The sequence below is a fragment of the Flavobacterium sp. genome, assembly GCF_965657075.1.
Taxonomy (GTDB): Bacteria; Bacteroidota; Bacteroidia; order Flavobacteriales; family Flavobacteriaceae; genus Flavobacterium.
This window is the reverse complement of record NZ_CBFHMV010000002.1, coordinates 115,344-173,014: the sequence shown is the minus strand read 5'-3', so window position 1 is coordinate 173,014 and position 57,671 is coordinate 115,344. Positions and strand designations below refer to the sequence as shown.

At 30.0% G+C, this 57,671-nt stretch carries 47 protein-coding genes and 1 other RNA gene (2 of these 48 cut by a window edge); 25 read left to right on the top strand and 23 right to left on the bottom strand.

Annotation, left to right across the window (positions count from 1 at the left end):
* Positions 1–48, bottom strand: partial view of a phosphoglucosamine mutase gene (gene glmM / locus ACTF56_RS02280; RefSeq protein ID WP_438965288.1) — the beginning only. Its footprint begins 1,335 nt before the window's first position; 48 of the gene's 1,383 nt are visible here — the first part of the coding sequence; its start codon is at positions 46–48; its stop codon lies beyond the left edge, outside the window.
* Between the two features lie 133 nt (positions 49–181).
* Here glmM and ACTF56_RS02275 point away from each other — a divergent pair, with 133 nt between their 5' ends.
* Genes ACTF56_RS02275 through ACTF56_RS02260 form a run of 4 tightly spaced genes read left to right on the top strand, consistent with a single transcriptional unit; the run spans position 182 to position 4,326 of the window.
* On the top strand, positions 182–775 hold the full coding sequence (locus tag ACTF56_RS02275; protein ID WP_438965287.1) for an ACP phosphodiesterase: 594 nt from the start codon (positions 182–184) through the stop codon (positions 773–775).
* Positions 765–1,430 carry a DNA alkylation repair protein gene (locus tag ACTF56_RS02270; protein ID WP_438965286.1) on the top strand — a complete coding sequence of 222 codons (666 nt, stop codon included), beginning with the start codon at positions 765–767 and terminating at the stop codon, positions 1,428–1,430. Before ACTF56_RS02275 ends, ACTF56_RS02270 begins: the two co-directional genes overlap by 11 nt.
* A gap of 58 nt (positions 1,431–1,488) precedes the next feature.
* The gene (locus ACTF56_RS02265; RefSeq protein WP_438965285.1) at positions 1,489–3,306 is read left to right on the top strand and encodes a chloride channel protein; all 1,818 of its coding nucleotides are present in this window, start codon (positions 1,489–1,491) and stop codon (positions 3,304–3,306) included.
* A 45-nt stretch (positions 3,307–3,351) separates the two neighbouring features.
* Positions 3,352–4,326 carry a tetratricopeptide repeat protein gene (locus tag ACTF56_RS02260; RefSeq protein WP_438965284.1) on the top strand — a complete coding sequence of 325 codons (975 nt, stop codon included), beginning with the start codon at positions 3,352–3,354 and terminating at the stop codon, positions 4,324–4,326.
* Positions 4,327–4,384: 58 nt separating this feature from the next.
* On the opposite strand, the gene ACTF56_RS02255 is transcribed toward ACTF56_RS02260, so the two are convergent.
* On the bottom strand, positions 4,385–4,906 hold the full coding sequence (locus tag ACTF56_RS02255; protein WP_438965283.1) for a hypothetical protein: 522 nt from the start codon (positions 4,904–4,906) through the stop codon (positions 4,385–4,387).
* A 110-nt stretch (positions 4,907–5,016) separates the two neighbouring features.
* On the opposite strand from ACTF56_RS02255, the gene uvrA reads away from it, so the two are divergent.
* Together uvrA and ACTF56_RS02245 are read left to right on the top strand one after the other, a co-directional pair.
* Entirely contained in the window at positions 5,017–7,848 is a 2,832-nt protein-coding gene (gene uvrA / locus ACTF56_RS02250; RefSeq protein ID WP_438965282.1) for an excinuclease ABC subunit UvrA, read from the top strand.
* Between the two features lie 30 nt (positions 7,849–7,878).
* The gene (locus tag ACTF56_RS02245) at positions 7,879–8,604 is read left to right on the top strand and encodes a TIGR00730 family Rossman fold protein (protein WP_438965281.1); all 726 of its coding nucleotides are present in this window, start codon (positions 7,879–7,881) and stop codon (positions 8,602–8,604) included.
* 57 nt (positions 8,605–8,661) lie between these two features.
* Here ACTF56_RS02245 and ACTF56_RS02240 read toward each other — a convergent pair whose 3' ends face one another.
* Complete coding sequence (locus tag ACTF56_RS02240) at positions 8,662–10,626, bottom strand: endonuclease (protein ID WP_438965280.1); 1,965 nt, start codon at positions 10,624–10,626, stop codon at positions 8,662–8,664.
* A 149-nt stretch (positions 10,627–10,775) separates the two neighbouring features.
* Here ACTF56_RS02240 and ACTF56_RS02235 point away from each other — a divergent pair, with 149 nt between their 5' ends.
* Both ACTF56_RS02235 and ACTF56_RS02230 read left to right on the top strand, forming a co-directional pair.
* Positions 10,776–13,589 (top strand): aminopeptidase, encoded by a 2,814-nt coding sequence (locus tag ACTF56_RS02235; protein ID WP_438965279.1) that lies wholly within the window; start codon positions 10,776–10,778, stop codon positions 13,587–13,589.
* A 170-nt stretch (positions 13,590–13,759) separates the two neighbouring features.
* Positions 13,760–16,162, top strand: a complete 2,403-nt coding sequence (locus ACTF56_RS02230; protein ID WP_438965278.1) for an alpha-ketoacid dehydrogenase subunit alpha/beta — start codon at positions 13,760–13,762, stop codon at positions 16,160–16,162.
* 18 nt (positions 16,163–16,180) lie between these two features.
* On the opposite strand, the gene ACTF56_RS02225 is transcribed toward ACTF56_RS02230, so the two are convergent.
* Together ACTF56_RS02225 and ACTF56_RS02220 are read right to left on the bottom strand one after the other, a co-directional pair.
* Positions 16,181–17,020 (bottom strand): hypothetical protein, encoded by an 840-nt coding sequence (locus ACTF56_RS02225; RefSeq protein ID WP_438965277.1) that lies wholly within the window; start codon positions 17,018–17,020, stop codon positions 16,181–16,183.
* Positions 17,021–17,051: 31 nt separating this feature from the next.
* On the bottom strand, positions 17,052–18,218 hold the full coding sequence (locus ACTF56_RS02220) for a proline dehydrogenase family protein (protein ID WP_438965276.1): 1,167 nt from the start codon (positions 18,216–18,218) through the stop codon (positions 17,052–17,054).
* Between the two features lie 152 nt (positions 18,219–18,370).
* Here ACTF56_RS02220 and ACTF56_RS02215 point away from each other — a divergent pair, with 152 nt between their 5' ends.
* From ACTF56_RS02215 to ACTF56_RS02195, 5 genes are all read left to right on the top strand, one after another.
* The gene (locus ACTF56_RS02215; protein WP_438965275.1) at positions 18,371–20,680 is read left to right on the top strand and encodes an O-antigen ligase family protein; all 2,310 of its coding nucleotides are present in this window, start codon (positions 18,371–18,373) and stop codon (positions 20,678–20,680) included.
* 7 nt (positions 20,681–20,687) lie between these two features.
* On the top strand, positions 20,688–21,758 hold the full coding sequence (aroB, locus tag ACTF56_RS02210) for a 3-dehydroquinate synthase (RefSeq protein ID WP_438965274.1): 1,071 nt from the start codon (positions 20,688–20,690) through the stop codon (positions 21,756–21,758).
* Positions 21,759–22,039: 281 nt separating this feature from the next.
* Positions 22,040–23,437: an arginine decarboxylase gene (locus tag ACTF56_RS02205; RefSeq protein WP_438965273.1), complete on the top strand. Its 1,398-nt coding sequence runs from the start codon at positions 22,040–22,042 to the stop codon at positions 23,435–23,437.
* A 54-nt stretch (positions 23,438–23,491) separates the two neighbouring features.
* A complete protein-coding gene (locus ACTF56_RS02200) occupies positions 23,492–24,463 on the top strand; it encodes a deoxyhypusine synthase family protein (protein ID WP_438965272.1) in 972 nt (323 codons plus the stop codon).
* A 76-nt stretch (positions 24,464–24,539) separates the two neighbouring features.
* Complete coding sequence (locus ACTF56_RS02195; RefSeq protein WP_438965271.1) at positions 24,540–24,905, top strand: DNA primase; 366 nt, start codon at positions 24,540–24,542, stop codon at positions 24,903–24,905.
* A gap of 52 nt (positions 24,906–24,957) precedes the next feature.
* Here ACTF56_RS02195 and ACTF56_RS02190 read toward each other — a convergent pair whose 3' ends face one another.
* Genes ACTF56_RS02190 through ACTF56_RS02180 form a run of 3 tightly spaced genes read right to left on the bottom strand, consistent with a single transcriptional unit; the run spans position 24,958 to position 27,193 of the window.
* Entirely contained in the window at positions 24,958–25,464 is a 507-nt protein-coding gene (locus ACTF56_RS02190) for a DinB family protein (protein ID WP_438965270.1), read from the bottom strand.
* A 38-nt stretch (positions 25,465–25,502) separates the two neighbouring features.
* Positions 25,503–25,982 (bottom strand): Lrp/AsnC family transcriptional regulator, encoded by a 480-nt coding sequence (locus ACTF56_RS02185; protein WP_438965269.1) that lies wholly within the window; start codon positions 25,980–25,982, stop codon positions 25,503–25,505.
* 53 nt (positions 25,983–26,035) lie between these two features.
* Positions 26,036–27,193: a M14 family zinc carboxypeptidase gene (locus ACTF56_RS02180; protein ID WP_438965268.1), complete on the bottom strand. Its 1,158-nt coding sequence runs from the start codon at positions 27,191–27,193 to the stop codon at positions 26,036–26,038.
* A gap of 293 nt (positions 27,194–27,486) precedes the next feature.
* On the opposite strand from ACTF56_RS02180, the gene ACTF56_RS02175 reads away from it, so the two are divergent.
* Positions 27,487–27,960: a helix-turn-helix domain-containing protein gene (locus ACTF56_RS02175; RefSeq protein WP_438965267.1), complete on the top strand. Its 474-nt coding sequence runs from the start codon at positions 27,487–27,489 to the stop codon at positions 27,958–27,960.
* 57 nt (positions 27,961–28,017) lie between these two features.
* On the opposite strand, the gene ACTF56_RS02170 is transcribed toward ACTF56_RS02175, so the two are convergent.
* Positions 28,018–29,028, bottom strand: a complete 1,011-nt coding sequence (locus tag ACTF56_RS02170; RefSeq protein ID WP_438965266.1) for a hypothetical protein — start codon at positions 29,026–29,028, stop codon at positions 28,018–28,020.
* A gap of 66 nt (positions 29,029–29,094) precedes the next feature.
* Positions 29,095–29,643 (bottom strand): 1-acyl-sn-glycerol-3-phosphate acyltransferase, encoded by a 549-nt coding sequence (locus ACTF56_RS02165; RefSeq protein WP_438965265.1) that lies wholly within the window; start codon positions 29,641–29,643, stop codon positions 29,095–29,097.
* Between the two features lie 143 nt (positions 29,644–29,786).
* On the opposite strand from ACTF56_RS02165, the gene ACTF56_RS02160 reads away from it, so the two are divergent.
* Positions 29,787–30,452, top strand: a complete 666-nt coding sequence (locus tag ACTF56_RS02160; RefSeq protein WP_438965264.1) for a spermidine synthase — start codon at positions 29,787–29,789, stop codon at positions 30,450–30,452.
* A gap of 17 nt (positions 30,453–30,469) precedes the next feature.
* On the opposite strand, the gene kdsB is transcribed toward ACTF56_RS02160, so the two are convergent.
* Both kdsB and ACTF56_RS02150 read right to left on the bottom strand, forming a co-directional pair.
* Positions 30,470–31,195: a 3-deoxy-manno-octulosonate cytidylyltransferase gene (gene kdsB, locus ACTF56_RS02155; protein WP_438965263.1), complete on the bottom strand. Its 726-nt coding sequence runs from the start codon at positions 31,193–31,195 to the stop codon at positions 30,470–30,472.
* A gap of 83 nt (positions 31,196–31,278) precedes the next feature.
* Positions 31,279–32,703 (bottom strand): ATP-dependent DNA helicase, encoded by a 1,425-nt coding sequence (locus ACTF56_RS02150; RefSeq protein WP_438965262.1) that lies wholly within the window; start codon positions 32,701–32,703, stop codon positions 31,279–31,281.
* A gap of 121 nt (positions 32,704–32,824) precedes the next feature.
* Between ACTF56_RS02150 and ACTF56_RS02145 the strand changes: the two genes are divergently transcribed.
* The 3 genes from ACTF56_RS02145 to ACTF56_RS02135 are packed head-to-tail and all read left to right on the top strand — an operon-like array spanning position 32,825 to position 34,960.
* Positions 32,825–33,577, top strand: a complete 753-nt coding sequence (locus ACTF56_RS02145; protein WP_438965261.1) for a hypothetical protein — start codon at positions 32,825–32,827, stop codon at positions 33,575–33,577.
* Entirely contained in the window at positions 33,561–34,373 is an 813-nt protein-coding gene (locus ACTF56_RS02140; protein WP_438965260.1) for a DUF3822 family protein, read from the top strand. The genes ACTF56_RS02145 and ACTF56_RS02140 overlap by 17 nt, the downstream gene beginning before the upstream one ends.
* Positions 34,370–34,960 (top strand): RsmD family RNA methyltransferase, encoded by a 591-nt coding sequence (locus ACTF56_RS02135; RefSeq protein WP_438965259.1) that lies wholly within the window; start codon positions 34,370–34,372, stop codon positions 34,958–34,960. The genes ACTF56_RS02140 and ACTF56_RS02135 overlap by 4 nt, the downstream gene beginning before the upstream one ends.
* Positions 34,961–35,132: 172 nt before the next feature.
* Here ACTF56_RS02135 and rnpB read toward each other — a convergent pair.
* An RNA gene (gene rnpB, locus ACTF56_RS02130) (RNase P RNA component class A) lies at positions 35,133–35,462 on the bottom strand.
* A gap of 144 nt (positions 35,463–35,606) precedes the next feature.
* Between rnpB and ACTF56_RS02125 the strand changes: the two genes are divergently transcribed.
* Positions 35,607–37,415 (top strand): DNA polymerase III subunit gamma/tau, encoded by a 1,809-nt coding sequence (locus tag ACTF56_RS02125; protein ID WP_438965258.1) that lies wholly within the window; start codon positions 35,607–35,609, stop codon positions 37,413–37,415.
* On the opposite strand, the gene ACTF56_RS02120 is transcribed toward ACTF56_RS02125, so the two are convergent.
* The 4 genes from ACTF56_RS02120 to ACTF56_RS02105 are packed head-to-tail and all read right to left on the bottom strand — an operon-like array spanning position 37,412 to position 41,914.
* Positions 37,412–38,422: a hypothetical protein gene (locus ACTF56_RS02120; protein WP_438965257.1), complete on the bottom strand. Its 1,011-nt coding sequence runs from the start codon at positions 38,420–38,422 to the stop codon at positions 37,412–37,414. The two genes, ACTF56_RS02125 and ACTF56_RS02120, sit on opposite strands and share 4 nt — an antisense overlap.
* 2 nt (positions 38,423–38,424) lie before the next feature.
* Positions 38,425–39,315: a Ppx/GppA phosphatase family protein gene (locus ACTF56_RS02115; protein WP_438965256.1), complete on the bottom strand. Its 891-nt coding sequence runs from the start codon at positions 39,313–39,315 to the stop codon at positions 38,425–38,427.
* A gap of 11 nt (positions 39,316–39,326) precedes the next feature.
* Positions 39,327–41,441, bottom strand: a complete 2,115-nt coding sequence (gene ppk1 / locus ACTF56_RS02110; RefSeq protein ID WP_438965255.1) for a polyphosphate kinase 1 — start codon at positions 41,439–41,441, stop codon at positions 39,327–39,329.
* Positions 41,438–41,914 (bottom strand): SixA phosphatase family protein, encoded by a 477-nt coding sequence (locus ACTF56_RS02105; RefSeq protein WP_438965254.1) that lies wholly within the window; start codon positions 41,912–41,914, stop codon positions 41,438–41,440. Before ACTF56_RS02105 ends, ppk1 begins: the two co-directional genes overlap by 4 nt.
* A 104-nt stretch (positions 41,915–42,018) precedes the next feature.
* On the opposite strand from ACTF56_RS02105, the gene ACTF56_RS02100 reads away from it, so the two are divergent.
* Entirely contained in the window at positions 42,019–42,948 is a 930-nt protein-coding gene (locus tag ACTF56_RS02100; RefSeq protein WP_438965253.1) for a PorP/SprF family type IX secretion system membrane protein, read from the top strand.
* 13 nt (positions 42,949–42,961) lie between these two features.
* The gene (locus tag ACTF56_RS02095; protein WP_438965252.1) at positions 42,962–44,920 is read left to right on the top strand and encodes an OmpA family protein; all 1,959 of its coding nucleotides are present in this window, start codon (positions 42,962–42,964) and stop codon (positions 44,918–44,920) included.
* A gap of 395 nt (positions 44,921–45,315) precedes the next feature.
* Here ACTF56_RS02095 and ACTF56_RS02090 read toward each other — a convergent pair whose 3' ends face one another.
* From ACTF56_RS02090 to ACTF56_RS02080, 3 genes are all read right to left on the bottom strand, one after another.
* A complete protein-coding gene (locus ACTF56_RS02090) occupies positions 45,316–45,807 on the bottom strand; it encodes a CAP domain-containing protein (RefSeq protein WP_438965251.1) in 492 nt (163 codons plus the stop codon).
* Positions 45,808–45,974: 167 nt separating this feature from the next.
* Positions 45,975–46,619, bottom strand: a complete 645-nt coding sequence (gene pdxH, locus ACTF56_RS02085) for a pyridoxamine 5'-phosphate oxidase (protein WP_438965250.1) — start codon at positions 46,617–46,619, stop codon at positions 45,975–45,977.
* A gap of 165 nt (positions 46,620–46,784) precedes the next feature.
* Positions 46,785–47,690 (bottom strand): ribonuclease Z, encoded by a 906-nt coding sequence (locus tag ACTF56_RS02080; protein WP_438965249.1) that lies wholly within the window; start codon positions 47,688–47,690, stop codon positions 46,785–46,787.
* 257 nt (positions 47,691–47,947) lie between these two features.
* Here ACTF56_RS02080 and ACTF56_RS02075 point away from each other — a divergent pair, with 257 nt between their 5' ends.
* Positions 47,948–53,200 (top strand): choice-of-anchor J domain-containing protein, encoded by a 5,253-nt coding sequence (locus ACTF56_RS02075; protein ID WP_438965248.1) that lies wholly within the window; start codon positions 47,948–47,950, stop codon positions 53,198–53,200.
* A gap of 77 nt (positions 53,201–53,277) precedes the next feature.
* On the opposite strand, the gene ACTF56_RS02070 is transcribed toward ACTF56_RS02075, so the two are convergent.
* The 3 genes from ACTF56_RS02070 to pyrR form a co-directional block, all read right to left on the bottom strand.
* Positions 53,278–53,610 (bottom strand): ribonuclease Z, encoded by a 333-nt coding sequence (locus ACTF56_RS02070; RefSeq protein ID WP_438965247.1) that lies wholly within the window; start codon positions 53,608–53,610, stop codon positions 53,278–53,280.
* Positions 53,611–53,663: 53 nt separating this feature from the next.
* A complete protein-coding gene (locus ACTF56_RS02065) occupies positions 53,664–54,593 on the bottom strand; it encodes an aspartate carbamoyltransferase catalytic subunit (protein WP_438965246.1) in 930 nt (309 codons plus the stop codon).
* Positions 54,594–54,665: 72 nt separating this feature from the next.
* Positions 54,666–55,208 (bottom strand): bifunctional pyr operon transcriptional regulator/uracil phosphoribosyltransferase PyrR, encoded by a 543-nt coding sequence (pyrR, locus tag ACTF56_RS02060; protein WP_438965245.1) that lies wholly within the window; start codon positions 55,206–55,208, stop codon positions 54,666–54,668.
* 148 nt (positions 55,209–55,356) lie between these two features.
* On the opposite strand from pyrR, the gene rlmD reads away from it, so the two are divergent.
* The 3 genes in view from rlmD to ACTF56_RS02045 are tightly spaced (at most 40 nt apart) and all read left to right on the top strand, a layout consistent with a single transcriptional unit that may run on beyond the window.
* On the top strand, positions 55,357–56,769 hold the full coding sequence (gene rlmD / locus ACTF56_RS02055) for a 23S rRNA (uracil(1939)-C(5))-methyltransferase RlmD (protein ID WP_438965244.1): 1,413 nt from the start codon (positions 55,357–55,359) through the stop codon (positions 56,767–56,769).
* Between the two features lie 40 nt (positions 56,770–56,809).
* Positions 56,810–57,307, top strand: coding sequence for a DUF6452 family protein (locus tag ACTF56_RS02050; protein ID WP_438965243.1), 498 nt, complete (start codon positions 56,810–56,812; stop codon positions 57,305–57,307).
* Positions 57,288–57,671, top strand: the 5' portion of a protein-coding gene (locus ACTF56_RS02045; RefSeq protein ID WP_438965242.1) for a DUF6048 family protein. It continues 303 nt past the right edge of the window; only the first 384 of its 687 coding nucleotides appear in the window; the start codon lies at positions 57,288–57,290; its stop codon lies off the right edge, out of view. The genes ACTF56_RS02050 and ACTF56_RS02045 overlap by 20 nt, the downstream gene beginning before the upstream one ends.

Below are 57,671 nucleotides of genomic sequence, written 5' to 3'. Positions count from 1 at the left end.
TCCTCCGATGGTTCCACGAATTCCTGATATTGATTTTATTAAAGTCATATGATTTTAGATTTTTGAATAACAATTTTAGATTTTAGAAATACAAATATAATATATCAAATTGTCAATGTATCAAAGACGGAAAGTTTTTTTCTATATTTACATTTTACAATATACATTATACAAAAACTAAATGAACTTCCTAGCCCACATATGCCTTTCAGACAACAACGATTTCATAAAAATCGGTAATTTTATGGCTGATGGCATTCGTGGAAACGATTATTTGAATTATCCTGATGAAATCAAAAAAGGAATTATTTTGCATAGATATATTGATACTTTTACTGATGCCAATGATATATTTCGAATAAGCAAACATAGACTTCATGAACGTTATGGACATTATTCTGGTGTGATTGTTGATATTTTGTATGATCATTTTTTAGCTAAAAATTGGACCAAATATTCAAATGAATCTTTAACTAGTTTTGTCTATAGTTTTTATAAATCTCTTGAAGATAATTTTGAGGTTTTAAGTCCAAAAACGCGAAGAATTCTTCCAATAATGATAGAACAAAATTGGTTAGAAAGTTATGCAACTATTGAAGGAATTTCGAGAATTTTATTCCAAATGGATAGTCGAACAAAATTCAAATCTAAAATGCAATTTGCAATTGAAGAATTAGAAGCTTTTTACAGTGATTTCGAAAAAGAATTCACCTTATTTTTTGAGGAATTGCGAAATCATGTAAAAGATAAATTAGTTGAATTAAATGAAATTTAAAGACGAACTCATCAAGGAATTAAAAGCAAATTCCAATCGTGAAACGGCTATTCCAATGGAAAATTACATGAAAAATAATTTCCCGTTTTTAGGAATCAAAACCGAAAATCGAAGAGCTATTTTTAAAGCTGTTTATGAAAAACATAAACCAGAAATCAAACTAAATTACAGAGAAATCTCTTGGCAACTGTATCAAGAAAAAGAGCGAGAAATACATCAATGTGCTATTGATTTGATTCAGAAAGAAATTAAAAAAAAGTTTGTCATCGAAGATATTCAATTCATTGAAAAATTGATTATAAAAAATTCTTGGTGGGATTCCGTTGACACAATTGCTAAATATTTGGTTGGCGGTTATTTAGAACAATTTACAGCAGAAACTTTAAAAGTTATTGAACGCTTTTCTGATGCAGAAAATATGTGGTTAAATCGAACTGCAATTATATTTCAATTGGGTTATAAAGAAAAAACCAATTTTGATTTGCTAAAAGCTGAATGTGAAAAACACAAACATTCTAAAGAATTTTTCATTCAAAAAGCAATTGGTTGGGCTTTGCGTGATTATAGTCGATTCAATCCAAATGGTGTTAAATTATATGTAGAATCAACTAACCTAAAACCTTTAAGTCTAAAAGAAGCATTACGATTACTATAAAAATGTTTCAGATTTCAATCAAAAATGGTACTTTCGCAAGAACTAAAAAACAATCAGAATGATCCCGAAAAAAGTCAATCCTTTTTTTCGATTTTTAAGTAAAAACTTTAAGCGATTAGAGCGATTTATTTTTCTTTTAAAAACATTCTTAACACCAAGACAATTTATATATTTCTCCTGTGTTTTGGTTGGGATTTCCTCTGCTTTAGCCGTAATTATTCTTAAAGCATTTGCACATAGTGTCTATCAATTTTCGCAATATTTAGATGGTTTTCTTCACTTACCATACAGTAACAGTATTTTACCAATAATTGGAATTGTATTAACCGTTTTTGTAGTTCATAAATTTTTAGATGGAAGCATTCAAAAAGGAACTTCTCACATCATGTATGCTGTGGCTAAAAATGGCGGAGTTCTTCCCAAAAAGCAATTGTATTCACAAATCATAACGAGTTCCTTAACTGTTGGTTTAGGAGGAAGTGCTGGTTTAGAATCACCCATTACGGTCACTGGAGCAGCTTTTGGTAGTAATTATGCTCAAAATTATAGATTAAGTTACAAAGACAGAACGCTTCTTTTAGCTTGTGGTGTTGCTGCCGGAATTGCTGCTGCTTTTAACGCTCCAATTGCTGGTGTTTTATTTGCTATTGAAGTTGTTTTAGCAGAGATAAGTATTACCGCATTTATACCCATTATGATAAGTGCTGCAACAGGAGCATTAATTTCAACTATTGTATTAGATGAAGACATATTAATTTCCTTTAAAAGTGTACAAAATTTTGATTATCATAACATTCATTTTTATGTAATATTAGGTTTATTATCTGGATTATTATCCATTTATTATGCACGTTATTTCAGGAAAATCGAACACTATTTTGCAAAGAGTAAAATGGGAAATTACAAAAAAGCTTTATTTGGAGCAGGAATATTAGCGGTATTGATTTTTTTATTTCCAACGTTATTTGGAGAAGGTTATGCAAGTATCAAAACTATTGCAGATAATACTCCTGAAAAAATATTAGATAATACGTTATTAAACGGTTTTAAAGACAATAAATGGCTTTTGTTGGCTTTTGTTGGAGCAACAATGATGGTAAAAGTTTTTGCTACAGGTTTAACATTAGGTTCAGGTGGAAATGGTGGTAACTTTGCTCCATCATTATTTGTAGGTTCTTATTTAGGATTTGTTTTGGCCTACTTTGTCAACTTAACTGGACTATCTAAACTTCCCGTAACCAACTTTACACTTGTTGGAATGGCTGGAATATTAAGTGGTTTATTTCACGCGCCATTAACAGCAATTTTCTTGATTGCAGAAATCACAAGTGGTTATGAATTAATGGTTCCTTTAATGATTGTATCGTCAGTCAGTTATGCTATTTCAAAACGTTTTGAACCTTTTTCGTTTGACATCAAACATTTAGCTGATAAAGGCGAAGTTTTTACAGATAATAAAGATAAAAATATCTTAACAACTTTAGAACTATCTAAACTTTTGCAAACAGATTACGAGTCGGTTTCAATAGCAGATGATTTAAATGAACTTGTTGAAAAAATTCAAAAATCGGAACAATATGTTTTTCCGGTTTTAAATGAAAATGAAGCCTTGGAAGGCCTAATTTATTTGGATAATGTTAGAAAATATATATTTTCCCCTTTCAAAATTAAATATACTTCAATTCAGGAAGTCATGCAGCAACCCAAAGAAATTGTTTTTTATGATGAAACTATGGAAACCGTCATGGAAAAATTTGATAGTAGCGGATTAACTGTATTGCCTGTTTTAAAAAATGGAAAATTTATTGGCTTGATAAATAAACAATTCGTTTTGGTTAAATATCGTAAAAAATTAAAGGAAATGATTATTGAGTAAATTTTATTACTTTTTTTTTAATAAATTTGAATAAACTCTTTATTTATGAAAAAAATATTTTTGCTTTTTACAATTTCAATCATTTCATATTCTTTTGCTCAAGAGAAAAACTCAAATCCTTTTGACAAAGAAAAAATCCTTAAAAATTTAGCTGAAGATGCTTGTAAATGCATTGATTCTATTTATCCTGGTTCAAAAATAAAAGACAGTATTGCGTCTGAAATCAGTTCATGTATCGACAAAATTGTACCTACTTATCAATTCACTCTTCAAGTATCTGAATCTATTGATTATGAAAAGTTAATTAATGGTGAACAAGATAAAACAGAACAAAAAATTATAATCACAACCGATAAAAATTCTAAAGACTATAAAAACACTTATTATGAATTAGAACGTTATTTAAACAACAATTGTAAAGCCATAAAAGAAAAAATTGCTGTTAATGATGTTTTAAGAGAAAAATCAATGTCATCCAACAAACAAGCTTTAGAATATTATGATTTAGGAATTGAAGAATTTCAAAATGAAAATTACGAAAAAGCCATTAGCAATTATAAAAAAGCTATCGTTTTTGATAAAGATTTTGCTTTTGCTTATGATAATTTAGGAATAACTTACAGAAAACTAAATCGATTTGATGAAGCCATTGATGCTTATGAAAAATCGTTAAAAATTGATCCTAACGGACAAGTACCGCTTCAAAATATTGCCATTGCTTACATTTATAAAAAAGAGTATAAAAAAGCCATAAAATATTATGAAAAGTTAGCGAAATTGGATGACAGTAATCCTGAAGTATTTTATGGAATAGGAAATATTTATGTTCAATATATTAACGATTATGAAAAGGGATTGGACAATCTTTGTATTGCCTACAACATTTATGTAGCAACAAAATCACCTTACCGAACTGACGCAGAACAACTTATAAATGTAGCTTATTCTGAATTAAAAAAGCAAGGAAAAGAAACTACATTTTTTGATATTTTGAAAAAACACAATATTTCTTCAAACTAAATTTTACTTTTTTTTCAACAAACCCTTTTAGAGTTTAAAACTCCAAAAGGGTTTGTTTTTATTTGCTTTTCTCTCCAACAAAAAAATCACTTTGATTTTTAAATAAGACATTAAAAGTTGTCAAACTTCCATAACACCTTGTAATGTATTGTTGCAATTCTATTTTTTCAGTTGCTTCTAAATTACTTGAATTTATTTTTTGTTCCATAACACGTAATCTATCTCTAACCATTATAATCTTATTGAAAAAAGTATCAATCGGAATTTCCTTTTTTTGAGTCTGCGTTCCTGGTTCTAAAACTATTTTGCCACCTTTCCATTTGTCTGCAATTGAAACTTTGGGTCCAATGTCACTATACTTTTCTAATACGTTTTTGAGCATTTTTTCAACTTCAAAAAAACTTACTGAATCGACCTCATCCTCTAAAGCTTCAATAACTTCAAATTCACTATCTAATTCAATAGTTTCTAATCCGTTTTCTATAAAAGTCACCCAATAAAATTGGGAAGCAACATTTGTTATAACGCCAACACCAAATTCTTGATGTTTTATTCTTGATCCTATTCCTAATAATTTCATATATTTCATTTTTTATAATCGTTCAAAAATATAAAAACTTTTCATAAAACAATTCCTCGGCTTCTCTAATTCTACATAAATATAGTATCTTTGCTTTTTGCCAAAAAATTATGCTAAAAACTGAAGAAACTATAGAAATTATTGGTGCTCGTGCCCATAATTTAAAAAATATAGACGTAATAATTCCAAGAGAAAAATTAGTGGTCATCACTGGTGTTTCCGGTTCTGGAAAATCCTCATTAGCCTTTGATACCATTTACGCTGAAGGACAAAGAAGGTATATTGAAACGTTTTCTGCCTATGCACGTCAATTTCTTGGTGGTTTGGAACGTCCAGATGTGGATAAAATTGACGGACTTTCTCCCGTTATTGCCATCGAACAAAAAACTACGAGTAAAAGTCCACGTTCAACTGTTGGTACCATTACTGAAATTTATGATTTTCTTCGTCTTTTATACGCTAGAGCTGGTGATGCTTATAGTTATAACACTGGAGAAAAAATGGTTTCCTATTCTGACGAACAAATCAAGGAATTGATTTTACAAAATTTCAATGGAAAACGCATCAATATTTTAGCACCAGTTGTTCGTTCGCGAAAAGGTCATTATCGTGAACTTTTTGAACAAATTGCCAAACAAGGTTTCCTGAAAGTCAGAGTTGATGGAGCAATTCGCGACTTAGATTTTGGAATGAAAGTCGACAGATACAAAACTCATGATATCGAAATTGTTATCGATAGAATGGCTATTGATACAACGGAAGACACTGACAAACGTTTGAATGAAAGCATCAAAACAGCCATGTATCATGGAGATGATATATTGATGGTTATTGAACAAGAAAGTCAAGAAGTACGCTATTTTAGTCGTAATTTGATGTGTCCTTCAACCGGAATTTCTTATCCAAATCCAGAACCAAATAACTTTTCGTTCAACTCACCAAAAGGAGCTTGTGAAAACTGTAATGGTTTAGGTGTTGTAAATGAAATCAATCTTAAAAAAATTGTTCCAAATCCTAAATTATCTATTAAAGCTGGTGGTTTTGCTCCTTTGGGAGAAATGAAATCATCGTGGATTTTCAAACAGTTAGAAATCATTGCTCAAAAATATGATTTTAAGCTTTCCGATCCCATCGAAACTATTCCTAAAGAAGCCATGGATATGATTTTAAATGGTGGAAATGAAAAGTTTTCTGTTGTTTCAAAAATAATGGGAATTACCAAAGATTATAAAATTGATTTTGAGGGAATTTCTAACTTCATCAAAAACCAATATGAAGAAAGCAATACAGCTTCCTTAAAACGTTGGGCAAAAGAATTCATGGATGAAAATGACTGTCCAGTTTGTGATGGAAGTCGCTTACGCAAAGAATCACTATATTTTAAAATTGATGATAAAAATATTGGTGAATTAGTTCACATGGACATCAATGAACTTTTTGATTGGTTTAATGATTTACCTGAAAAATTATCTGAAAAACAAAATGCCATTGCAGTTGAAGTCATCAAAGAAATTGAAGCAAGATTACAATTTTTATTGGATGTAGGATTAAATTATCTGACTTTAAATAGAAGTTCAAAATCTCTTTCTGGTGGAGAAGCACAACGTATCAGACTAGCAACCCAAATTGGTTCTCAATTGGTTGGTGTTTTGTATATTTTAGACGAGCCAAGCATTGGATTACATCAAAGAGACAATGAAAGATTAATAAAATCATTAGAAAACTTACGTGATATAGGCAATTCAGTCATTGTAGTGGAACACGACAAAGATATGATTGAACGTGCTGATTATGTGATTGATATTGGACCAAAAGCAGGAAGATTTGGAGGAAAAATAATCAGCGAAGGAACTCCAAAAGAATTGCTTAAAGAAAATACCATGACTGCTCAATACATGAGTGGTAAAATGAAAATAGAAGTTCCTTCAGAAAGAAGAAAAGGAAACGGTAATGTTTTAAAACTTTCAGGTGCAACAGGAAATAACTTAAAAAATGTTACAGTCGAATTTCCATTAGGACAAATGATTTGTGTTACTGGAGTTTCAGGTTCTGGAAAATCTACTTTAATTAATGGTACGCTCTACCCTATTTTAAATGCTCACTTTTTTAATGGTGTAAAGAAACCTCAACCTTATAAAAAAATTGAAGGTTTAGAACATATTGACAAAGTTATTGAAATTGACCAAAGTCCAATTGGAAGAACTCCAAGAAGTAATCCAGCGACTTATACGGATGTTTTTTCTGAAATTAGAAAATTATACACTATGACACCAGAAGCCATGATTCGTGGTTACAAAGCGGGTAGATTTAGTTTTAACGTTTCTGGTGGAAGATGTGATACTTGTGAAGGATCTGGTGTTAGAACTATTGAAATGAGTTTTTTACCAGATGTTTATGTGGAATGTGAAACTTGCCAAGGAAAACGTTTTAACAGAGAAACTTTAGAAATTCGCTACAAAGGAAAATCTATTTCAGATGTTTTGAATATGACAGTAGATGAAGCAGTTGATTTCTTTGAAAATATTCCAAAAATTTATCGAAAAGTAAAAACCATTCAAGATGTTGGATTGGGTTATATTACACTTGGTCAACAAAGTACAACGCTTTCTGGTGGTGAGGCACAGCGTATCAAATTAGCTTCTGAATTATCTAAAAAAGATACAGGAAATACTTTCTATATTTTAGATGAACCTACAACTGGATTGCATTTTGAAGATATTAGAGTTTTAATGGGCGTATTAAATGAATTGGTGGATAGAGGAAATACAATTTTAATTATTGAACACAATTTAGATGTTGTAAAATTGGCAGATTATGTCATTGATATTGGCTATGAAGGAGGAAAAGGTGGTGGTCAATTAATTGCAAAAGGAACTCCAGAAGAAATTGTGAAAAATAAAAAAAGTTACACAGCTCAATTTTTGAAAAAAGAATTAATTTAGCATGTTTGTTTAATTATAAAAGAAAAGAAAATGATAGAAGATCAATTTGAAAATGACGATCAAAGAATACAAGACAAGTTAAAACAAAAAACTTGGAATGAAATAAGAACCAATGATTCTTGGGCAATTTTTAAAATCATGTCTGAATTCGTAAATGGATACGAGGCCATGGGAAGAATTGGTCCATGTGTCTCTATTTTTGGTTCAGCAAGAACAAAATCAGACGATCCAAATTATTTACTAGCCGAAAAAATTGCTTATAAAATCAGTAAAGGTGGTTATGGTGTAATTACTGGTGGTGGACCAGGAATTATGGAAGCTGGAAACAAAGGAGCCCATTTTGGTGGCGGAACTTCAGTAGGATTAAACATTGATTTGCCTTTTGAACAACATTTCAATCCTTATATTGATAGAGATAAAAACTTGAATTTTGATTATTTCTTTGTTCGTAAAGTAATGTTTGTAAAATATTCACAAGGATTTGTGGTTATGCCTGGTGGATTTGGAACTCTAGACGAATTATTTGAAGCAATTACTTTGATTCAAACAAAAAAAATAGCAAAGTTTCCTATCATATTAGTAGGGAGCGAATTTTGGTCAGGTTTAATTGAATGGGTAAAATCAACTCTAATTGAAAAATATAAAACAGTTAGTCCGGATGATTTAAAATTAATTAAAATTGTAGACAACGAAGACCAAGTTTTAGAAGCTTTAGATAGTTTTTATAAGAAATATAATTTGTCACCGAACTTTTAAAAAAACAAAAAAGTCCTTCAAAACGAAGGACTTTTTTATTGAAAGTTGTTATTAGAATTACTTTACAATAATCTTTCTAGTTATACTTGAATTTTCGTTTGATATCTTAACCAAATAAACTCCAGCAGTAACATCACTTAAAGATAAAGTAATTTCATTAGTAAATGTTACTTCTTTTATTTTTTGACCTGTTATAGAATAAAATTCAGCTTTAGCTTCTGCTTCAATTCCAGCGATTACTACATAATCTGTTGTTGGATTTGGGTAAACTACAATATTTGATATTTCAAAGTTTTCATTTCCTAAAGTATATGTTTGACCAAAATTACTACCAAAAATATAACTAGCTAAATCTGGATTATCAATAAATGGATTTCTATTTACTTGCCAAGTGTAGATATAGTTATTTCTATTCATTTCAAAATCATCTGGTGGATCTTGTTGGTGCCATTGTAACAAAGTAGCTAAATCACCAATAAAACCGCTTGGAGATTCTGCAACATTACCGTTCAGAACATTTAAAGCGTTATATCGCACATCCATATAAAATAAAGCTCTCGCTACATCACCTTTCCAACTGCCTTGTGTTCCTGATGGTCCATTGTAGTCAACTCCATAATTTCTATTGCCTCTTAAACTGTTTTCGGCACCATCTTCAGCTCTAATATGATGTGCATCTCCATGACCTGCTAAAACATCACTTGCACTAACTGGAAACCAAACATTAATTCCGTCAGAAAAAGAAAAAGTCCCTTCTTGAAAACCACCTCTAGATTGTGGAAAAATATGTTCTCTATTCCAAACACCAATATTACTTGAACTCACTTGATAATCAATTTTAGAACGAGGTTGTTCTACATACATTTGCCAAACTTGACTTCCATTTGCTGGATTTTGGTCTGAAGTTAATAAGATTTCAGCAACATCTCCATAAGTATGTCCATGTACTACATTTGGATCGGCAATAATATCTTGCAAAGCTTGTTTTAACGAACTTCCTGATAAACCATTCAAACTAGAATAATAATTTGTTGGTGCAGTACTTGAAACAATTCCAAAAGTAGGATTTAATGGTGTTCCCCAAGCTTGCACAACAAAATCATTATCATGCACTCTAACTATAACATTATTATTGTTTAAAAAATATCCTTGAGCTACATTTTGAACGTCTATTTTTAATTCCTCATCACCTTCATCTGTTGTATCGTCAAAAATTGTTATGGTTACAGAGGAAGTAGATTCTCCAACAAAAATTGTAGAAGTAAGATTACCTGTAAAGTCATTAACACCAAAATTTCCGTTGCTTAAAGAAAAATTTAAAACTAAATTTGAATTTTGAACTGGATTTTGAGTCGTAAAAGTAATTACAAAAGACTCACCTTCAGATAATTCCGTCAAAGAAGTTGCAACAGAAACACCATTTAAAACAACTCCAGAGCCATCATTATTCACTCCAGGTGAAGGCGTTGCCACTGAATAAGAGCCATCATTATTTCTTATGATAGATTTTGATGTAGCACTTGACGTTTGATTTTCATTCACAAAACTGGTCAATCCTAATGCAGTCATCAATGTTGATGGTCCAGTTGTTGCATTATTTGAATAAGCCAAAGTATCAATAAGATTAATTGTATTTGCAGGTGTATCTAAAGGAAAATCAGAAGCATTTGCTTGATAAAGTGCTACTGCATCAGGTCCATTTTGGATAGATGCGTTCGGAATTATTAATCCTGGAGTTGGAGAAACTAATGAGTTTCCTATTAAAAAAATTCCGTTAATATCTGTTGTGTACCCATCTAAATCAATTGCGTTGTAACTTACATTTCCAAAACCGTTAGAAAATCCATTAAAAAACACCAAAACATATCCATTTAATGAAAAATTGGGTGTGGCAGATTTTAATTCAATAAATTCTAAGGTATCGGTACTTGGTGTATCAGCATCTAATTCATTAATCACCACTTGTGAAAACAAAGTATTGAAACTAATAAAAAGCATTAAAAGTGCTATTTTCTTGAACATATCTAAATTTTTTCAAAGATACTGTTTAATTCATGAATCAAATAGATACCATGTTAAACTATTGTCAACAAATTATACAAAATAATGTTAATAATAAGCATATAAAACCGCTGTTTTTCTATATTTACATTCTAAAATTGCTATAAAATTTGAACTCATTACGTTTCATACCTATATTTCTATTGTTTCCTGTTTTCCTATGGGCGCAGCATACTATTGAAATTAAAGCCAAAATCAACATTTCTTCTAAAGTGATTCAAGTAAATCAAGACATTACTTTCAATAACACTTCAAATGATACCATAAAATTTCTGATTTTAAACGATTGGAATAATGCATTCTCATCAAAAAGTTCTGCATTAGCCAAACGATTTTCTGATGAATTCAAAAGAGGCTTTCATTTGGCAAGTGAAAATGACAAAGGATACACTAAAATCATTTCTTTTATTGATGATGAATCTAATTTTTTACAATTTGAAAGACTCAACAATCAAATTGATGTTATTAAGTTGTTGTTAAAAAATCCAATTTTACCCAATCAAAGTCAAAAAATTACTACTTACTTCAATGTCAAAATTCCAAACGATAAATTTACCGAATACGGTTTTAATTCGGACGATGTTATTTATTTAAAAGATTGGTTTTTAAGCATTCCAAGATATGAAAACAAACAATTTCTAACTCAAAGTAACGAGAATTTAGATGATATTTCTAATGAATTAGCCAACTTTTCAATTCGTTTAGAAATTCCTGAAAATTATATTGTTTTTTCAGATTTAAATCATGCAAATAATAATGAAACCTTGATTAATTTATCAGGAAACAAAAGACAAGACTTTAGCATCATATTGCAACCTAAAGAAAAAACTTCTTATAAACATTATAAAAATGAAATTATAGAAGTTATTTCTGACATGAGTGATAAAAGACTAAATGACATACAAACAGCTATAGTAATTGACAAATTATCCAAATATGTTGCGCAAAAATTAGGAAATCCTACCATACCAAAAATAGTAGTTTCGCAAAAAAATTATGATAAAAATCCTTTTTATGGAGTCAATCAATTGCCTTCATTTATAAATCCTTTTCCGGACGAATTTATTTTTGAAATTAAATTTTTAAAAACTTATCTGAATAATTACCTCAAGGAAAACATTCAAATAAATCATCGTAAAGACCATTGGATTACCGAAGGAATTCAACAGTTTTTAATCATGCAATATATTGATGAAAATTATCCGAATTTTAAAATGTTAGGAAGTTTGGCTAAACTCAAAATATTAAAAGGATACAATATTATCAATATGGATTTTAATGATCAATTTTATTATGCCTATTTGTTAATGGCTAGAAAAAATTTAGATCAACCTATAGGTGATTATAAAAGTTCTCTCATTAAATTTAACGAACAAATTGCTGGAAAATACAGAGCCGGATTGAGTTTAAGATATTTGGATAGTTATTTAGAAAATGAAATTGTTTTAAAAAGTATTTCAGAATACATGAATTTGAACCAACAATTTCAAACCAATCGATATGATTTTGAATACATTTTAACTACAAATTCAAATCAAAATTTGGATTGGTTTTTTAGAACAATTATTGAAAAAAGAGACCTTATTGATTACACTTTTAGCAAAGTAATAAAGAAAAAAGAAAGCATTCAATTTACACTTAAAAACAAGACTCAAGTTGCTGTTCCAATAGCAGTTTATGGCCTAAAGGATAAGGAAATTGTTTATAAAAAATGGTTCACAAATATTGCAAACGATTCAACAATTACAATACCTAGAAATGGAATTGAAAAACTAGTTATTAATTATAAAAATGAAGTTCCTGAGTTTAATGCACGTAACAATTGGTACAATTTAAAAAGCTTTTTATACAACAACAGACCAATTAAATTCACGTTTTTTAAAGACATAGAAAACCCTTTTTACAATCAAATTTTTTATGTTCCTTCTGTTCAATATAACTTGTATAATGGAATCTCATTTGGGTTAAGAATTAACAACAGATCCATACTAAACAAACAATTCATTTTTGATTTGAATCCTGAATTCTCAACAAATACTGGAAAAATATTGGGTTCTACCAATGTTCAAATAAATCAATTTATTAGAGATGGAAGGTTGTTCAATATTAGATACAGTTTGGGTGCATCCATGTCAAATTATGCTCCAGACGCCTTATTTACTAGAATAAATCCGAATATACTTTTTAGTTTTCGTGATGAAAATTTCAGACAAAATAAAAACGAGTACATTCAACTTACTCAATTATATATCAATAGAGAAAAAACTGCTTTTGCTATTGATAATAACACTGAAAATTATTCGATTTTTAATGCCAAATATTTCAATATTCAATCGGAAATGACAAAACATTATTCATTAAACACTGATTTACAATTATCTAGTGCTTTTGGAAAAATTTCTGGTGAAATTGAATACAGAAAATTATTTGAAGATAATAGACGAATTAATTTGAGATTTTACTTTGGAACTTTTATGTATAAAAGCACAAATTCTGAATTTTTTAGTTTCGGAATCGACAGACCAACAGATTATCTATTCAATTATAATTTTATTGGACGATCAGAATCCACTGGAATTTTTAGTCAACAATTTGTTTTGGCCGAAGGTGGTTTCAAATCAAAATTTAATACTCGTTATGCCAATCAATGGATTACTGCAGTAAATGGAAGTTTTAATATTTGGAATTGGATAGAGGTTTATGGCGATGTTGGTTTATTTAAAAACAAATTATCCAATCCAAAGTTCATTTATGATTCTGGAATTCATTTAAATTTAGTTCCTGATTATTTCGAACTGTTTTTTCCAGTATATTCCTCTAATGGTTTTGAATTAAAACAAGATAATTACGATCAAAAAATACGCTTTGTAGTTACTTTAAGTCCAAAAACACTGATTTCGTTATTTACAAGAAAATGGTTTTAAAGCTAATTATTGAAAAATTCTCATAATTATAAGCTGTTTATACATTTATCATTAACAAAACTGTAAAATAAAACGTTTTATTTATTTTTTGTTTAAAAATTAAATAAAAAAAATATAAATAATTCATACTATTTATTAAATTTGTACCAAACCCAATTTGCATATAATTTATGGAAGCACAAGTCAAACAAAATTTAACTTTTGAAGATTTTAAAACAGAAGTCCTAAACGATTATAAAATAGCAGTAACTAGCAGAGAATGTAGCCTTCTTGGTAGAAAAGAAGTATTAACAGGAAAAGCTAAGTTTGGTATTTTTGGTGACGGAAAAGAAATACCTCAATTGGCTATGGCAAAAGCCTTTAAAAATGGTGATTTTCGTTCAGGTTACTATCGTGATCAAACCTTCATGATGGCAATTGGCGCTTTAACCATCGAGCAATTTTTTGCAGGTTTATATGGTCATACCAATTTAGAAAATGATCCTATGAGTGCTGGTCGTCAAATGGGTGGACACTTTGCTACACATAGTTTAGATGAAAATGGGAATTGGAATAACCTAACATTACAAAAAAACTCAAGCGCAGACATCTCTCCTACTGCTGGACAAATGCCTCGTTTATTAGGTCTAGCACAAGCTTCAAAAATCTATAGAAATGTAAACGGAATTCCTAATAAAACTAATTTTTCCATCAATGGAAATGAAGTAGCTTGGGGAACGATTGGAAATGCCTCAACTTCTGAAGGTTTATTTTTCGAAACAATCAATGCTGCTGGTGTTTTACAAGTACCAATGGTAATGAGCGTTTGGGATGATGAATACGGAATTTCAGTACATGCAAAATATCAAACTACAAAAGAAAACATTTCCGAAATTTTAAAAGGATTTCTAAGAGATGAAGACAATAATGGATACGAAATTTTAAGAGTTAAAGGTTGGGATTATTCTGCTTTAGTAGAAACTTATCAGAAAGCTTCTGAAATTGCAAGAGAACAACATGTTCCTGTTTTAATTCACGTGCAAGAATTAACGCAACCACAGGGACATTCTACTTCAGGAAGTCACGAAAGATATAAAAATGCAGAACGTTTAGCTTGGGAAACTGAGTTTGACTGTTTAGCAAAAATGAAAACATGGTTAATTGAAAACAATTTAATCACAGCAGAAGAAATTGAAGAGTTAGAAAAAACCATCAAGAAAGAAGTTTTAGAAGGAAAAAAAGCTGCTTGGAATGCCTATTTGAACCCTATTAAAACGGAACGAGATGAATTAGTTGAGTTATTGAATTCAATTGCTGCTTCAAGTTCAAACAAAGTTTTTATTGAGAAATATGCATCAGATTTAGCTTCAATAAAAGAACCAATCAGAAAAGACACGCTTTCAACTGCTAGAAAAGTTTTACGTCTAATCAAAAATGAAGATAGTAAAGCCAATTTATCGTCTTGGATTTATGGTTATAAAGAAACTATTCAACCTAAATTTAGTTCACACTTATTCTCTTCTTCAAAAGAAGCTATTGCCAAAATAAATGAAATTAAACCCATATTTGATGATTCAGCAGAAGAAGTGGATGCAAGAGTTGTAATTAGAGATAACTTTGATGCTATTTTTTCAAAATATCCTGAAACATTAGTATTTGGTGAAGATGCAGGAAATATTGGTGATGTAAATCAAGGTTTAGAAGGCATGCAAGAAAAATATGGCGAATTTAGAGTTTCAGATGCTGGAATTCGTGAAGCTACCATATTAGGTCAAGGAATTGGTATGGCTATGAGAGGTTTACGACCAATTGCAGAAATTCAATATTTAGATTATTTGTTGTATGCTATTCAAATCATGAGTGATGATTTAGCAACCCTACAATATAGAACCAAAGGAAGACAAAAAGCACCTTTAATCATTCGTACACGTGGTCACAGATTAGAAGGAATTTGGCATTCAGGTTCTCCAATGGGAATGATTATCAACGCCATTCGTGGAATTCACGTTTTAGTACCAAGAAACATGACTAAAGCAGCAGGTTTTTACAATGCTTTATTGCAAACCGATGAACCAGCTTTAATCGTAGAATGTTTAAATGGCTATCGTTTAAAAGAAAAAATGCCAACTAATTTGGGCGAATTCACTACACCAATTGGAGTTGTGGAAACCATTAGACGAGGTTCAGATATTACAATAGTGTCTTATGGTTCAACTTTGAGAATCATAGAACAAGCTGCCAAAGAATTACAAGAACACGATATTAATGTTGAAATTATAGATGTTCAATCGTTATTACCTTTCGATTTAAATCATGATATTGTAAAAAGTATTCAGAAAACAAATCGTTTATTAGTGGTGGATGAAGATGTTCCAGGTGGAGCAAGTGCCTATATTTTACAAGAAGTTTTAGAAAATCAATCCGCCTATAACTATTTAGATAGTAAACCACAAACCTTAGCTGCCAAACCACACCGACCAGCTTATGGAACCGATGGAGATTATTTTTCAAAACCAAGTGTTGAAGATGTTTTTGAGAAGGTTTATGAAATAATGAACGAAGCTAATCCGAAGAAATATAGTAGTTTGTATTAAAATAAAAAAATCCTGATTTTAGTTAAATCGGGATTTTTTTATGTCATTAATAACACTGTTTTTTCCAATAAAATTCTCAAGAGAATCTAAATATTTTAATGATTTTTCTTTATCATTAACATAATAATAGAGTTCAGAAGCTTTTAAATATCTAAAACATTTATTGTCATAGTTTAAACTAATCCAATTTTCTAAAGTATTAGCAAATAACTGTTCATCATTCATTTCGCGAGTAATTTTTACTTTCAAAATATAAAAGTTGGGGAAATTTTGAAAATATTCTGGAATTTGATTAAACACTTCATATGCCTCTTTATATTCTTTTCTTTCATATAAATTATTTGATGCAACTAAATATTTTTGAGCATTAAAATATTCTGGTACGTTCATTAATTGATTTTGAATTGCCCAGTTGAAATGTACATTCAAATTAAAACTTGTTACAGTTGATATATAATTGGTAATGAAAACTTTATTGTTTCTTTGTTCTAAAATAAAATCAGTTATTTCAAAATTATCATTATTTTTAATCATGATTAATGCATGATATTTATTCTTTTCTTTAAATAATTTTAAAAGTTTGGTTTCACTTTCTTTAGTGACTAAATCAATTATATTTTTTAAATATGGAGCATATACTTCAAAAAGTTGATTAACTACATAAGTTTTCCTCAGTTTATATTGATTAGCAACACCTAAAGTATCAGATGTTTTTTTGATATCGTCTAAAATAAAATTTATATCAAACTTATCTTGTAGTTTTTTGACTTCCTTTCTTTTAATATTTACAACTATTTCTTCTGCATAAACTTTATAATCAACCTCAGTTAATTCATTATCTGAACAACTAAAAAGCATATATAACAAAAGAAAATAAAAAAATTTCATATTACAACTTCCTTCTCTGTTTCTCTGCTTTAATCAAATCCAACTCTCTACTAGTTTGTCCTGCCACAGAAGTATTTTCTTCTGCTCTTCGTATTAAATAAGGCATCACATCTCTAACAGGTCCAAAAGGTAAATATTTAGCTACATTATACCCATGTGCTGCTAAATTATAACTTATGTTGTCGCTCATACCATACAATTGTCCGAACCAAATTCGAGAATCGTTAGGAGAAATGTTTTTTTGTTGCATTTGTTGCATCAACTTATAAGAACTTTCTTCATTATGAGTTCCTGCAAAAATGGACATCATTTCAAGATGCTCTATCATGTAATCAACAGCTTGGTCATAATTGACATCGGTTGCTTGTTTGGAAACACAAATAGGAGATTTATATCCTTTTTCTTCAGCTCTTGTATTTTCTTTTTCCATGTAAGCACCACGAACTAATTTCATACCTATGTAAAAACCTTCCGTTTTAGCTTCTTCATGTAATTTTTTAAGATAATCCAATCGGTCCCAACGGTACATTTGTAAAGTATTAAATACAATTGCTTTTTCTTTGTTGTATTTTTTCATCATTTGCGCCACAATAGCATCTGCTGCATCTTGCATCCAACTTTCTTCACCGTCAATTAAAACAGCTACATCTTTATCGTGAGCTGCTTTACATAATTTATCAAAACGTTCCTCTACTCTGTTCCATTCAATCTGTTCTTCCGCAGTTAAATCTATTTTTTCTCCTATTTTTTGATATAAAGCAAATCTTCCTAAACCAGTAGGCTTAAATACTGCGAAAGGAATTGCATCTCGCTCTTTAGCAAACTCAATAGTTTTCATGGTCATGGCAAAAGCGGCTTCAAACTGCTCTTCAGCTTCTTTTCCTTCTACAGAGTAATCTAAAACCGATGAAACTCCTTTAGTAAACATCTTATCAACAACACTCAAACAATCATTCTCGTTTACACCACCACAAAAATGATCAAAAACAGTAGAACGAATTAATCCTTCAACAGGTAAGTGAGCTTTTAAAGCAAAATTTGTAACAGCTGTTCCAATTCGAACAAGCGGTTGACTTTCAATCATTTTAAATAAAAAATAAGCTCTTTCTAATTCCGAATCACTTTTTAATGCAAAAGCAGTTTGTGTATTTGTGAATATTTTTTCCATGTTTCAATTTTGAGATGCAAATATAGTATAGAAAAAGATTTTTTCAGAATTATCAAACTCAAATAATATGATTATTTATCAAAATTATTACATTTGTTAAAATTCGTAATTCACCAAAATTAAAATTACTGCACCTATTGAAATTTAATACTATGAAGAAAGACAAAACAATAAAAATTGAAGATTTATCGAATACTTCAGAAATAAAACAAGCTTCTGGGTTTTTGGTTATTGCCTTTTTAATAGCTTATATATTAATTACTTTTTTACCAAAAGGTATGTCAATTGATATCATGGGAATTCAATGGTTGTATATCAGCATAATTAATGTTGTGATAGGAATAATTATCTATTTCTTTAAAAAAGACGAAATAGAATGGTCTAAATTTTATTTAAACAAAGTCACTCTATTATACATTGCATTTGTTGCACTCAGCGGAATATCTGTTTTTTTTGGTGATAACCAAATAGAAGGAATTGTTAGTTATATAAAACTACTATCTGTTTTTTGTGCTTTTTTGTTATTAAGCATTACATCTAATACTAAAAAATCTGTTTTATTAAATTTTTCCATCGCTATCAGTATTATCTTTTTCTATGAAATGTTTATGGTTGCTTCGCAATTTTATAATAAAGTAATTAAATTTGATTTTTTAGTTTCAAGTCAAATTGTAAAAGGAAATTCTGGAAATGTTAATATTATGGCATCAACCATCATGCTAAAATTGCCATTTGTACTTTACTGCTATTATTATTTTAAAAACAAAAAAAAATATTTCTTTTTAATTACCTTTTTTTTGGGAACATTAGTTTTATTTCCAACTGGATCTAGAACAAATATAATTTCTTATTTTCTTCTATTAGTATTTATAATTTCTTTTATTATTTACACAAAGCAATTCAAAGTATTTAAAACTAAAATAATACTTTTTCTTTTGACTGCTTTGGTTGGTTATGGTGTATCGTATTGGGCAATTAATAAGCACATAAAAAAGAAAAAAACAGAGACTATTGATAAAGTTATTGAAAAAAAAGAAGACATTAATGAAATTTCAGGAAATCGACTGACTTTATGGAATAATACTATTCAACTTATTAAAAAAGAACCTTTAACTGGAGTTGGCTATGGAAATTATAAAATTGAAGTATTGCCTTTTGAAAGTAAGCAAAGAGATGGTTGGAGAATTTCAAAATATTCCCATGAAGACTTTCTTCAAGTATGTGCAGAATCAGGAATTCTTACGGGATTACTATATTTATCTCTCTTTATCATAACTTCTTTCATTTGCTTTAAAAGAATTTTAAATAAAAATCTTGAAAAAGAAAAAAAATGGCTTCCTTTTGTTGTCCTAATGCTTTTAATGGTTTACGTCATAGACTCTTTATTAAATTTTCCATTGCATGTAGCTTTAACTCAAGTCCATTTTTTAATCATCTTATTTTTCTTTTTAAATCTTGAAAATGATAAAAACAGTAATACTAAATACATCAATTCAAATTATGTAATTGCCTTTGCTACGGTATTGAGTGCCATTTTGGTAATTCCTAACTACAAATATTTTAAATCTCTTTACGGACAAAATACTGTTTTTGCAGATGAAAAAGCTATGAAATTATCTTACGATAAGGTGGATGAAGTTTTACCTAATTATCCTAACTTAAATGAATTTGGATATACTATCGCCTCATTAAAAGCAAAATATTTAATTAAAGAAAAAAGATACGATGAAGCTTTAGAGCTATTAATGAGAACAAAAAATGACAATAAATACATAATGTACAATGAAAATCTTGTTGCTTCCATTTACGGAAATTATTCTAATTATGATAGTGTTTATAAATATCGAAAAATGGCTTTTGAAATGTATCCAAAAGTAGAAGTTTTGTTTACCAATTATATTTTAACTTTAAAAAAATTAAATAAAATAAAAGAATTAGATGAAGCAAAACTATATCACGACAAATATGGCTCTAATGAAAAATTTGATTCAATTTTTAATCGAATTTACAATCATAACGGAAAAATAATTCTAAATAAAAATGAGAGCGCGCAAGAAAATCCAATTAATGTAATGGATAAGAATCTTTCAAAAACATCTGAAGCTGATCAAAAAAAGAAATTAGATTACATAATAGAATTATCTACAAAACTGAATAACACTAAAAATGATTGGAAAAAAAGACTAGAAATTAGTAAAGAATTGAAAAAACTACAACCAGAAAGTATCATTCATGACATGAATATTGGTATGTCACTATATAAATTATCGAGACCAAAAGAAGCAAAACCATATATAGAAAAATCAATAAAAAGTAATTATTTTAAAGATGGTTTACCCGAATTTGTAATGGGTTGTAATTATCTGACTTTGAATGATAAATCTAAAGGTTGTGAATATTTAAGCATTGCTAAAACAAAAGGATATACAATACCAGAAAACATTCAAGCCAACTGCAAATAAATTTTAAATGAACACAATAAAAGCCACAAATTATGAAGTTTTCTTTGGTGAAAATAGCTATGATTACTTAAAAAAAACATTAGTTAAAACAGCTTATTCTAAAATTTTTATTCTGGTAGATGAAAATACAAGTAACCATTGTTTGCCCAACTTTTTAGCTAATTTGGCTACCGAAGTTGAAATTGAAATCATAGAAATTGAAGCAGGTGAAGAAAATAAAAACATCAATACTTGTTTACATATTTGGGAAGCTTTATCCGAACTAAGTGCTGACAGAAAAAGCATTTTAATCAATCTTGGTGGTGGCGTTGTTTCAGATATTGGCGGTTTTATTGCTTGTACTTTTAAAAGAGGTATGGATTTTATTAATGTTCCTACATCTCTATTAGCAATGGTAGATGCCTCTATAGGTGGTAAAAATGGTGTAGATTTAGGAGCGCTCAAAAACCAAATAGGCATCATTAAAGAACCAAAAGCTGTAGTAATTAATACCTCTTTTTTAGAAACATTACCACAACTAGAAATGCGTTCAGGTTTAGCCGAAATGCTAAAGCACGGATTAATTTTCAATAAAACATATTGGAATAAATTTAAAAATTTATCTAATTTGAAATCAGATGATTTAGATGGTTTAATTTACGAATCGATTCAAATAAAAAACGAAATTGTTTGTCAAGATTTAACTGAAAATGGCCTTAGAAAATCTCTTAATTTTGGACACACATTAGGTCACGCTATCGAAAGTTATTGCTTAGAAAATGATGCCAAAACAACACTTTTACATGGTGAAGCAATCGCTGTTGGAATGATTTTGGAAAGTTATATTTCAATGGAAAAAAACTTAATTTCTAAAGAAGAATATTTTGAGATTAAGTACATTTTAAAAGATATTTATGAAACTGTCAGTTTTAATAAAAACGATATCAATAAAATCATCGAATTATTGATTTATGATAAGAAAAATGAATTTGGTAAAATCCAATTTGCTTTATTAGATGGAATTGGCAACATCAAAATTGATGAAAAAGCAGACAATACCCTTATTTACAAGGCTTTTGAAGATTATGCAACTGCTTAAAAATTTAATGCAATAATCCATATAAAAGTAAATTAATTTTTACCTTTGTGGCAATGAAAGAAACTGCATACACATTCAAAAAAACTTCAAATCAAAGAGATTCTATTTTGATCAATTCAAAATTAAATACTTCCCTATTCTATGAAGTAAATGTTGAGCTCTTTTTACTTACAAAGACTTTTAAAGAAAAACTTGTCGTAATATTTGCTAATATTAGAGTTTGAATTTCGTATATTACTGATTTTCAATATAATTATTATCAAAAAAAACTCTAATTTAAAATGAATACAAAATATTTCGACTTAATAAATCAAACTTTTTATTTTCCACAAGATGAATTCAAGCTAAATAAGGACAATCTTGAGTTTCATAATATTGACTTAATGAAATTGGTGGAACAATATGGTACACCCTTAAAATTCACTTACTTGCCTCAAATTTCTAACAACATCAACAAAGCAAAAGGTTGGTTTAGAAAGGCAATGGAAAAACATAAATACGAAGGTAACTATCATTATTGTTATTGTACTAAAAGTTCTCATTTCGAATTTATCATGAATGAAGCTTTCAAAAACAATATTCATATTGAAACTTCTTCAGCTATTGATATTAATATTGTAGAAAATCTTTTAGAACAAGGAAAAATCACAAAGAAAACCTATGTAATTTGTAATGGTTTCAAACGTGATGCATATGTTGACAATATTGCTCGTTTGATTAATAACGGACAAAAAAATACCATTCCAGTAATTGATAATTATGAAGAATTGGATTTATTACAAGAACAAATTGATGGTAAATTCAAAATCGGAATTCGAATTGCTGCCGAAGAAGAACCAAAATTTGAGTTTTATACTTCTCGTTTAGGAATTGGATACAGAAATATTGTTCCATTTTACAGAAAACAAATTCAGGAAAACAAACAAGTGGAACTGAAAATGCTTCACTTTTTTATCAATACAGGAATACGTGATACAGCCTATTATTGGAACGAATTATTAAAATGTTTAAAAGTATACATTGCCCTTAAAAAAGAATGTCCAAGTTTAGATAGTTTAAATATTGGTGGCGGTTTTCCTATCAAAAACTCATTAGCCTTTGAATATGATTACCAATACATGATTGATGAAATCATCAACCAAATTAAAATTGCTTGTGACGATGCAGAGGTCGATGTTCCAAATATTTTTACAGAATTTGGTTCATTTACCGTTGGTGAAAGTGGCGGGGCAATTTATCAAGTTTTATATCAAAAACAACAAAACGATAGAGAAAAATGGAACATGATTGATAGTTCATTTATCACAACACTTCCCGATACATGGGCAATTAACAAGCGTTTTGTTATGTTGGCAGTCAACCGATGGAATGATACTTATGAACGGGTACTTCTTGGAGGTTTAACTTGTGATAGCGATGATTATTACAATTCAGAACAAAACATGAATGCAGTTTATTTACCCAAATACAATAAAGAAAAACCACTCTACATTGGATTTTTCAATACAGGAGCTTATCAAGAAACTATTGGAGGATTTGGAGGATTACACCACTGTTTAATTCCACAACCAAAACACATTTTAATTGATAAAGATGAAAACGGAATTATTGCAACCGAAGTCTTTTCTGAACAACAAAAGGCTGAAGACATAATGAAAATTTTAGGTTATCAAAAATAAAAATACAACAATCGGTTTAACAATAAATTCGTTAAATCAATAAACTCAAAAAATATGAAAGGACCAATTAGTCAATTTATAGAAAAAAATTACTTACACTTTAATGCTGCTGCCTTAGTAGATGCTGCAAAAGGTTATGAAGAACATTTATTGGACAATGGAAAAATGATGGTAACCTTAGCCGGAGCTATGAGTACTGCCGAAATGGGAAAATCATTAGCCGAAATGATTCGTCAAGATAAAATTCACATTATTTCTTGTACCGGTGCTAATTTAGAAGAAGACATCATGAATTTGGTGGCACATAATTCGTACAAGAGAATCCCAAATTACAGAGATTTAACACCTCAAGAAGAATGGGATTTATTGGAAAATCACTACAATCGTGTAACAGATACTTGTATTCCAGAAGAAGAAGCTTTTAGAAGACTACAACAGCATTTAATAGACATTTGGAAAAAAGCAGAAAATGAAGGTAAAAGATATTTTCCTCATGAGTTCATGTACCAAATGATTAATTCAGGAGTTTTAGAGCAATACTACGAAATTGATCCTAAAGATTCTTGGATGGTGGCTGCAGCCGAAAAAAACTTACCAATTGTGGTACCAGGATGGGAAGATAGTACCATGGGAAATATTTTTGCTTCATACTGTATCAAAGGAGAATTAAATGTTTCTACAACTAAAAGCGGAATTGAATACATGATGTGGTTAGCAGATTGGTATCCAAAAAATTCTGGTGGAAAAGGATTAGGTTTTTTTCAAATTGGTGGAGGAATTGCTGGAGATTTTCCTATTTGTGTAGTTCCAATGCTGTATCAAGATATGGAAATGCATGATATTCCTTTTTGGAGTTATTTTTGTCAGATTTCAGATTCTACAACCAGTTACGGTTCTTATTCAGGAGCTGTTCCTAATGAAAAAATTACTTGGGGAAAATTAGATATTCATACGCCAAAGTTTATTATTGAATCTGATGCCACCATTGTAGCACCCTTAGTTTTTGCCTATATTCTTGGACAATAATTTTTTTCAAAAAAAAGTTTGTATATTGAGAATAGGATATTATTTTTGAACAAAATTTAAGATTTAAAACAACCCAATGAAAAGAGTAATCGTTGATTATGCAAAATTAACAAATGAAATCCTTACCCTACTAGTAGAGCGATTTCCTGATGGATATGATGATTCAGATATCATTAGATTCAAAAACGCTAAAAATGAAGCTATTGAGGCAGTGGAAGTGCGTACAGAAGACACTATTTATTTAGTTAAGGTAAGTACTAAATTAGCTGATAGAATCGAAAATTATGATGAGGATGATGAAATTGATGATCCAGTAGTAGCACTTGATTCTTTAAAAGAACTTGAAATTGAAGAGGACGAAGATGATGAAGAAGACACAGATTCTGATTCCATTACTGAAAAATCATCTGATGAGGATGATGAGGATGAAGATGATGAATAAATAAAACAAAAAAAAGTGCTTTAAAAGCACTTTTTTTTTGTTTAAAAGTCTGTTATAAATATCTTTCTTTTATAACTTGAATATGATGTAATTCGTGTCCCATAATAATCTTTCCAATAGCTCTTACTGAAATTGTTTTATCTGAAGCAATTCCAACACGTAACAATTGTTCTTCGTTAAACGATTCAAATAAAGATATGGTTGCGTTTCTTACAGTTGTATATTCTTTCAAAATACTTATCAGGGTTCTATTAGAAGCATATACTTCTTTGGTAAAACTGTTTTCATCAAAGCCTGGTAAAGGAGTTTTGTCGTTTCTGGCTATTCTTAAAGCTCTGTAAGCAAATATTCTTTCGCAATCTATAACATGAATTAGAACTTCTTTAATTGTCCATTTATTTGGCAAATAACTAAAGCCTAATTTATCATCAGCAATATTTTTATAGAATTCAAGACAAGAATCCATTTGATTTTGAAAATCACTTGTTAATTCTAAACTTTGAGCTAAACTTATGTAGTTAGCATAAAAAGGAGCAAATTCGTTTTTTGGAATATTCATAATAAAAAAAAGCCTCAATAATGAGGCTCAAAATAATTTTATAGTTCTTTAAAAATGGTATGCATCAATCGTTTTTTATCGTTGATACTTTCCTCTAAAGAAATCATAGTTTCCGTACGATAAACTCCTTCAATATCATCAATCATGAAAATAACTTCTTTTGCATGTTTGGTATCTTTAGCTCTAATTTTACAAAAAATATTAAACTTACCAGTAGTAATATGAGCAACTGTTACAAAAGGAATATCATTAATACGCTCCAAAACAAATTTTGTTTGTGATGTATTGTGAAGAAAAACACCTACATATGCAATAAACGAATAGCCTAATTTTTCATAATCTAAAGTTAAAGATGAACCTTGAATAATTCCAGCATCTTCCATTTTTTTTACTCTAACATGAACTGTTCCAGCCGAAATCAATAGCTTTTTAGCTATGTCTGTAAAAGGAACTCTTGTATTATCAATCAACATATCTAATATTTGATGATCTACTTCGTCTAATCTAAATTTACTCATAATATATTCTGTTTTGTTCAAAAATTAAAATTAAATAAGACAGGTTTTACTAACTATTCTTTCAAAATTCCGTTCACAAATTCCATGTTTTCTCCAATATAAAAATAAGATTTTAAATCATTAATAGGAACTAGACTAAACTTTGAATGAAACAATTCACCTTTCATATCATATTCAACATGACCAAAGTATTCTGAATCAGCATCTTCAATTAAAACTATTTTAGCTTCGAATTTAATATCATCTCCATCAACTACTTCTGTATATTGAGAAGCAAAATTAATTATTTTTTCAATATTATCTTCATTTATTTTGACATTTTTATAAAGAATATCAAAAAAACTTACTTTATTTTCAGGAATATTGAAATATTCTGAATTATTATCATCAACTATAACGTTTTCGTAAATATTATTCAAAGCTGTTAATAAACCGATGAAGATATATTTACGAGTTAAATCTCTTGAATAATCATTTGGATGATGTCCTGCTTCAAATAAGATTGTAATACCGTTTTGTGACGAAAAATAATCCCCAAAACAAGAATCACAGTATGCATCATTATATCTTCCTACATGACCTGGAATGTGCTTTTGCAGTTCCTTATTCATAGCTCCAATAACATTCATTGCTTTAGAACGAAATACATTAACATCTCTGCTTTCATTAAAAGCTGGTGCTAAAAATGAAATTATAGCCGATTTGTTTGTTGCTCCAACACCGTAAATAGTTCGTTGATCATGCATATTAAAGCAGTAATTAGGTTTAAAATTATGAAAAACATTCTTCAAAATTTTGCTTTCAGGTTGCGAACATTGGTTGACATCTCTATTTAAATCAACTTGATTTATATTGACTCGAGTATATGCTTCGGCTCCATCTGGATTAGCTAAAGGAATAATGTACAAGGAATAGTTCTCTTGTATAAAATTACTGAATGCAACCTCCTTTTTTAAGACTTCTAATAAATCTAAAATGGCTTTTGTACATGTAGATTCATCACCATGCATCTGCGACCAAATATAAATTTTGATTTTACCATGACCAAATTGGACAGAGAAAATTGGTTTTTCCAAAACAGAATATCCTTCAATTGATACTTTAAAATTATCATTCAAATCTTCTAAAAAAGGTATTATTGTCTCGTTTGTAACATACCTTCCTGATACCTTCTTTTGATGATAAGTAGTAAATATTTCTTTATAATTCATTGTTTACATTTATGAATTACAAATGTAAACAACTTATGAATTACAAATGTAAACAACTTTAAAAACTTTTTATTTTACTTATGTAAACAGCTGATCGTATCTAAGAAGTTCAACAATGTTAATAACTTTTACAATATATCAAATATCTAAAAAAACACTTATAATCAGTTATTTAATTTATATTACTTAAACAATTACAAAAACACTAAAATTGCGTTTACAAAGTTAAATTTGTATCTGAATATATTATTATTTACATTTGTAAACCTTTTTTAATGCACTAAAAATTTACAATGGTAAACGTAGAAAAATTCATAAAAAGACTAGAACTCATATTAGATTATTACAGTTTAACAGCTTCTTCATTTGCTGATAAAATAAACGTACAACGTTCAAGCTTGTCGCACCTACTCTCTGGAAGAAACAAACCAAGCTTAGAATTTATTATGAAAATTATAGATGAATTTCCTGAAGTGACTTTAGAGTGGATTATTTACGGAAATGGAAAATTCCCTAAGGAAGAAATTGTTTATCAAGAGCAAGTAAAAATTGAAAAGCCAATTATTGCAAGCAACAAAATTGAAAATTCAAATACTGTAAAAAATGAGGATTTATTTTCTGATTCGATTACAGAAGATAATAAAATTTCACCAATTGAAGAAGAAATTATTTTAAGTCAAACTCCTTCCACTCCATCAAAAAATAGTGAGATTGAACGAATAGTTATTTTTTACAGTAATGGTACTTTCAAAAATTATAATCCATAAAAAAAGCTACCTAAAATACATTAGGTAGCTTTCAAAAAACCAAAACAACAATCAATATTATCTTGCCAAATAAACAGCAGCAACGCCAAGTTCAGCTCTTGCAGATGTTGGGGCTATATTTCCTGAAGCGGTTGGCATAGCAAAAGTTAAAACTTGTCCTCCACCGTTTGCTCGTTCAGCAACATAAATAATATTTGATTCATAATCATAAGCTACGTCAACAGGGTTTCCTAAGCTTGTATTTGAACCATAAATTCTAATTTGAGCATTCATAGCAATTGTTCCCAAATTTGCGGTACTACCTATTACGCTGTTAAAGTTATTAATGATTATTAATCCACCATCTGTAGCATCTGTAGCAGAAGCAACATCTGATAAAATCATAACATCATCATTTACAGAATAAGTAATACCATGTGTTCTAGTTAAACCTTCAATAGTAACTCTTTTTGAAGCTGTTAAATTTCCTGATGGTTGAGCAAAAAAGTTATTAAAAATAACTAAATCACCTGTTAAATCAGCAACTGCATACAAAGTACTTCCTGTTACATGTATTCCCCATACTTTAAAATCTAAAGAATAAGAATTTAACAATGTAAAGCCAGAAGCCGTTCTTTGATAAACTAAAAGTTTATTGATATTTCCGTTAGCAGGTGATTGATCTTGAGTTACAATAACTTTATCATCTAAAACTGCAATTTCCCTTGGATTACTAAAATCAGAATTTGAACTTATATTTCCAAGTGTTAAGTTTAATGCATTAGCTGTAATGGCTGCTTTTACATTTTGGTAAGATTCTAATCTATTATTAGTTCTTGAAGCAACGATTAATTCATCTGAATCAGAATCATAATAAACTCCGTCATTATCTAATCCATTCACACCAAAAGAAACAACACTTGTTGCTGCATTTGTTGCCAATAAATCTGTTGATGAAACCTTACCAGTAGTATTACTAGTAGTAAAAAGCTTTAATTCAGCTGTTTGGTTGTTAGCGTTGTCATCATCATTACATGATGTGAATACTGTGGCAAGTAATACTGCCGACAATAAAAAATTTCTTTTCATTTTTAAGTGATTATTTTGTTTTATAACCACATGTACGGAAATTTTATAATCATGGTTTTAAAAAAGTTAAAAAAAACTGTTTTCGGGAACTTTACCTTTGATGTTAAGGAAATTAGATTTTAAAATTTTTAAATCTTCCTCTATATTTTTTGAAGGATAAAAAGGTTTGTGGTAAACCACCTCTTTATTTTCATAATCAAAAGCTACAGGAATTATTGGAACATTTGCTTTCAATGCAATATAATAAAATCCTGTTTTCCATTCAGTTACTTTTTTTCGGGTACCTTCTGGAGAAATGGCTAATCTAAAAACAGCTTTACTATCAAAAATTTTAGCAATAGTGTCAACTTTATTTTCTTTTTGTTGGCGATTTAACGGTGTTCCACCTGTCCATTTGAAAAAATATCCAAAAGGAAAAACAAACAACTCTTTTTTAGCTACAAAATTGATTTCTTTTTTTAAAATTGCTCTTGAAAAAATTCCTAGAAAAAAATCCCACCAACTGGTATGAGGAACAGCAATAATGACACATTTTTTTATGTTTTCATCAATTTTTCCCACAACTTTCCATCCAAAAATGGTGCAAAAAATAAACTTATATATAACTCTTTTCATGAATGACTAACTCTTTTGTTACGTTAAAATGCAATCTAATTTATAAAATAAAAACTCTTTTTAGACTTTTAGGAATACTGTTTTAATGATGGTATAAATTTAAAAATATATTTTACCTTTACACAAAACAGAACGCAAATATAATGTTTCAAAAATTATTGAGTTATTTAATTCCTATTAATATCTTCAAACAAAATTCTTCGATAAACAAATCTTTAGAAGTTACGTGGAATAATGGTAAATTGGTTTTAGACTCCAAAAACACTAATTATTCTTATGGAAGTTTACAGAGAGCTTTGAAGAAAGGATTACGTTTTATTGGTTTTGAAAGAATTGAAAAATTTGAAAATGTTTTAGTTTTAGGAGTTGCCGGTGGAAGTGTGATTAAAACCCTTAGAGATGAAATTAAATATAAAAATAAAATTACAGGAGTTGAAATAGATAAGAATGTAATAGAATTAGCGAATCGATATTTTAAACTCAATGAAATTAAAAATTTAGAATTGGTAAATGAAGATGCTTTTGAATTTGTTTTAAAAACCAAAGAAAAATACGATTTGATTATTATTGATATTTTTCAAGATACGGTGATGCCTAATTTTTTGTTTGAAGATTTTTTTATCCATAGAATTAATTTCTTGTTAAACCTCAATGGCTTCATTTTATTCAACACAATGGTTTTGAACGAAAAAGACAAAGAAAGAAACAAAATCTACCGTTCAAAATTTAAGGAAGAGTATTCGCTGAGAATGTATCCAAAAATTGAAGAGCATAATGAATTATTTACAATTAAGAAGTTGAAAATTTAAATTCCAAACTCCAAATTCTAAATCATCTTTCTAGCTTTTTCCAAATCCTCTTTTGTATCAATTCCAATTCCGATGTGATTGGTTTCAATCATTTTGATGCGTTTTCCGTATTCTAAATAGCGAAGTTGCTCTAATTTTTCGGAAGCTTCTAAAGAAAGCATTGGTAAACTGTAAAAATCTAATAAAGCTTGTTTTCTGAAAGCATAAATCCCAATGTGTTTCATGTAGCGAACTCCAACATTTTCTTCCCTAGAAAAAGGAATAACAGAACGCGAAAAATATAAAGCAAATCCATTTTGATCTGTTATAACTTTAACGTTGTTTGGGTTTTCAATATCTTCTTTATCCAATATTTGACACATAACAGAGGCTAAATCTACTTTTTTATCTAAATCGTTTTTAAAAACTTCAATTAAAGATTTTAACGGATTTTCGTCAATAAAAGGCTCATCACCTTGCACGTTGATTACAACATCAACATCCATATTTTGGACTGCTTCAGCAATTCTATCGCTACCACTTTCATGTTCTCTTATGGACATAATTGCTTTTCCACTATTAGAAATAATTTCATTAAAAATCAAATCTGAATCGGTTACTACAAAGACATCGTCAAAAAGATTAGTGTTTTTTGCAGCTTCATAAGTGCGAAGTATTACTGTTTTTCCTCCTAAATCTTGCATCAATTTAGCTGGAAATCGTGTGGAAGCATATCTTGCTGGTATAACGGCTATTGTTTTCATTTTAGTAATATGTTGTCTGTTGTTTGGTTTCCAAATATCTTCTTTTTTGTCTTAATACTTAATACTCAAATATTAATACTTACTTATTCTACAAAATTCTCATCCTTAAATCCAATCAAATATAGTTTTTCTTTGGCTCTTGTCATGGCCGTGTACAACCATCTGATATAATCTCTATCAATACCGTTTGGTAAATAAGGTTGTTCTATAAAAACCGTATTCCATTGTCCACCTTGAGATTTATGACACGTAATCGCATATGAAAACTTGACTTGCAATGCATTAAAATATTCGTTATTCTTAACTTTTTGAAATTTTTTATATTTAGTGGTTTCGTCTTCATAATCCAACAAAACTTCTTGATATAATTTATTGGATTCTTCATAAGTTAACGAAGGTGATTCACTTTTAATAGTATCTAACAATAAGATGGTATCCAAAGGAGCTTGAGTAGGATAATCTACCATTCGTATTTTAACAGTAGCAAATTTAAATCCGTAAAGTTCCTGAATTTTCCTAATCTCTAAAACTTCAATAATATCTCCATTGGCAATAAAACCTGCTTCATCAGAATCTTTCAACCAAAAGTAATTATTTTTTACAACCATTAAAAAATCTCCAGAAGATAATTCGCTTTCTTTAGATAAAATTCGTGTTCTAATTTGTTCGTTATACTGATTGGCTCTTTTGTTGGAACGAACAATAAAAACCGTTTCTTCTAAACCATAATTGTAAAAAGCTTGATTAATTGCGTCTTGAATATCATACCCATCAACCAATCTTATGATATCTTTATACTTACTGACATCAAATTTAAAAGTATCAATAAAATTAGATTTTAGTATTTCTCTTAATTCTGTAGCGTTAAATAAAATTCCAGAATCTTCTACTTGACGCATTACTTCATCCAATTCTAGATGATGGACTTCCCTGTTGTAATTAATTTGAAGTGTTTCAATATTTAAAGCAGGACTCACATCTAAGTTGACTGGAGGCAATTGAGCAGTATCTCCTACAAATATCAATTTACAGTTTTTTCCAGATTCGACATACATTATTAAATCGTCTAATAAAGAACCATTTTCGTAAAGTGAAGATTCGGTGCTAGTATCCGAAATCATGGAAGCTTCATCAACTATAAAAATAGTATTTGTATGTTTATTTTGTTGCATACTAAAACTAACTCCTCCACTACTTGTTTTTTTGGGAAAGTAAATTTTTTTATGAATGGTAAATGCAGGTTTTTTGGAATAATTACTAATAACTTTGGCTGCTCTACCAGTAGGTGCCAACAATAAATATTTTTTATTTACGTTCAATAATTGGTTTACGATTGTTGAAATAACAGTGGTTTTTCCAGTTCCTGCATAACCTTTTAAAACAAAAACTTCATTTTTAACATCACTTAATATGAATTGAGCTATCTTTTGTAAAAAAATATCTTGATTTAAAGTAGGTTGAAAAGGAAAATTTTTTCGTAATAAATTGTAAAACAGAGTAGAATTCATTTAATTTGAAAATGGCAAATAATTATTTTCAAATATACAGAGGATTTTTAGAAGAAATTCTTTTGAGAACAAAAAAAAATTGTAGATTTGCGTACCTATTAAACTAAATTATAAAGAAAAGATGTTATTAATTGTATTACTTGTTATTTTTATTTGTGTATTTGCAGTAGTGTTAGTCAAATTAATTGATAAATTTTTACCAGCAAAAGCAAGACCAGTTGTTTCAATCGTATTAGGATTAATTACTGTGCTTTTTGCATACTTAATTTACAATTCAGTTATGGCACCAATTCGTTTTGACAATGAAAAACAACAACGTTACGAATTGGCTGTAAACAAAATCTTAGATATTAAAACAGCACAAGTTGCTCACAAAGCTGTGAAAGGAACTTATGCCAAAAGTTTTGATGAATTAGTAAAATTTATTGAAACGGAAAAGTTTGAAATCATCGAAAGAAAAGACATCATGGTTCCAGATTCTAAAAGAAATGCTGCTTTTGGTTTAAAAGATGGTGAAGGGGGTTATTTTAAATCTGAAATAGTTACCAAAACAATTGGTTTCGTTTCTGTTAAAGACTCATTATTTAAAAATACTGACCGATACAAACGTATGGACAAAGTTAAAATTGCAGATTTTGAAGTTGCAGTAACTATGAAAGACAGTGCCATTAACGTTAAAGATAAAATGTTCCCTACTTTAGAAGTTGTGATTGATAAAAATGACATTTTGAAAGGTATGGATGAAGAATTATTGAAACAAGAGAAAAAGAAAAAATCAATCGAAGAAATTGATGGTGATAAAATTGTTCTTGGTTCATTACAAGACGTTACACTTACAGGAAACTGGCCAAAAAAATATGGTAAAAACGATTAACGATATTACTCAAAAAAATTATAAAAAGTTGTCCATTCAGGTTTCCTTGAGTGGACTTTCTTTTTGTGTCTTTGATACTATTACAGATAAAGTTTTAGTTCACAATGCTATTACGTTTACAAATCAAGACGTTATTGAATCCCAATTATGGAAAGCATTTGTAAATAATTCAGTGCTGACAAAAAATTACGATGAAATACTTGTTTTACATGACAATAGTTTAAACACTTTTGTTCCAACTGTTCTATTTGATGAAGTTCATATTGCCAGTTATCTTCAATATAACGTTAAAGTTTTTGAAAGCGACTATTTTACCAATGACACTTTAAACAATTACGAAATCGAAAATATTTATGTACCTTTTGTTAATGTAAACAATTTTTTACTAGATCAATTTTCAAGTTTTGAATATAAAAACACCAATTCCATATTAGTAGAAAAAGTATTAGACAAGTCAAAAAACATTGATGATAAAACCGTTTATGTACATCTTCAAGAAAATCATTTTGAAATCATAATTGCCAAAAATCAACAATTACTTTTTTTCAATTCATTTGATCATACTACCAAAGAAGATTTTATTTATTATCTTTTATTTACTTTAGAACAAATGCAATTAAATCCAGAAACAGTTTCTGTACTTCTTTTTGGAAAAATAACTACTGATAATCGTTTGTTTAAAACAGCTTTTCAATTCATTAGAAACTGTTCTATATTAGATTTACATAATACAGCACAAACCTTTGGAGTATCTATTGAAGAAGCCTCAAATCATTTTATACTTTTTAACTCGTGAGAATAATATCTGGAAAACATAAAGGAAAAAGAATTCAGGCTCCAAAAAAACTTCCTGTTCGACCAACAACAGATATGGCAAAAGAAGCACTGTTTAACATCTTAAACAATTACTTTAATTTTAGTCAATTGCGAATATTAGAACTTTTTGCAGGCACAGGCAACATCAGTTATGAATTTGCCTCAAGAGGTAGTAAACCTATCACGAGTATTGATGGCGACACTGGTTGTGTCAATTTTATCAAAAAAATTGCTCAAGAAAACGAATTTGACATCAATGCCATAAAATCAGATGCTTTTGCTTATTTGGAAAGATGTAAAAGCGAATATGACATCATTTTTGCAGATCCACCTTATGATATTGGACAACCTAATTTTGAAAAAATAATTACTTTAGTATTTGATAATTCCATTTTAGATGAAGATGGTATGTTGATTATTGAACACTCTAAAGACAATTCGTTAGAGCACATGATTCATTTTTCATTTGCCAAAAGATATGGTGGTACCGTGTTTTCTTTTTTTGAATTTAGTAACGAAGAAGAAGAAGAAGAAGAAATAACTGAAGAAGACGAAGATAACAGTTAATCTTTAATTACTATTTTGGGCGTTACCACAAGGGTCGGGTTTTACACTATATCTTTTTATTTTTAAAGAAAAAATAAAAAGGATGCCGTTTCAACCCCTAACGCAAATAAAAGTAAACCAAAACGCAATCCGTATAAAGGGACATTTTATTAAAAAATTCTCTTAAAAATATAAAAAAAGCAGACCTATAAGCCGGATTCTGTTCTCCTATTATTTCGAAAAATAAAAAGATACCTTATCATTTATCTTGATTATACATTACTGCATAATTCTAGCTTTCTACCCTTCAACAACGGACGAGTAATCCTTAAATGTTGATATACTTGAAATTGCACCGCATAGAGTTTACCTGGTTTCACTACAGCATTATCTGTACATACTTTCTGTTGCACTGGTCCTATTCTGAAAAATCAGAATGACGGGTGTTACCCGCTATGCTACTCTTTGGTGTCCGGACTTTCCTACTCATCTAAAAAGATGAATCGATAAGGTGGTCTGCGTAACAAAAGTAAGCATTTAAAAACTATTTTTCATTTAAATAAACTAATTCTCTATTTTAAATTAAATCAAAAAAAAACTTACATATTATATTCAACAAACTCTAAACTTTTAAACTTTTAACTATATTTGTTTTTCAAATTATTCTATGGAACAGTTTATAGTATCAGCTCGAAAATATCGTCCTCAAACGTTCAAAGATGTTGTAGGACAAAAAGCTATTACAAATACTTTACTTAATGCTATTGAAAATAATCACTTAGCACAAGCATTACTTTTTACAGGTCCTAGAGGTGTTGGAAAAACTACTTGTGCGAGAATTTTAGCTCGAAAAATCAACCAAGAAGGTTATGATGACCCAAACGAGGATTTTTCGTTTAATGTTTTTGAGTTAGATGCTGCTTCCAACAATAGTGTTGATGATATTAGAAACATTATTGATCAAGTCAGAATACCACCACAAACCGGAAAATATAAAGTCTATATTGTGGATGAGGTGCACATGTTATCTCAAGCGGCTTTTAATGCTTTTTTAAAGACTTTAGAAGAGCCACCAAGACATGCCATTTTTATATTAGCAACTACCGAAAAACATAAAATTTTACCTACAATTTTATCTCGTTGTCAAATTTTTGATTTCAAGCGAATTACTATTAATGATGCTAAAGAACATTTAAAAGAAATTGCTACCGAACAAGGAGTGACTTTTGAAGATGATGCGTTACATATTATTGCTCAAAAAGCAGACGGTGCTATGCGTGACGCTTTATCCATTTTTGATAGAGTAGTTTCATATTGTGGAAATAATTTAACACGACAAGCCGTTTATGAAAATCTAAATGTACTAGATTTTGAATATTATATTAAAGTAACCGATTTGATTCTTGAAAATAAAATTCCAGAATTGCTTTTAGCTTTTGATGATATTTTAGCCAAAGGTTTTGATGGACATCATTTTATTGCAGGTTTAGCATCTCACTTTAGAGATTTATTGGTTTGTCAAACGCCATCTACTTTGACGCTATTGGATTCTGGTGAACAAGCAAAGGCATTATATAGTGCTCAATCTCAAAAAGCTTCACAAGACTTTTTATTGAAAGGAATTGATTTGGCAAATACTACAGATTTAAACTACAAAATCAGTCAAAATCAACGTTTGTTGGTTGAATTATGTTTGATGCAATTGGCTTCTATCACTTTTGATGGAGAAAAAAAAAAGCCTGAATCCTTCATAATTCCAGCTACTCATTTTAGAAATAATTCGTATTCAATTACGGAAGTCAAGCCAATTGATAGTGTGCAGTCACAGTCGTCAATTATCAGTAATAAGATTGCAGAAGGCAAAAATCAAGTTGAAGAAAAAAAGGAACAGATTGTTGAAGAAAGTGTTGAGTCAAAATCCATCAATAAACAGTTTGAGGATAAACAAATTGAAACAACTGAAACAATAAAAACGGAAATAACTCCAACAACCAACAACCAACCCTTAACAACTCAACCAAAAGTTTCTGCATTTTCATTAGCTGGATTGAGAGCTAAAAAAGAATTGGAAGCCAAACAAACTGCTCATTTGAGTTCCATAGAACGCTTGCCAACGGAATCATTTTCTGAAACGGATTTGCTTTTATTATGGAATAAATATGCGCAACGATTGTCTGATACAGGAAAAAAATTAATGTCAACTTACATGTTGATGAATGAACCAAAAGTAAATGGTTCGACTATTCTTTTAGAACTACCTAATCAAAGTACCAAAGAGGAATTTTTATCGGGAAGTATCGAGTTAATTGGCTATTTACGTGGTAAACTACACAATCATGATCTTGTAATTGAGGTTCTTGTAAACGAAACTGTTGAAAAAAAATATGCTTTTACACCAGACGACAAATACGAAAGATTGAGAGCTATAAATCCTGCTATAGATGTATTGAGAAAAACTTTTGATTTGGATGTTTAATCATAATAAAATTGAATTTTTATTTCATTTAAAAAACCATCCTTGTAATAATAATTTACAAAACCATTATTATTTAAAAATTTAACTTCAACAACATATTGATCCTTATAATTTTTAAAAAAAAGTCTAGAATAATCAATATACTTACTGGAATTAGGAAATAGTTTTTTAATTTTAGAATGATTATCATCAATTTTTAAACCTAAAATTTCTATATAACCTCTATTTGAATATCTTTCATATTCATCCTCAATCATTTTAATTTCAATTATTTCTATAATACCTTTTTCATTAAAATAATAATTGTTGTAAGAATTATTGTAATAGTTAAAAGCTTCAGGCTTTTTTTCAAAACTAAATTTATTATTAAATCTGTCTTCGGTTTGAATATAGGTGAGAGAATTAAATTTAATAATTGAATCTAATTGATTTACATTTCTAGCAAAAACTATAGAATCATTTATCTTGAACTTTTCAACTTCTATTGAATCTAAAAGTAGAGTTCTATCTTCACTATATATATCATCATAATATTGTTTTATTGGGGCATCAAAAAAAGCTTTGATTTCATTATTTTTGGATAAAGTTTTATAAATTTCATTATTATTATCTAGAAATGAATCACCATTATAATCAATAATCAATTTTTGATATTCATCAAGATTAAAATAGATTGTATCTAAATAGGTATTTGATTTTAATATCAATTGATTTTCGATTCTTAAACATCCAATACATCTTTTCTTACAGTAATCACCTACTTTTTTCCATTTAAATGATTTTTCTTTTAACTTCTTAAAATCATCAATTAAACTTGCAGTACATTTTATTTTTTTTGAAGATATTCCGAACCCTGAAGTTTCATCATGTATAAATAAATTACATGGACCATCATCTGGTTCTTCGTAAACTCTACTAAAGATTATGTATGAATCATCTTTTTGCTTATTTTGAGATAATAAACAAGTCTGAAAAATCAAAAATAAAAGCAAAAGTAAATGTTTCATAATCAAATTCTATCAAAATACATAGCTTTTACAATACCATCTGAAAGTCCAATTTTGGGTACATATATTTGTCTTGCACCGCTCCATTTCATGGCATTCAAATAAATTCGAGTTGCTGGAATAATTACATCGGCTCTGTCAGGATTTAATCCTAATTCAGAAATCCTTTGTTCGTAGGTCATAGCGTTTAGTTTCTGATATTGAGCATTAATATACACGTAAGATAAAGGGGCATCTTGATGCTTTTCTGACAATTTAAATAACTTGTTAATGTTTCCTCCTGAACCAATTAAAGTTACGTTATCATATTCAGCAGTTGCCGTTTTTATCCATTTTTCAATTTCGGTCCAAACTACATCATTTACCATATTATTTAGCAAACGTACGGTTCCGTTTTTAAAAGATCTTGAAACAATCATTTTACCATTACTAAATAAAGAAAATTCGGTACTTCCACCACCTACATCAACAAATAAATACGTTTTATCTGAATTTATAAAATGTTTTAAATCGGAAGAGGCAATAATGGATGCTTCCACTTTTCCATCAATAATATCAATATCTATATTGGCTTGTTCTTTAATAATGGAAACCACATCTTTACCATTGTAAGCTTCTCGCATGGCTGAAGTAGCACAAGCCTTGTATTTTTCAACATTATGCACTTTCATTAATAAACTAAATGCTTTCATGGCATCAACCATTCTATTGATGTTGGTTTCCGAAATTTCGCCAACTGTGAATGCATCTTGCCCCAAACGAATAGGTACACGAACTAAAGAACTTTTATTAAATTGAGTAGGTTTACCGTTTTCTTCAACAATATTGGTTACTAATAATCTCATGGCATTAGAACCTATGTCAATTGCGGCATATTTTTTTATTTGAATCATTATTTTGGGCTCTATTCTTTAATGTCTTTATAAATTACAGTTAATTTATTTCTGTAATAATTGTATAACTCTTGTTGTGCTCTAAAGGGTTTTGCTCCTTTTTCCTTACGATAAACATTATTTAATTTATCGTTATGAATTCTAGCTTTTACATTGGCTTTCCAACAAATATTATAAGTTTCGATTAATTCATTTTTAATATCGTCATCATAAATTGGACAAGTAACTTCTACCCTCGAATCTAAATTTCTTGTCATAAAATCTGCCGAAGTAATGTAAACTTCAGGATTTCCATCATTTTCAAAAATATAAATTCTGGAATGTTCTAAATAATTATCTACAATACTTATGGCTTCAATATTTTCGCTCATACCAACAACACCAGGAATCAAACAACAAATTCCTCTAACTATCAACTTAATTTTCACACCTGATCTGCTGGCTTCATAAAGTTTATCAATCATCTTAAAATCTGTTAAGCTATTCATTTTTAGACTAATTGAAGCACTTTTTCCTAAATTTACATTTAAAATTTCACGATCAATTAATTTGATAAATCTTGAACGTGAATAATGAGGAGATACGATCAAATGTTTGTAGCGATGAATGCGATAATTAACATCAAAAAAATCAAAAACTTTGTTGACATCTTTTAAAATTTTTTGATTGTAAGTAAACAATGTAACATCAGTATAAAAATTGGCTGTGACTTCATTAAAGTTTCCTGTAGAAATTAATCCGTAAAACTTTACTTTTTCGTTTTCTTTTCTTTCAATAATACAGACTTTACTGTGTACTTTTAGGCCTTTTACACCAAAAATAAGATTGATACCTTCTTTTTGCATTTGCTCCGAATAGGAAATATTGTTAGCTTCATCAAAACGGGCTTGCAATTCAATTTGAACCGTAACTTTTTTGCCGTTTTTGGCTGCATTAATCAATGAACTAACGATTTGAGAATTCTTAGCCAAACGATACAAAGTAATTTTTATAGAAACCACTTTAGGGTCTAAAGCCGCTTCTCTTAAAAACCGAATTACATACGAAAATGACTGATAAGGCGCATGAAGTAAATAATCCTTCTTTTTAATTTTAGATAAAATACTTCCCTCTAAATCTAGTCCAGAAATGGGTAACGGTGTATTTCTTCTGTAAAGTAAATCGTATCTTCCTAGATTGGGAAAATTCATGTAATCGCGTCTGTTATGATATCTTCCGCCAGGAATAATACTATCCGAACTGTCAATTTTTAAATTGGATAATAAGTAATTAAGCAAATCTTTTGAAATGTCTTTGTCATATACAAAACGAACGGGTTCCCCTATACTTCTATCTTTTACGGAATCCGAAATTTTTTCAAGTAAACTTTTTGATAAATCACTATCAAATTCTAATTGAGCATCACGCGTAATTTTAATCATGTGTGCTTCAATTTTTTCATAATTAAAAATAGTGAAAATACTGTGCAAATGAAACCGAATAACATCGTCCAAAAGAATAATATATTGCTTATCCGAATTGGTTGGTAAAACTACAAATCGATTAATTGTTTTTGGAATTTCTACAATGGCATACTTAATTTCTTTAGTTTCAATTGTTGAATCGTCGCTTTCATGAACTGGCTTCATTTGTAATTTCACTGCCAAATATCCCGAGGTATCGCTTAATAAAGGAAATTCATCTAAATCATTTAACATAATAGTTACAACAGCAGGACTCACATTTTGAATGAAAAAATTTTTAATAAATTCTTCTTGTTCTTTATTAATTTCTTTTTCAGTAATGATGTAAATGTTTTCTTTTTCTAAACGATTTTCAATATCACTAAGAATGCGAAGACTTTCAGATTGTTGCGAAATAACAACATCCGTGATATCATTTAAAAGTTTTTGAGCTGAAATTCCTCCTAAAATATTTTCTGTATTATCCATTTCAATAGATAATCGTCTTAAAGATGCATATCTAACTCTAAAAAATTCGTCCAAATTATTTGAAAAAATTCCCAAAAAACGCAATCTATCTAATAAAGGCACACTTTCATCTGAAGCTTCTTGAAGGACACGAGCATTAAAAGTCAACCAACTTTTTTCTCTGTCTATATATTTGTTTTTATTTAATTCTATCATCTTAAATCTTTAGGAAATAATGTTTTGTGAACTACAGCACTTTTCGGCTTTATATTTCTATCTACAAATTTAAGAATTACTACTCCAGAAGTTGGAATATTTTCAAAATATTTTTCACTGTATTTATTTACGAAATCAGTTAATGCATTATTGTGTCCAAAAACAATTAAATTGTTAGTAAAATTCTCTTTTATCACCTTTTCAAAATTCAATAAATCAAAAGTATAAAGTTCATTTATAAAATGAATTGTATTGATATTTAACTTAAAAACGGATGCAAAAATTGAAGCAGTTAATAAAGTTCGCTCTGAATTACTTGATATAATGTTAAAATAATTGACATCAATCAAATTAAATAACTCAGTAAATACGATATTCGCATCAATAATTCCTCTTTCCGATAGTGGTCTTTTTTTATCTTCTAAATTAAAGTCCCATGAAGATTTTGAGTGTCTAATTAATAATAATTGCATGGTTGTGTAATTTATATTTTGTGAAACAAATGGATTAATATAATATCGCCCTTTAAATAATCAAAATAATATGTACATTAGCTTGTTTATAACTAATTAAATAAATGAGAACAAAGCTATTATTATTGGTATTATTATTATCGGGGATTGACATGTATTCTCAACAGGATTCGCAATTCACGCAGTATATGTACAATACGATTAACATTAATCCTGCCTATGCTGGGTCAAGAGGAGTTATGAGTGTTTTTGGTTTATACCGAAATCAATGGGTTGGATTAGATGGTGCTCCAGTTACTATGGCGGGTTCATTCAACACACCTATTGCTAATTCTAACATCGGATTGGGATTATCTGTGCTAAAGGACGAAATAGGTCCTTCTGATGAGACAAGTGTTTCAGCCGACATTTCATATTCTATTCCAACATCGGAACGATTTAAGTTGTCCTTTGGAGTAAAAGCAACGGCTAATTTACTAAACATTGATTTCACAAAATTAAATATTTACAACCCAACAGATCCTCGATTTCAAAACAGTGTTGACAATAGATTTTCACCAAACGTAGGAGCAGGATTATATTTTCATTCTGACAAAACGTATTTAGGATTATCAGTTCCAAATATTTTAGAAACAAAACATTTTGATCAAAGCAGCACCAGCAATTCTGCCAGTTTTGTAGCCACAGAGCGCATGCACTATTATTTTATTGCAGGTCATGTTTTTGATTTAAGTCCTTCTTTACAATTCAAACCAGCGGTTTTAACCAAAATGGTTCAAGGAGCACCTTTACAAGTAGATGTTTCAGGAAACTTTTTAATCAATGAAAAACTGACTTTAGGAGTAGCTTACCGATGGGATGCTGCTGTGAGTGCAATGGCAGGTTTTCAAGTAAATGACAGTTGGTTTATTGGTTATGGATATGATTTAGAAACCACTAAATTAGGAAATTACAATTCGGGTTCGCATGAAATATTTTTACGATACGAATTATTCCAAAATTATGACCGCGTTATTTCACCAAGATTCTTCTAAAATACAAGCAAATATGAAAACAAGAATAATTATAGTTTTATTGCTAATGAGTACCTTTTCTGTTTTAGGACAAAAAGTACAAGTGAAAAAAGCAGATAATAAATACGACAAATTTGAATATATTGACGCCATTGAAATTTATGAGCGTGTTGCTAATAAAGGATTTGTATCAGCAGATGTGTATCAAAAATTAGGTAATGCTTACTATTTTAATGCTGAATTAGACAAAGCCGCTGGTTGGTATACAAAACTAATGGACTTGGGGCAAACCGTAGAGCCAGAATATTATTTTAGATATTCACAATCGTTAAAATCATTAGGCGAATACGAAAAAGCTAACAAAATGTTGGATAAATTCTACGAACTAAAGGGTGAAGATAGTAGAGGAAAAAAATACGAAGCAAACAAAGATTATTTACAAGTAATCCAAGAAAATTCTGGACGATTTGTAGTAGAAAATGCAGGTTCAATCAATTCTAAATATTCTGATTATGGTTCAGCAATTAATGGAGAGTATTTAATATTCACTTCTGCTAGAGATACCGGTGGAGTTGCCAGTAGAAAACACAAATGGACTAATCAATCGTTCACTAACCTGTACCAGTCCAAAGTAAGTAGTAGTGGGAATTTAGAAAAACCAGAACGTTTTTCAAAAGCAATAAATTCAAAGTTTCATGAGTCAACACCTATTTTTACAAAAGACGGTCAAACCATGTACTTTACAAGAAATAACTACACCAACGGAAAAGCTGGAAAAGATAGCGAAAGAATCATCCTGCTAAAATTATACAAGGCCACTTTAGAAGATGGAAAATGGACCAACGAAGTGGAATTACCTTTTAACAGCAACGAATATAGTGTAGCACACCCAGCATTATCACCAGACGATAAAACACTATATTTTGCATCCGATATGCCTGGAACTTTAGGTTTGTCAGATATATTTAAGGTAGATGTTCTTGGTGGAGACAGTTACGGAACTCCTGTAAATTTAGGAAAAACCATCAATACAGAAGGAAGAGAAACATTCCCATTTGTAACCGATGAAAATGATTTGTATTTTGCTTCTGACGGGCAATTAGGTCTTGGAGGATTAGATATCTTTTTAATCAGTTTAGAAGAAGATTCAAAAGCTTCAAAAGAAGTACTAAACGTTGGAGCACCAGTAAATAGTAAAAATGATGACTTTGGATTTTTAATCGATACTGCAACAAAAGTAGGATTTTTTACATCCAATAGAGATGGTGGAAAAGGAAACGATGACATTTATAAATTCAAAGAACAAATTCCGCCCATCACAAAATGTGAACAAACTCTTGAAGGTGTAGCCACAGATGAAGATACCGCTTTAGTAATTCCAAACGCACAAGTGACTTTGTTGGATTTAGAAGAAAACATCATTGAGCAAAAATATGCAGACGAAAACGGAAGATACAGTTTTGATGTAGAATGTGATACCGAATATATTGTAAGAGTAACAGGACCAGACGGATATTCATCAGCAGAAAAATTTGTAAAAACATCAAGATCGTCAGGAACAACTTCAGTAGAAATTCCAGTGAAGAAAACCAAAACCAAAATCGAAAAAGATGTTGATTTAGCAACAATATTCGGAATTCAAGATATTCTTTTTGATTTAGATAAATCTAAAATTAGACCTGATGCTGCGGCTAAATTAGCCATCGTGTTAGAAGTAATGAATCAATATCCAAACATGACTATTGATGTTCGTTCTCACACCGATTGCCGCCAAACGTATGACTACAACATGGCGTTATCAGACAGAAGAGCAAAAGCTACTGTAGCTTGGTTGGTTAGAAAAGGAATTGCCAAAGATAGATTAACAGGACAAGGTTATGGAGAATCACAACTATTAAACGATTGTGGTTGTGAACCAACAAACGACTCACCATGTTCAGAAGAAGAACACCAAAAAAATAGAAGAAGTGAATTTAAAATTGTACAATACTAAAATTTACTTCAATCAAAACCAAAAAACCCGTTAAAGCAATTTAACGGGTTTTTTGGTTTGTGTACTATTAAGAGTAAGCAATATAAATTACTCAGCAATCGAAGAAATGTGAAATATTTATTACAAGAACATACTGAAAATATTTATTTCAGAAGGTTAGCAAAAACAACTAATTTCAACAATTCTAAAATAAATTCATAAGTAAATAAAGCCAATTATAGTTAACTAAAAAATGCCTATGGCGAGACCAAAAGAAACTAATTTAAGTACTTACATAATGTACCGTAAAAGTATAATATATCTACTGTTAAGTATAATTAACTTAAAATTTAGTAAACAAAAAAAACCACCTTATAAAGGTGGCTACCAAACATAATAATTAAAATCGAAAATACTTATTTTTTGATAAACATGTTTGTATAATATTTTTGACCTAAGTCATTTTGTCTAACAGAGATTCCAAAATGGGTATAATCACCTTCGATAGATGCTTTGTGACCTGCACTATTTAACCAAGCTTGAACTACTGCTTCTGGAGAAGAATAATTAAAAGCAACATTTTCTCCAACTTTTAAAGCTCCTAATGCTTGATGCATGTTGTTTTGTCTTTCACCAAAATTAGCATGTCCCACATCATTTGTAGCTACCATATATTCTGAATGCTGAGACGATTTATATGATATATGATTGATTCTTTCTAAAGTATTTAAACCTAGAGATGCTCTGTGTTGGTTAATTAAATTAAGAACTCTAGCTTCTGTTTCATTATATTCATAAACGTTGATAACTTCTACTGATTCGATTGAAGCTTCTTCAGGTGAAGAACATGAAGTCATGGAAAAAACTAATGCTAAAACTGCGATTGATTTAAGTAAATTTGTTTTCATAGTAGGTTAATTTTTTGGGAGATTTTAAAAGTGTTTGGGCAACTTTCAAAAGCCATATTAATATTTATATCTGATTTCTTGAACAAATATATAGAAGCTAAATTCCTAAAAAAAACGAAAATATGAATTATGAATATAAACAGTAAAACGTTTACGGTAAAACCTTATTATGGAGCCAATCTTTGCGTTTTCCATGAATAATCATCGGAAATTGTGTAAATAATTCGGTCATGAAGTCGGTTGGGACGACCTTGCCAAAATTCTACAGAAATAGGTTTAACTAAAAATCCACCCCAATTTTCTGGTCTTGGAATTTCTTTTCCTTCAAAAGAAGTTTCTAATGCTATTAATTTGTTTTCTAGAAAAGTTCTGTCAGGAATAACTTCACTTTGTGGAGAAACCATAGCACCTAATTTACTTCCATCAGGACGAGAAGCAAAATAATTATCTGAAACTGTTTTTGGTGTTTTTTCAGCAATACCTTTGATAATAATTTGACGCTCAGCAACTGGCCAAAAAAAAGACAAACAAACATTTGGATTTTGAAGTACAGCTCTACCCTTTTCAGAGTCATAGTTAGTATAAAAAATAAAACCTTCTTCATTAAAATGTTTTAAGAGCACTACTCTACTTTTTGGAAAACCGTCTAACCCAAGTGTTGAAACGGTCATAGCATTTACTTCTCCTACTCCATCATATGCTTCTACTTCGTGAAACCATTTGTGAAATAAATTGATTGGATCTTCTGGAATTGAAGTTTCTAATAATTCACTTTTATCATATGATTTTCTGTAGTTTCCTAAATCTTTCATTGTAACTGTTTATTTAATGTAACAAATTTACGAAGAATAAAGTTGATAAGTACGCCCAACACTTGTTAAATAGCCTTGATGGGAATGGCATCTCCCGATTTATCGGGAATAGAATGGACAGCAGGAATAAGGTAGCTAAATAAAGCCCAAGCCATTTGCTCTTAATTAAAACTCAAAACACTTTCCATCATCAGCTAAATGTATTTTTTCAAAAATAGTTTGTGCTTCTTCTTTGAATAATTCAATGTTACCGTAACGTGTAGAATAATGTCCCATAATTAGGTTTTTGGCATTGGCTTTTTTGGCAATTTCGGCTGCTTGTTTAGCAGTTGTATGCATGGTTTTTTCAGCCAAATGAGCTTCAGTTTCCAAGAAAGTACTTTCATGATATAAGACGTCAACATCTTTAATTATTGACAGAATATCTTCATTATAAACAGTATCGCTACAAAAAGCATAACTTTTTTCGTAATCTGGTTCAAAAGAAAGTTCTGCATTTGAAATGGTGGTTCCATTTTCTAAAGTTACGTCACCTCCAAACTGAATTTTTTGATAATAACAAGTATCAATATTGTAATTTTCAACCGCTTCGATGTTAAGTTTTCGCTTGGTATTTTTTTCTTTGAATAAATAACCGTTTGTATAAACACGATGTTTTAAAGGAATCGTTTTGACTATTACTTTTTCATCTTCAAAAATAATTTCACTTTCGGTTGAATTTAATTCATGAAAATATAAGTTATAACCTGTGTATGAATTGGAAATTTTAAGTTGTAATAAAATGATTTCTTTGATTCCAACTGGTCCATAAACGTGTAAATCATTTTCTCTATTTAACAAGGTAAAAGTAGAGATCAAACCAATCAAACCATAAAAATGATCCCCATGCAAATGAGAAATAAAGATGTGATTTATTCGAGAAAATTTAATTTTTTGTTTGCGCAATTGCACTTGTGTACCTTCACCACAATCAATTAAAAAAAGTTGATTTTTAAGTTCTAAAACTTGAGATGTTGGATTGGTAAAAGTTCTTGGAGTGGCTGCGTAACAACCTAAGATATTTATTTTCAAAATTAAAGTGTTATTTATTGGAAAAAAACAGCAATATAGAAATCTGTTGAGGGCTATCCAAGAAATTTACTATATTTATTTACACACTAAAAAATAGGAAAAAAGCAATTAAAAAGTCAAAACGCTAATTTTACAATATTTTTACTGATATTTTTAACAAAATGATTATATTTAACATAAAAATTGTAAAACCATAAATTTATAACACTTAAAATTTTAAATTTACATCTTATTAACTAATTATTAAACTCAATTAAATGAAAAAAAATTACTTTTTTTTATTGTTAGCACTACTTATGTGTTTGCAACTAAAAGCACAAGTAAGTAACTATGTTTTTTCTCAAAGTGTTGGCACCTATACGCCCATTACTGGAGGAACAGTAGTACTTAGTGGTAGTGCTCTTGATTCTAATGGAATAGCAGTTACTTTGCCAACTCCATTTATTTTTAATGGTGTTTCTGTAACACAAGTATTTGCTAAGGTTGATGGATATCTTGCTTTAGGTGTTGGAGCTTTTTCATCTACTTCTCCAATTTCTAATTCAACAGCTGCAACTGGTGTAATTGCTGCACTTGCATGTGATTTAATGGATGCAAATGCCAGTGGTACGGTTCCTGAAGTTAGATGGGAACAAATTGGAGATGAAATCATTTTTCAATGGAACGACATGGCACGTTACACGTCTAGTACTTCAGTAGAAATATTTGATTTTCAGATTAGATTAAATACTGTAAATGGTACTATTAATATTGTATATTCTGATTTTTCATCAGTAAATGCAACAACAACTTATACACCTCAAGTAGGTTTAAGAGGTGCAACAAATACAGATTACAATTCTAGAAGACTAACAACAAGTGTACCTGATACAAGTCCTTCATGGGATGATACAGTTGCAGCAACATCTAATGGCCATAATGTACGTTTTACAAGTACTTCACCAGCAGCTTTTCCTGATAATGGAAGAACTTTTACATGGACAGCTCCAACTCCTTGTACAGGAGCACCTGTAGCAGGAACTTTAAACGGAACATTCCAAATTCTTTGTACAGGAACAACACCAAGTGCAATAGTAACTACAGGTTTCTCAACAGGAGTTACTGGATTATCATTTCAATGGGAAGAGTCTGATGATAATGGTGCCGCTGATGCTTGGTCTAATGCAGTTGGTGGTACAGGTGCAACTACAGCAAGTTACACACCACCTTCTTTTGCAGGAAGTTCAATTTACTATAGATTAACTGTAACTTGTAGTAATTCAAGCACTTCAGCTTCTACTTCATCATTTAATTTGATTCCAGCTACAAGTCCTTCAGTTGAAGTGACTAATGTTAATACAACTGCAATTACAAATACTGGATTTTCATTGAATTGGACTAATGGTAATGGTAACAGAAGATATGTAGTTGTTAATAATACCAATAGTTTTACTGATCCAGTAAATGGAACAACAGGACCTGCGACTGCAGCTGCTTTATATGCAGGGTCAGGGGAACAAGTTGTTTACGATGGAACAGGAAGTTCAGTAACGGTTTCAGGTTTAACTTGTAACACAACCTATTATGTAAGAGTTTATGAATACCTTAGATGTGGCACAACACCAACTTTTGATTACTATTACAACATAAATGGTAACACTTCAAATCCTTCTGGTTTTACAACTACTCAACCAGTAAGTGCAAGTTTACCTGCTAGTAATGATTTTACTGGGTTTACTGGTGCAAATTTAGCTACTGTTTTACCGGGTTGGTCAGAAGCTGCTGGAGCTTCCTCACCTTCAGGATCAACTTCAGCATGGATTAGTTCAACTGTTTTTGGTTCAGCAACTACAGCTAAAATCAACTTATATACAACAACTAGAAACGAATGGATAGTATCTCCTAGAGTTACTATAAATGCTGATTCAAGATTAAAATTTAAAGCAGCAATAACTGACTTTGGTAATGGAAATATTGACGCAGCTGGAATGCAAGGTACTGATGACAAAGTTTTTGTCATGGTATCTACCGATGGTTGTGGATTAACTTGGACTCCTGTTTACACTTTTGAAGCATCCAACACAAACACATTAACTAATATCTTAACAGATTATATTGTTTCTTTAAATGCCTACATCGGACAAACCATTCAAATTGCTTTTAAAGCTCAAGATGGTCCTGTTGATGATGCTCCAGATTATGATTTTCATATTGGCAGCATAGTTATTGAAAATTTACCAACTTGTGATTTACCTACTAGTTTGGTTGTTTCAAATGTTTTATCAACTTCTGCAACATTAAGCTGGAACGCACCTTCAATTGCACCGGCAAATGGTTATGAATATTATTTTGATACAGTAAATACAACTCCAACTGTTTCAGGTAGTGCAACTGCTTTAACTACTGCTGATTTGGCTTCGCTTATGCCTAACACAACTTATTATGTTTGGGTTAGAAGTATTTGCGCAACAGGTAATGAAAGTCCTTGGACTGCTTCTGCGTCTTTTTACACAGGATATTGTATACCTGTTTCTACAAGTAGTTTAACATATATTGACAATTTCAGTACAACAAATGCTAGTGTAGATGTATCTAATTTGACATCAGGTTATGCTACTAGTGGTTATCAAAACAACTTCGCAACTTTAGGAGTTACTGAATTTGTGAATGGTACTTTTGATGTAAATGCTTCAATAGTTGGTGGTTCATTAGGACTAGCGGTTTGGGTAGATTGGAATAACAATTTAACTTTTGAAACTTCAGAAGTGGTTTATTCTACTTCATCTTATGGGTCAGGTCCTTATAATTTTGCAATTACTATTCCTTCAACAACAATACCAGGAGACTATGTAATGAGAGTTATGGTAGATTATAATGATAGTAATCCTGGTGATGATTCAGCATGTGGATTTGGAGGAACACGTGGAGAAGTTGAAGATTACAAATTGACTGTTTTAGCTCAACCAACAGACGCGGTTGACTTTGCTAATTTACAATCATTTGTAGCAAATAATTCGGAAGTAACCTCTATTGAATCTTGCCAAAGTGTAGATGTGTACACTCAAGGTTGGGAAGATGGAGTTACTAATGCAAACGCAACTGCTCCAGGTGCAGGAATTGAGGTTTGGATAGGTAAATCAGGGGATGATACTGATCCTGCAACTTGGTCTGAAAGTTTATGGACTGTTGCAACTTATAACGTAGATTCAGGTAATAATGACGAATTTGTAGTGAATTACTCAGGACTTACTTTAGGCACTCATTATTTTGCAAGTAGATGGCGTTTAAACAATGGACCTTTTAGATATGGAGCTACAAATAATGGTTTCTGGAACGGTACAACAAACACAAATGCACCTTTAAATGTTGTTGCGCCTGTAGAAATCACTTCATCTGCAACAAATATGATTACATGTGCTGGAAATCCTACTACGATTACAGCAACTAGTACAAATACGAACTATGAATATGTATGGGATGATGCTGCTAATACCATTGGAGCTGTATTAACAGTATCGCCAACTCAAACTACTACTTATGTTGTTACAGGAACAAATGTTTTAACTGGTTGTACAAATACATCTTCTATTACAATAAATGTTAATACACTTCCTTCAACTCCTACAATTGCAGCTTCAAACAATACAGTTTGTTCAGAAGAAATTGTTACTTTAAGTGCTTCTAGCAGTGACACTGTTTCTTTATTCAATGAAGGTTTTGAAAATGGAGTACCTCCTACAGGATGGGCTTCATTCATTGGAACAAATGGTTTGGGGTCAACTTATAATTGGACAACAAACACTAGCTCTTTTTCTGGCTCAAATGCAGCTTTTGTTAGATATGAAAATGTAACTGGTGGAAACGCAGAAGATTGGTTAGTAACTCCAATGATTGATTTAACTAACATTACTAATCCGAATTTATCTTTTTATACAAAACAAGGTTTCTCTAGTGATTTTGGTAGTAATTATTATGTAAAAGTTTCAACAACTTCACAAACAGACATGACTACATTTACAGATGCAGCTACATGGACAGAAGGGACTTTAAATAGTGCTTTTAGTGTTTACGAAATGAAAAATGTTGATTTAAGTGCATACGTTGGACAACAAGTATATTTAGCATTTGTTATGACTAACGATGATGGAGATAACTGGTTTATTGATGATGTTAATGTGAGTGCTTCAGCCGTAAATAATGTAGTGTGGACACCAACTACAAATTTATATTCTGATGCTGCAGCTACTATTGCTTATGTAGCAAATACACCCTCAAATATGGTATATTATAAATCTAATACTAATGGCGCTGAAACAATAACTGCTATGGCTGTGTCTAATAATTTATGTGAAAGCTCTGACACAACATCAATAACAGTAAATGTAACTGCTGCTCCTACAGCAACCGCTCAAACATTTTGTAACAGTGCAACTGTTGCTGATTTAATGGCAACTGGTACAAATCTAGCTTGGTATGATCAAATGTCTGGTGGAACAGCTCTTATTTCTACAGCAACTTTAGCAACAGGAAATTATTATGTTTCTCAAACTTTGAACTCTTGTGAAAGTGAAAGAACTTTGGTAAGTGTTACAGTAAATGTAACTGCTGCTCCAACAGCAACCGCTCAAACATTTTGTAATAGTGCAACTGTTGCTGATTTAATGGCAACTGGTACTAATCTAGCTTGGTATGATCAAATGTCTGGTGGAACAGCTCTTATTTCTACAACAACTTTAGCAACAGGAAATTATTATGTTTCTCAAACTTTGAACTCTTGTGAAAGTGAAAGAACTTTGGTAAGTGTTATAGTAAATGTAACTGCTGCACCAACAGCAACCGCTCAAACATTTTGTAATAGTGCAACTGTTGCTGATTTAATGGCAACTGGTACAAATTTAACTTGGTATGATCAAATGTCTGGTGGAACAGCTCTTATTTCTACAGCAACTTTAGCAACAGGAAATTATTATGTTTCTCAAACTTTGAACTCTTGTGAAAGTGAAAGAACTTTGGTAAGTGTTATAGTAAATGTAACTGCTGCTCCAACCGGAGATGCATTACAAAACTTTAATGTTGCTGCATTATCAGAGGCTACAGTTGCTGATTTAATGGCTACTGGTTCAAATATAATCTGGTATGCAACTGCTGCTGATGCAATTGCTGGTTCAAACCCATTAGCTTCAACAGTTCAATTGGTAAATGGGGAAACTTATTATGCCACACAGACAGTTAATAGTTGTACGAGTTTGACCTCATTAGAAGTAACAGTAACAGTAACATTAGGAAATGAAGGTTTCGACTTAACAAAATTAAAATACTATCCTAACCCAGTAATTGATGTTGTATCAATAAGCTATTCAAATGTAATTACTACAGTTGAAGTATTTAATTTGGTTGGACAAAAAGTAATGGCTATTCAGCCAAATAATAATGAACTAAACTTAAATATGTCTAATTTAGAAGCTGGTGCTTACATTATTCAATTACAAAGCGAAGGCTTAATTGAAAGTATTAAATTAATCAAGAAATAATTTAATTGTTAACTTCTATAAAAAGAAAACGTCTCGAGAAATCGAGACGTTTTTTTGTATTTAAAAACTAAAAAAAATTAAAACCCTAAATCTCTTTCAATTTCTTCCATTTCAATAATATCATGAGCTTCTAATATAGAAGGAACAACCATTAAATAATCTGGAATTTCATTAAAATCTATGTTTTCAGCTACAAAAACCATAGTTTTTTTTTCTTTTTTAAATTTTTTGGCTAAATCTTTAGCTTCTTTTAAATCTTTTATATTTAAATTTTCATCTTTAGAAATATCTAAAATTAAATTTTGTTTTTTAAAAGAATTGAACTGTTCTGAAATCTTTATAATAAAATTAGAAAAATTTCCTTGAGTATCTTTAATTATTGAAGTATGACCTTGTTGTTCTACTTTCATCTTAAATTTAGAATTTAGAAATTAGAATTCAGAAATTCCTGAATTAATATATATTATTGCTTAATCTTACTTGCCAAAAGATAAATCACAGCCATTCGAACTGCTACTCCATTTTCAACTTGATTTAAAATTACCGAATGATTTGAATCTGCCACATCTGAAGTGATTTCTACTCCTCTGTTTATTGGTCCAGGATGCATGATTACAATTTCTTTGTTTAGCGAATCTAATAATTCTTTATCCAAACCATATTGTTGTGCATATTCCCGAGTAGAAGGAAAATAATTCACATCTAAACGTTCATTTTGTACACGCAGCATATTAGCAACATCACACCATTCAAGTGCTTTTTTTAAATTAGGTTCTACTTTTACTCCAAGTGAATCTATATACTTTGGAATCAATGTATTTGGACCACATACTTTTACTTCTGCTCCTTGCATTTGAAGTGCATAAATATTTGATAAGGCAACTCTTGAATGTAAAATATCGCCTACAATTACTACTTTTTTACCAGCAACTTCACCTAATTTTTCACGAATTGTAAAACTATCTAATAAAGCTTGAGTTGGATGTTCATGTGCACCATCACCTGCATTTACAATACTAGCTTTTACATTATTAGCTAAAAAATGTGCTGCTCCTGGATTACTGTGACGCATCACAACTAAATCCACTTTCATAGAAAGAATATTATTAACGGTATCAATAAGTGTTTCTCCTTTTTTGACTGAAGATTGAGCTGCAGAAAAACTAATCACATCAGCTGAAAGTCTTTTTTGAGCTAATTCAAAAGATAATTTAGTACGAGTACTGTTTTCAAAAAAGATATTTGCAATTGTAATATCTCTCAAAGAAGGTACTTTTTTAATAGGACGATTAATAACTTCCTTGAAATGATCTGCTGTTTCAAAAATTAAATCAATATCGTTTTTATTGATGTATTTTATGCCTAGTAAATGATTTACCGATAGTTCTTTCATTTAATTAGTTTATTGTTTGTTGTTAATTGTTTGTAGTTTAAAGTCTTAATATTTAAAACTCTTATCTTAATACTAGCTCTTCCTTTCCAAATAAACAGCATCTTCCCCATCATTTTCTTGCCATTTCACAATAACTTTTTCGTTGTTAATTGCATCCACTTGTCTACCTCTATAATCTGGTTGTATCGGTAAATGACGACTAAAACGTCTGTCAATTAAAGTTAAAAGCTCAATTTCAGAAGGTCTTCCAAAAGATTGAATAGCAGTCAAAGCCGAACGAATACTTCTTCCAGTGTAAAGAACATCATCTATAAAAACAATTTTTTTATCTTCAACTATAAAATCAATCTCAGTTCTATTAGCTTCTAAAGGTTTTTCACTTCTTCTAAAATCATCTCTAAAAAAAGTAATGTCTAAAAAACCAACTTTTAAATCATTAATATTATACTCTTCTTTAAGAATTGTAGCTAATCTATTGGCTAAAAATGTTCCTCTTGGCTGAATACCAATAAGAATAGTGTTTGAAAAATCGAGATGGTTTTCAATTAACTGACAAGCCAAACGATGCAGTATGATATTGACATCCTTTGCAGTGAGCAATATTTTTTGACCCATAATGTAGTGTTGTGTTTGGTTGGTAAAAATACATATTTTTTTTGATTTTTCGATATTTTGACAACTCGATGATTAGATTAATAGGAAAATCAATTAATCTAATAATCTAACAATCTAAATATCTAAAATTTCTTTCTATTTTTGTGCCATGGGAAAAAAACGTACAGAAAAAATAGTTTTCGAAAATATAGAAGTTCTTGATGCTGGTGCTAAAGGAGTTTCGGTTGCAAAAGCACCAGAAGGTCAAGTAATATTTTTACCAAATGTTGTACCAGGTGACGTAGTTGATGTGCAAACTTTGAAAAAAAGAAAAGCCTATTTTGAAGGAAAAGCTATAAAAATTCATAAATATTCTGAACACAGAACGGAACCTGTTTGTCAACATTTTGGTGTTTGTGGTGGTTGCAAGTGGCAAAATATGAAATACAGCCAACAACTATTCTACAAAAATCAGGAAGTTTTTAATAATTTAAAACGTATAGGAAAAATCGAATTACCTGAATTTGAGCCGATTTTAGGTTCAGAAAAACAATTTTTCTATAGAAATAAAATGGAATTTGGATTTTCAGATTCACGTTGGATGACTAATGAAGAAATAGCTTCTGGAGTTGAATATGACAATAAAAATGCCTTAGGTTTTCATATTCCAAGAATGTGGGACAAAATTTTAGATATTGAAAAATGCCATTTGCAAGAAGACCCTTCAAATGCTATTCGTAATGAAGTTAGAAGTTTTGCCAATGCAAATAACATGACTTTTTTCAACCCAAGAAATCACGAAGGTTTATTGCGAACTTTAATGATTAGAACAGCTTCCACTGGAGAAATCATGGTGTTGATTCAGTTTTTTGAAGATGATAAAACTAGTAGGGATTTGATGATGAATCATTTAGCTGAAACTTTTCCTGAAATCACTTCATTACTATATGTTATTAATAGCAAACCAAATGATACTATTTACGATCAAGATATTCAATTATTCAAAGGTCGTGAGTACATTTTAGAAGAAATGGAAGGGTTGCATTTTAGTATTAATGCCAAATCTTTCTATCAAACTAATTCAAAACAAGCTTACGAATTGTATAAAATTACTAGAGAATTTGCTGGATTAACTGGAAATGAATTGGTTTACGATTTATATACTGGAACTGGAACCATTGCACAGTTCGTATCCAAAAAGGCAAAGAAAGTAATTGGTGTAGAAGCTGTTCCTGAAGCTATTTTGGATGCCAAAGCAAATGCAGAAAGAAATAACATAAGCAATTGTGAGTTCTTTGTTGGAGATATGAAAAACGTGTTCAATGATGAATTTATTGCTCAACATGGTCATCCTGATGTTATCATAACTGATCCACCAAGAGATGGAATGCATAAAGATGTTGTGGCTCAAATTCTAAAAATTGCTCCTGAAAAAGTAGTTTACGTAAGTTGTAACAGCGCTACACAAGCAAGGGATTTAGCTTTGATGGACGAACAATACAAAGTTACCCGTGTACGACCAGTAGATATGTTTCCGCAAACACATCATGTGGAAAATGTTGTACTTTTGGAAAGAAGATAGAAAGTATCAAGATTTGAGCATTAAGACTTTACTTTTAAATATGAAAAAATATATAATTACCTCTCTACTGTTGCTTTTTGCAGTTTCTTTTTGGAATTGTGAAAAAGATGATTTATGCGACCAAACAACGCCAACAACACCAAAACTTATAATTGAGTTTTATGATAATGTAAATCAAACTGAATTAAAAAATGTTACAAATCTTGGAGTTATTGAACCTACTTTTAGTACAGGATTTCCATTTAATGGAGTTAGTACTATTAGTGTTCCATTAAGAACAAATCAAGATACAACAACACTACAATTCATTTTAAACGGAAGTGATACCGACACAACAAATGATATAGTTGATGAACTGACTTTCAATTACGTGAGAAATGATGTCTATATTTCGAGAGCTTGTGGCTATAAAACTTTATTTCAATTAAACACACCAAACGGAATTACAACTTCTTCTAACAATTGGATACAAAATATTGAAATTGTTCAAGCCAATATTAACAACGAAAATGAAACTCATGTCAAAATATATTTTTAGTCTGCTTTGTTTGTGCTTTTCATATTTTGGATTAGCTCAAGAAAAAGACACCATAAAACTAAAAGAAAAATACGGATTAAGAGTTGGTCTTGATTTGCATAAACTTAGTAAATCAATATATGATTCTGATTATCAAGGATTGGAATTTGTTGGAGATTACAGAATTACTCAAAAGTATTACATTGCAGGCGAGATTGGAAATGAAAACAAAACAATCGATGATGATCGTTTTAATTTTACTACAAAAGGAACCTATTTTAAAGTAGGATTTGACTACAATACTTACAAAAACTGGTTGAACATGGATAACATGGTTTACATTGGAGCGCGCTATGGATTAAGTACTTTCAATCATACCATAAAC

What these genes read in the sequence shown, in the direction of transcription:
- ACTF56_RS02150 (WP_438965262.1), bottom strand. Translation starts at nt 32,703, where the DNA reads ATGAATTCTACTCTGTTTTACAATTTATTACGAAAAAATTTTCCTTTT.
- ACTF56_RS02180 (WP_438965268.1), bottom strand. Translation starts at nt 27,193, where the DNA reads ATGAATTATAAAGAAATATTTACTACTTATCATCAAAAGAAGGTATCA.
- ACTF56_RS02175 (WP_438965267.1), top strand. Translation starts at nt 27,487, where the DNA reads ATGGTAAACGTAGAAAAATTCATAAAAAGACTAGAACTCATATTAGAT.
- ACTF56_RS02185 (WP_438965269.1), bottom strand. Translation starts at nt 25,982, where the DNA reads ATGAGTAAATTTAGATTAGACGAAGTAGATCATCAAATATTAGATATG.
- ACTF56_RS02200 (WP_438965272.1), top strand. Translation starts at nt 23,492, where the DNA reads ATGAAAGGACCAATTAGTCAATTTATAGAAAAAAATTACTTACACTTT.
- ACTF56_RS02105 (WP_438965254.1), bottom strand. Translation starts at nt 41,914, where the DNA reads ATGCAATTATTATTAATTAGACACTCAAAATCTTCATGGGACTTTAAT.
- ACTF56_RS02075 (WP_438965248.1), top strand. Translation starts at nt 47,948, where the DNA reads ATGAAAAAAAATTACTTTTTTTTATTGTTAGCACTACTTATGTGTTTG.
- ACTF56_RS02120 (WP_438965257.1), bottom strand. Translation starts at nt 38,422, where the DNA reads ATGAAACATTTACTTTTGCTTTTATTTTTGATTTTTCAGACTTGTTTA.
- ACTF56_RS02070 (WP_438965247.1), bottom strand. Translation starts at nt 53,610, where the DNA reads ATGAAAGTAGAACAACAAGGTCATACTTCAATAATTAAAGATACTCAA.
- kdsB (WP_438965263.1), bottom strand. Translation starts at nt 31,195, where the DNA reads ATGAAAACAATAGCCGTTATACCAGCAAGATATGCTTCCACACGATTT.
- ACTF56_RS02190 (WP_438965270.1), bottom strand. Translation starts at nt 25,464, where the DNA reads ATGAATATTCCAAAAAACGAATTTGCTCCTTTTTATGCTAACTACATA.
- uvrA (WP_438965282.1), top strand. Translation starts at nt 5,017, where the DNA reads ATGCTAAAAACTGAAGAAACTATAGAAATTATTGGTGCTCGTGCCCAT.
- pyrR (WP_438965245.1), bottom strand. Translation starts at nt 55,208, where the DNA reads ATGGGTCAAAAAATATTGCTCACTGCAAAGGATGTCAATATCATACTG.
- ACTF56_RS02220 (WP_438965276.1), bottom strand. Translation starts at nt 18,218, where the DNA reads ATGGAAAAAATATTCACAAATACACAAACTGCTTTTGCATTAAAAAGT.
- ppk1 (WP_438965255.1), bottom strand. Translation starts at nt 41,441, where the DNA reads ATGATAGAATTAAATAAAAACAAATATATAGACAGAGAAAAAAGTTGG.
- ACTF56_RS02270 (WP_438965286.1), top strand. Translation starts at nt 765, where the DNA reads ATGAAATTTAAAGACGAACTCATCAAGGAATTAAAAGCAAATTCCAAT.
- ACTF56_RS02165 (WP_438965265.1), bottom strand. Translation starts at nt 29,643, where the DNA reads ATGAAAAGAGTTATATATAAGTTTATTTTTTGCACCATTTTTGGATGG.
- ACTF56_RS02195 (WP_438965271.1), top strand. Translation starts at nt 24,540, where the DNA reads ATGAAAAGAGTAATCGTTGATTATGCAAAATTAACAAATGAAATCCTT.
- ACTF56_RS02160 (WP_438965264.1), top strand. Translation starts at nt 29,787, where the DNA reads ATGTTTCAAAAATTATTGAGTTATTTAATTCCTATTAATATCTTCAAA.
- ACTF56_RS02125 (WP_438965258.1), top strand. Translation starts at nt 35,607, where the DNA reads ATGGAACAGTTTATAGTATCAGCTCGAAAATATCGTCCTCAAACGTTC.
- ACTF56_RS02095 (WP_438965252.1), top strand. Translation starts at nt 42,962, where the DNA reads ATGAAAACAAGAATAATTATAGTTTTATTGCTAATGAGTACCTTTTCT.
- ACTF56_RS02260 (WP_438965284.1), top strand. Translation starts at nt 3,352, where the DNA reads ATGAAAAAAATATTTTTGCTTTTTACAATTTCAATCATTTCATATTCT.
- ACTF56_RS02240 (WP_438965280.1), bottom strand. Translation starts at nt 10,626, where the DNA reads ATGTTCAAGAAAATAGCACTTTTAATGCTTTTTATTAGTTTCAATACT.
- ACTF56_RS02115 (WP_438965256.1), bottom strand. Translation starts at nt 39,315, where the DNA reads ATGATTCAAATAAAAAAATATGCCGCAATTGACATAGGTTCTAATGCC.
- ACTF56_RS02255 (WP_438965283.1), bottom strand. Translation starts at nt 4,906, where the DNA reads ATGAAATTATTAGGAATAGGATCAAGAATAAAACATCAAGAATTTGGT.
- ACTF56_RS02230 (WP_438965278.1), top strand. Translation starts at nt 13,760, where the DNA reads ATGGAAGCACAAGTCAAACAAAATTTAACTTTTGAAGATTTTAAAACA.
- pdxH (WP_438965250.1), bottom strand. Translation starts at nt 46,619, where the DNA reads ATGAAAGATTTAGGAAACTACAGAAAATCATATGATAAAAGTGAATTA.
- ACTF56_RS02065 (WP_438965246.1), bottom strand. Translation starts at nt 54,593, where the DNA reads ATGAAAGAACTATCGGTAAATCATTTACTAGGCATAAAATACATCAAT.
- ACTF56_RS02225 (WP_438965277.1), bottom strand. Translation starts at nt 17,020, where the DNA reads ATGCTTTTTAGTTGTTCAGATAATGAATTAACTGAGGTTGATTATAAA.
- ACTF56_RS02140 (WP_438965260.1), top strand. Translation starts at nt 33,561, where the DNA reads ATGGTAAAAACGATTAACGATATTACTCAAAAAAATTATAAAAAGTTG.
- ACTF56_RS02090 (WP_438965251.1), bottom strand. Translation starts at nt 45,807, where the DNA reads ATGAAAACAAATTTACTTAAATCAATCGCAGTTTTAGCATTAGTTTTT.
- ACTF56_RS02050 (WP_438965243.1), top strand. Translation starts at nt 56,810, where the DNA reads ATGAAAAAATATATAATTACCTCTCTACTGTTGCTTTTTGCAGTTTCT.
- ACTF56_RS02205 (WP_438965273.1), top strand. Translation starts at nt 22,040, where the DNA reads ATGAATACAAAATATTTCGACTTAATAAATCAAACTTTTTATTTTCCA.
- ACTF56_RS02275 (WP_438965287.1), top strand. Translation starts at nt 182, where the DNA reads ATGAACTTCCTAGCCCACATATGCCTTTCAGACAACAACGATTTCATA.
- ACTF56_RS02265 (WP_438965285.1), top strand. Translation starts at nt 1,489, where the DNA reads ATGATCCCGAAAAAAGTCAATCCTTTTTTTCGATTTTTAAGTAAAAAC.
- ACTF56_RS02245 (WP_438965281.1), top strand. Translation starts at nt 7,879, where the DNA reads ATGATAGAAGATCAATTTGAAAATGACGATCAAAGAATACAAGACAAG.
- ACTF56_RS02145 (WP_438965261.1), top strand. Translation starts at nt 32,825, where the DNA reads ATGTTATTAATTGTATTACTTGTTATTTTTATTTGTGTATTTGCAGTA.
- ACTF56_RS02215 (WP_438965275.1), top strand. Translation starts at nt 18,371, where the DNA reads ATGAAGAAAGACAAAACAATAAAAATTGAAGATTTATCGAATACTTCA.
- aroB (WP_438965274.1), top strand. Translation starts at nt 20,688, where the DNA reads ATGAACACAATAAAAGCCACAAATTATGAAGTTTTCTTTGGTGAAAAT.
- ACTF56_RS02170 (WP_438965266.1), bottom strand. Translation starts at nt 29,028, where the DNA reads ATGAAAAGAAATTTTTTATTGTCGGCAGTATTACTTGCCACAGTATTC.
- ACTF56_RS02100 (WP_438965253.1), top strand. Translation starts at nt 42,019, where the DNA reads ATGAGAACAAAGCTATTATTATTGGTATTATTATTATCGGGGATTGAC.
- rlmD (WP_438965244.1), top strand. Translation starts at nt 55,357, where the DNA reads ATGGGAAAAAAACGTACAGAAAAAATAGTTTTCGAAAATATAGAAGTT.